The 56,871-nt window shown below is 62.3% G+C and carries 59 protein-coding genes (2 of these 59 cut by a window edge); 46 read left to right on the top strand and 13 right to left on the bottom strand.

Annotation, left to right across the window (positions count from 1 at the left end; all coding sequences use genetic code 11):
- From R4P70_RS15770 to trmD, 19 genes are all read left to right on the top strand, one after another.
- Positions 1–418: the 3' portion of a DivIVA domain-containing protein gene (locus tag R4P70_RS15770; protein WP_003942696.1), read on the top strand. Its footprint begins 344 nt before the window's first position; the window shows 418 of its 762 coding nt (coding positions 345–762); its start codon lies beyond the left edge, outside the window; it ends in the stop codon at positions 416–418.
- A 189-nt stretch (positions 419–607) separates the two neighbouring features.
- Positions 608–1,168: a YceD family protein gene (locus R4P70_RS15765; protein ID WP_007729319.1), complete on the top strand. Its 561-nt coding sequence runs from the start codon at positions 608–610 to the stop codon at positions 1,166–1,168.
- Positions 1,169–1,170: 2 nt separating this feature from the next.
- The gene (rpmF, locus tag R4P70_RS15760; protein ID WP_007729318.1) at positions 1,171–1,353 is read left to right on the top strand and encodes a 50S ribosomal protein L32; all 183 of its coding nucleotides are present in this window, start codon (positions 1,171–1,173) and stop codon (positions 1,351–1,353) included.
- Positions 1,354–1,372: 19 nt separating this feature from the next.
- Positions 1,373–2,146 carry a ribonuclease III gene (gene rnc / locus R4P70_RS15755; protein WP_153212462.1) on the top strand — a complete coding sequence of 258 codons (774 nt, stop codon included), beginning with the start codon at positions 1,373–1,375 and terminating at the stop codon, positions 2,144–2,146.
- Positions 2,147–2,154: 8 nt separating this feature from the next.
- Complete coding sequence (mutM, locus tag R4P70_RS15750; RefSeq protein ID WP_019747953.1) at positions 2,155–3,024, top strand: bifunctional DNA-formamidopyrimidine glycosylase/DNA-(apurinic or apyrimidinic site) lyase; 870 nt, start codon at positions 2,155–2,157, stop codon at positions 3,022–3,024.
- Between the two features lie 41 nt (positions 3,025–3,065).
- On the top strand, positions 3,066–3,518 hold the full coding sequence (locus tag R4P70_RS15745) for an OsmC family protein (RefSeq protein ID WP_020907278.1): 453 nt from the start codon (positions 3,066–3,068) through the stop codon (positions 3,516–3,518).
- Positions 3,518–4,441 carry an SMP-30/gluconolactonase/LRE family protein gene (locus tag R4P70_RS15740; RefSeq protein WP_047888817.1) on the top strand — a complete coding sequence of 308 codons (924 nt, stop codon included), beginning with the start codon at positions 3,518–3,520 and terminating at the stop codon, positions 4,439–4,441. The genes R4P70_RS15745 and R4P70_RS15740 overlap by 1 nt, the downstream gene beginning before the upstream one ends.
- A 5-nt stretch (positions 4,442–4,446) precedes the next feature.
- Complete coding sequence (locus R4P70_RS15735) at positions 4,447–4,731, top strand: acylphosphatase (protein ID WP_020907281.1); 285 nt, start codon at positions 4,447–4,449, stop codon at positions 4,729–4,731.
- 26 nt (positions 4,732–4,757) lie between these two features.
- A complete protein-coding gene (gene smc / locus R4P70_RS15730) occupies positions 4,758–8,345 on the top strand; it encodes a chromosome segregation protein SMC (RefSeq protein WP_182261099.1) in 3,588 nt (1,195 codons plus the stop codon).
- Positions 8,346–8,387: 42 nt separating this feature from the next.
- The gene (ftsY, locus tag R4P70_RS15725; RefSeq protein ID WP_317830992.1) at positions 8,388–9,848 is read left to right on the top strand and encodes a signal recognition particle-docking protein FtsY; all 1,461 of its coding nucleotides are present in this window, start codon (positions 8,388–8,390) and stop codon (positions 9,846–9,848) included.
- A 247-nt stretch (positions 9,849–10,095) separates the two neighbouring features.
- Complete coding sequence (locus R4P70_RS15720) at positions 10,096–11,355, top strand: ammonium transporter (protein WP_042450902.1); 1,260 nt, start codon at positions 10,096–10,098, stop codon at positions 11,353–11,355.
- Between the two features lie 56 nt (positions 11,356–11,411).
- The gene (locus tag R4P70_RS15715; RefSeq protein ID WP_003942772.1) at positions 11,412–11,750 is read left to right on the top strand and encodes a P-II family nitrogen regulator; all 339 of its coding nucleotides are present in this window, start codon (positions 11,412–11,414) and stop codon (positions 11,748–11,750) included.
- Entirely contained in the window at positions 11,740–14,247 is a 2,508-nt protein-coding gene (locus R4P70_RS15710; protein WP_020907284.1) for a [protein-PII] uridylyltransferase, read from the top strand. Before R4P70_RS15715 ends, R4P70_RS15710 begins: the two co-directional genes overlap by 11 nt.
- Before the next feature lie 115 nt (positions 14,248–14,362).
- The gene (ffh, locus tag R4P70_RS15705) at positions 14,363–15,940 is read left to right on the top strand and encodes a signal recognition particle protein (protein WP_003942713.1); all 1,578 of its coding nucleotides are present in this window, start codon (positions 14,363–14,365) and stop codon (positions 15,938–15,940) included.
- Positions 15,941–15,943: 3 nt separating this feature from the next.
- Positions 15,944–17,026, top strand: a complete 1,083-nt coding sequence (locus tag R4P70_RS15700) for an amidohydrolase family protein (RefSeq protein WP_317830991.1) — start codon at positions 15,944–15,946, stop codon at positions 17,024–17,026.
- A 209-nt stretch (positions 17,027–17,235) separates the two neighbouring features.
- Positions 17,236–17,706: a 30S ribosomal protein S16 gene (gene rpsP, locus R4P70_RS15695; RefSeq protein ID WP_003942818.1), complete on the top strand. Its 471-nt coding sequence runs from the start codon at positions 17,236–17,238 to the stop codon at positions 17,704–17,706.
- Positions 17,703–17,945, top strand: a complete 243-nt coding sequence (locus tag R4P70_RS15690) for an RNA-binding protein (RefSeq protein ID WP_003939023.1) — start codon at positions 17,703–17,705, stop codon at positions 17,943–17,945. The genes rpsP and R4P70_RS15690 overlap by 4 nt, the downstream gene beginning before the upstream one ends.
- Before the next feature lie 14 nt (positions 17,946–17,959).
- Positions 17,960–18,532, top strand: coding sequence for a ribosome maturation factor RimM (rimM, locus tag R4P70_RS15685; RefSeq protein WP_020907286.1), 573 nt, complete (start codon positions 17,960–17,962; stop codon positions 18,530–18,532).
- Between the two features lie 9 nt (positions 18,533–18,541).
- On the top strand, positions 18,542–19,246 hold the full coding sequence (gene trmD, locus R4P70_RS15680; RefSeq protein WP_019747962.1) for a tRNA (guanosine(37)-N1)-methyltransferase TrmD: 705 nt from the start codon (positions 18,542–18,544) through the stop codon (positions 19,244–19,246).
- Here the strand turns inward: trmD and R4P70_RS15675 are convergent.
- Positions 19,243–19,818 (bottom strand): dihydrofolate reductase family protein, encoded by a 576-nt coding sequence (locus R4P70_RS15675; RefSeq protein WP_099698021.1) that lies wholly within the window; start codon positions 19,816–19,818, stop codon positions 19,243–19,245. The genes trmD and R4P70_RS15675 overlap by 4 nt on opposite strands.
- Positions 19,819–19,886: 68 nt before the next feature.
- Here R4P70_RS15675 and R4P70_RS15670 point away from each other — a divergent pair, with 68 nt between their 5' ends.
- Positions 19,887–20,465 (top strand): TetR/AcrR family transcriptional regulator, encoded by a 579-nt coding sequence (locus R4P70_RS15670; protein WP_020907288.1) that lies wholly within the window; start codon positions 19,887–19,889, stop codon positions 20,463–20,465.
- A 4-nt stretch (positions 20,466–20,469) separates the two neighbouring features.
- On the opposite strand, the gene R4P70_RS15665 is transcribed toward R4P70_RS15670, so the two are convergent.
- Both R4P70_RS15665 and R4P70_RS15660 read right to left on the bottom strand, forming a co-directional pair.
- Complete coding sequence (locus tag R4P70_RS15665; RefSeq protein ID WP_099698020.1) at positions 20,470–20,916, bottom strand: GtrA family protein; 447 nt, start codon at positions 20,914–20,916, stop codon at positions 20,470–20,472.
- Positions 20,913–23,111 (bottom strand): hypothetical protein, encoded by a 2,199-nt coding sequence (locus R4P70_RS15660; RefSeq protein ID WP_317830990.1) that lies wholly within the window; start codon positions 23,109–23,111, stop codon positions 20,913–20,915. The genes R4P70_RS15665 and R4P70_RS15660 overlap by 4 nt, the downstream gene beginning before the upstream one ends.
- A 172-nt stretch (positions 23,112–23,283) precedes the next feature.
- On the opposite strand from R4P70_RS15660, the gene R4P70_RS15655 reads away from it, so the two are divergent.
- Together R4P70_RS15655 and rffA are read left to right on the top strand one after the other, a co-directional pair.
- Positions 23,284–24,270 (top strand): glycosyltransferase, encoded by a 987-nt coding sequence (locus tag R4P70_RS15655; protein ID WP_019747967.1) that lies wholly within the window; start codon positions 23,284–23,286, stop codon positions 24,268–24,270.
- On the top strand, positions 24,260–25,402 hold the full coding sequence (gene rffA / locus R4P70_RS15650) for a dTDP-4-amino-4,6-dideoxygalactose transaminase (protein ID WP_060938670.1): 1,143 nt from the start codon (positions 24,260–24,262) through the stop codon (positions 25,400–25,402). The genes R4P70_RS15655 and rffA overlap by 11 nt, the downstream gene beginning before the upstream one ends.
- A 26-nt stretch (positions 25,403–25,428) precedes the next feature.
- Here the strand turns inward: rffA and R4P70_RS15645 are convergent, their stop codons facing one another.
- Positions 25,429–26,415, bottom strand: a complete 987-nt coding sequence (locus R4P70_RS15645) for a serine hydrolase (protein WP_021343914.1) — start codon at positions 26,413–26,415, stop codon at positions 25,429–25,431.
- A 75-nt stretch (positions 26,416–26,490) separates the two neighbouring features.
- On the opposite strand from R4P70_RS15645, the gene R4P70_RS15640 reads away from it, so the two are divergent.
- From R4P70_RS15640 to R4P70_RS15615, 6 genes are all read left to right on the top strand, one after another.
- The gene (locus R4P70_RS15640) at positions 26,491–28,836 is read left to right on the top strand and encodes a Tex family protein (protein ID WP_205907782.1); all 2,346 of its coding nucleotides are present in this window, start codon (positions 26,491–26,493) and stop codon (positions 28,834–28,836) included.
- 105 nt (positions 28,837–28,941) lie between these two features.
- Complete coding sequence (locus R4P70_RS15635) at positions 28,942–29,829, top strand: hypothetical protein (RefSeq protein WP_003942742.1); 888 nt, start codon at positions 28,942–28,944, stop codon at positions 29,827–29,829.
- Between the two features lie 89 nt (positions 29,830–29,918).
- Complete coding sequence (gene rplS, locus R4P70_RS15630) at positions 29,919–30,260, top strand: 50S ribosomal protein L19 (protein ID WP_003942791.1); 342 nt, start codon at positions 29,919–29,921, stop codon at positions 30,258–30,260.
- A 55-nt stretch (positions 30,261–30,315) separates the two neighbouring features.
- Complete coding sequence (gene lepB, locus R4P70_RS15625; RefSeq protein WP_317830989.1) at positions 30,316–31,119, top strand: signal peptidase I; 804 nt, start codon at positions 30,316–30,318, stop codon at positions 31,117–31,119.
- Between the two features lie 50 nt (positions 31,120–31,169).
- Positions 31,170–31,850, top strand: a complete 681-nt coding sequence (locus R4P70_RS15620) for a ribonuclease HII (RefSeq protein WP_019747972.1) — start codon at positions 31,170–31,172, stop codon at positions 31,848–31,850.
- Positions 31,851–31,887: 37 nt separating this feature from the next.
- On the top strand, positions 31,888–32,193 hold the full coding sequence (locus R4P70_RS15615; protein WP_003942715.1) for a DUF2469 domain-containing protein: 306 nt from the start codon (positions 31,888–31,890) through the stop codon (positions 32,191–32,193).
- Between the two features lie 65 nt (positions 32,194–32,258).
- Here R4P70_RS15615 and R4P70_RS15610 read toward each other — a convergent pair whose 3' ends face one another.
- From R4P70_RS15610 to R4P70_RS15600, 3 genes are all read right to left on the bottom strand, one after another.
- Positions 32,259–33,440, bottom strand: a complete 1,182-nt coding sequence (locus R4P70_RS15610; RefSeq protein WP_317830988.1) for an RtcB family protein — start codon at positions 33,438–33,440, stop codon at positions 32,259–32,261.
- 97 nt (positions 33,441–33,537) lie between these two features.
- Positions 33,538–33,771: a hypothetical protein gene (locus R4P70_RS15605; protein ID WP_019747974.1), complete on the bottom strand. Its 234-nt coding sequence runs from the start codon at positions 33,769–33,771 to the stop codon at positions 33,538–33,540.
- An 82-nt stretch (positions 33,772–33,853) separates the two neighbouring features.
- The gene (locus tag R4P70_RS15600) at positions 33,854–34,861 is read right to left on the bottom strand and encodes an iron-siderophore ABC transporter substrate-binding protein (protein ID WP_317830987.1); all 1,008 of its coding nucleotides are present in this window, start codon (positions 34,859–34,861) and stop codon (positions 33,854–33,856) included.
- A 144-nt stretch (positions 34,862–35,005) separates the two neighbouring features.
- Here R4P70_RS15600 and R4P70_RS15595 point away from each other — a divergent pair, with 144 nt between their 5' ends.
- Positions 35,006–35,812, top strand: coding sequence for a helix-turn-helix transcriptional regulator (locus R4P70_RS15595; protein ID WP_020907299.1), 807 nt, complete (start codon positions 35,006–35,008; stop codon positions 35,810–35,812).
- A 115-nt stretch (positions 35,813–35,927) separates the two neighbouring features.
- Here R4P70_RS15595 and R4P70_RS15590 read toward each other — a convergent pair whose 3' ends face one another.
- Positions 35,928–36,662, bottom strand: a complete 735-nt coding sequence (locus R4P70_RS15590) for a hypothetical protein (RefSeq protein ID WP_259118566.1) — start codon at positions 36,660–36,662, stop codon at positions 35,928–35,930.
- Between the two features lie 261 nt (positions 36,663–36,923).
- Here R4P70_RS15590 and R4P70_RS15585 point away from each other — a divergent pair, with 261 nt between their 5' ends.
- The 5 genes from R4P70_RS15585 to R4P70_RS15565 all read left to right on the top strand — a co-directional run bounded on the left by R4P70_RS15585 (position 36,924) and on the right by R4P70_RS15565 (position 41,742).
- Entirely contained in the window at positions 36,924–37,280 is a 357-nt protein-coding gene (locus tag R4P70_RS15585; protein WP_264610418.1) for a YraN family protein, read from the top strand.
- A complete protein-coding gene (locus R4P70_RS15580; protein ID WP_317830986.1) occupies positions 37,280–38,788 on the top strand; it encodes a YifB family Mg chelatase-like AAA ATPase in 1,509 nt (502 codons plus the stop codon). The genes R4P70_RS15585 and R4P70_RS15580 overlap by 1 nt, the downstream gene beginning before the upstream one ends.
- Complete coding sequence (dprA, locus tag R4P70_RS15575; protein ID WP_097387489.1) at positions 38,785–39,912, top strand: DNA-processing protein DprA; 1,128 nt, start codon at positions 38,785–38,787, stop codon at positions 39,910–39,912. Before R4P70_RS15580 ends, dprA begins: the two co-directional genes overlap by 4 nt.
- A gap of 402 nt (positions 39,913–40,314) precedes the next feature.
- The gene (locus R4P70_RS15570; RefSeq protein ID WP_003942721.1) at positions 40,315–40,674 is read left to right on the top strand and encodes a histone-like nucleoid-structuring protein Lsr2; all 360 of its coding nucleotides are present in this window, start codon (positions 40,315–40,317) and stop codon (positions 40,672–40,674) included.
- Between the two features lie 297 nt (positions 40,675–40,971).
- Positions 40,972–41,742 (top strand): siderophore-interacting protein, encoded by a 771-nt coding sequence (locus tag R4P70_RS15565; protein ID WP_019747982.1) that lies wholly within the window; start codon positions 40,972–40,974, stop codon positions 41,740–41,742.
- Here R4P70_RS15565 and R4P70_RS15560 read toward each other — a convergent pair.
- Positions 41,739–42,911 carry a multidrug effflux MFS transporter gene (locus tag R4P70_RS15560; RefSeq protein ID WP_317831072.1) on the bottom strand — a complete coding sequence of 391 codons (1,173 nt, stop codon included), beginning with the start codon at positions 42,909–42,911 and terminating at the stop codon, positions 41,739–41,741. The genes R4P70_RS15565 and R4P70_RS15560 overlap by 4 nt on opposite strands.
- An 84-nt stretch (positions 42,912–42,995) precedes the next feature.
- On the opposite strand from R4P70_RS15560, the gene R4P70_RS15555 reads away from it, so the two are divergent.
- Together R4P70_RS15555 and R4P70_RS15550 are read left to right on the top strand one after the other, a co-directional pair.
- Entirely contained in the window at positions 42,996–43,922 is a 927-nt protein-coding gene (locus R4P70_RS15555; protein WP_317830985.1) for a tyrosine recombinase XerC, read from the top strand.
- A 122-nt stretch (positions 43,923–44,044) separates the two neighbouring features.
- Positions 44,045–45,154, top strand: coding sequence for a MinD/ParA family protein (locus tag R4P70_RS15550; RefSeq protein WP_019747985.1), 1,110 nt, complete (start codon positions 44,045–44,047; stop codon positions 45,152–45,154).
- Between the two features lie 25 nt (positions 45,155–45,179).
- Here the strand turns inward: R4P70_RS15550 and R4P70_RS15545 are convergent, their stop codons facing one another.
- Positions 45,180–45,674: a M23 family metallopeptidase gene (locus R4P70_RS15545; RefSeq protein ID WP_317830984.1), complete on the bottom strand. Its 495-nt coding sequence runs from the start codon at positions 45,672–45,674 to the stop codon at positions 45,180–45,182.
- A gap of 313 nt (positions 45,675–45,987) precedes the next feature.
- On the opposite strand from R4P70_RS15545, the gene rpsB reads away from it, so the two are divergent.
- The 6 genes from rpsB to R4P70_RS15515 all read left to right on the top strand — a co-directional run bounded on the left by rpsB (position 45,988) and on the right by R4P70_RS15515 (position 51,059).
- On the top strand, positions 45,988–46,869 hold the full coding sequence (gene rpsB / locus R4P70_RS15540; RefSeq protein ID WP_113682954.1) for a 30S ribosomal protein S2: 882 nt from the start codon (positions 45,988–45,990) through the stop codon (positions 46,867–46,869).
- Positions 46,870–47,021: 152 nt separating this feature from the next.
- On the top strand, positions 47,022–47,849 hold the full coding sequence (gene tsf / locus R4P70_RS15535; protein ID WP_019747987.1) for a translation elongation factor Ts: 828 nt from the start codon (positions 47,022–47,024) through the stop codon (positions 47,847–47,849).
- 200 nt (positions 47,850–48,049) lie between these two features.
- Positions 48,050–48,778 (top strand): UMP kinase, encoded by a 729-nt coding sequence (gene pyrH / locus R4P70_RS15530; RefSeq protein WP_019747988.1) that lies wholly within the window; start codon positions 48,050–48,052, stop codon positions 48,776–48,778.
- Positions 48,779–48,821: 43 nt separating this feature from the next.
- The gene (gene frr / locus R4P70_RS15525) at positions 48,822–49,379 is read left to right on the top strand and encodes a ribosome recycling factor (protein WP_003942777.1); all 558 of its coding nucleotides are present in this window, start codon (positions 48,822–48,824) and stop codon (positions 49,377–49,379) included.
- A gap of 48 nt (positions 49,380–49,427) precedes the next feature.
- Positions 49,428–50,324, top strand: coding sequence for a phosphatidate cytidylyltransferase (locus R4P70_RS15520; protein WP_003942673.1), 897 nt, complete (start codon positions 49,428–49,430; stop codon positions 50,322–50,324).
- Between the two features lie 6 nt (positions 50,325–50,330).
- Entirely contained in the window at positions 50,331–51,059 is a 729-nt protein-coding gene (locus R4P70_RS15515; protein WP_029255139.1) for a class I SAM-dependent methyltransferase, read from the top strand.
- 79 nt (positions 51,060–51,138) lie between these two features.
- Here R4P70_RS15515 and R4P70_RS15510 read toward each other — a convergent pair whose 3' ends face one another.
- Positions 51,139–51,981, bottom strand: a complete 843-nt coding sequence (locus R4P70_RS15510) for an HpcH/HpaI aldolase/citrate lyase family protein (protein ID WP_030244636.1) — start codon at positions 51,979–51,981, stop codon at positions 51,139–51,141.
- A 95-nt stretch (positions 51,982–52,076) separates the two neighbouring features.
- A complete protein-coding gene (locus R4P70_RS15505) occupies positions 52,077–52,487 on the bottom strand; it encodes a lipopolysaccharide assembly LapA domain-containing protein (RefSeq protein WP_020969349.1) in 411 nt (136 codons plus the stop codon).
- Between the two features lie 102 nt (positions 52,488–52,589).
- On the opposite strand from R4P70_RS15505, the gene rlmN reads away from it, so the two are divergent.
- Complete coding sequence (gene rlmN, locus R4P70_RS15500; protein WP_019747992.1) at positions 52,590–53,699, top strand: 23S rRNA (adenine(2503)-C(2))-methyltransferase RlmN; 1,110 nt, start codon at positions 52,590–52,592, stop codon at positions 53,697–53,699.
- An 80-nt stretch (positions 53,700–53,779) separates the two neighbouring features.
- Here the strand turns inward: rlmN and R4P70_RS15495 are convergent, their stop codons facing one another.
- Positions 53,780–54,049, bottom strand: a complete 270-nt coding sequence (locus R4P70_RS15495) for a DUF2631 domain-containing protein (protein ID WP_019747993.1) — start codon at positions 54,047–54,049, stop codon at positions 53,780–53,782.
- Positions 54,050–54,169: 120 nt separating this feature from the next.
- On the opposite strand from R4P70_RS15495, the gene dxr reads away from it, so the two are divergent.
- The 3 genes from dxr to ispG form a co-directional block, all read left to right on the top strand.
- Complete coding sequence (gene dxr / locus R4P70_RS15490; protein ID WP_021343933.1) at positions 54,170–55,327, top strand: 1-deoxy-D-xylulose-5-phosphate reductoisomerase; 1,158 nt, start codon at positions 54,170–54,172, stop codon at positions 55,325–55,327.
- Positions 55,328–55,334: 7 nt separating this feature from the next.
- Complete coding sequence (locus R4P70_RS15485; protein ID WP_021333037.1) at positions 55,335–56,546, top strand: M50 family metallopeptidase; 1,212 nt, start codon at positions 55,335–55,337, stop codon at positions 56,544–56,546.
- 87 nt (positions 56,547–56,633) lie between these two features.
- Positions 56,634–56,871: the 5' portion of a flavodoxin-dependent (E)-4-hydroxy-3-methylbut-2-enyl-diphosphate synthase gene (gene ispG, locus R4P70_RS15480; protein ID WP_007734888.1), read on the top strand. 920 nt of this gene lie beyond the right edge of the window; the window shows 238 of its 1,158 coding nt (coding positions 1–238); its start codon is at positions 56,634–56,636; its stop codon lies beyond the right edge, outside the window.

Here is a 56,871-nt window from a genome sequence, read left to right as displayed (position 1 = left end):
TCAGTTGGTCGAGGACGCCGAAGCAGAAGCGGAACGGACCGTCACCGACGGCCGCCGTGAGTACGAGGCCGTCACCGGACGGGCGCGTGCCGAGGCCGATCGGATGATCGAGTCCGGCCAGGCCTCGTACGAACATTCGGTGGCGGAGGGAACGGCGGAGCAGGCTCGTCTGGTATCGCAGACCGAGGTTGTCCAGTCAGCTCACGCGGAATCCGCGCGAGTGATCGACGCCGCTCATGCCGAGTCCGACAGGATGCGTTCGGAGTGTGACCTGTACGTGGACACCAAGTTGGCCGAGTTCGAAGAGTTCCTCACCGGAACGGTTCGATCGGTCGGGCGTGGTCGTCAACAGCTTCGAACGGGTTCGGGAGTCCCCGACTACCAGGACGACGATCGTCGTTCGGAGCGTCGCCGCTAGAGCGAACGCGACAGTCGAGGGTGGGTCGTCCGATATGGGGCGGCCCACTTTTTCGTGCACGGAATTGGGATTTGCGTTGTAGCTGCCGTATTGTGGAGTGGTTGCCCATACCAGTTTCAACAGTTAGGTGAGTTCTCTTTGTCAACGCATCGTCGTAGTTCGTCGCATCAGTCAAGTGATGCGGGATTTTTGCTGGACACGGTCAAGCTCGGTCGTCGTCCAGGGTCGATGCGTACCGTCGAGAGAACAATTCAGTCCCCGAACCGTATCGGTCTCGATCTGATCGCGATCGAAGCGGGCGCGGACATAGATCTCGATCTTCGTCTCGAAGCAGTGTCCGAAGGCGTTCTCGTCACCGGAAACGTGCATGCACCCACCAAGGGTGAATGCTCGCGGTGCCTTGAACCTTTCACCGACACTGTGGACATCTATCTCACGGAGTTGTTCGCTTACCCGGACAGCACCACCGAGGAGACGACGGAAGAGGGAGAGGTCTACGCGGTCGAAGACGACGAAATCGACCTCGAACCGGTCATCGTCGATGCAGTCGGTCTGGCGCTTCCGCTCCAGCCTCTGTGCAGTGACGATTGCCTGGGATTGTGCTCAGAATGTGGCATTCGCCTGGCGATTGCGGAATCTGGGCATGGGCATGACATACTTGATCCTCGCTGGGCTGGTCTCGCGGCCAAATTTGGCGTGGAATCAAACACCAGCGAAAATCTTGTGATCACCGAAGCCGAGGAGAAGTAGAAGTGGCTGTCCCCAAGCGCAAAATGTCGCGATCCAACACGCGGTCGCGTCGTAGCCAGTGGAAGACCACTGTGCCCACCCTCGTTACCTGCCCCAACCGTGGCTGTGGCGAGCAGACCCTTCCCCACATCGCATGCCCGTCATGCGGTACTTACAAGGGCCGCCAGGTAACCGCTGCTGTCTAGTTCTCCCCGGAGAAAGACTATGACGAGCGAAAATACAGTTTCAGCCGCCGGCGGCGAGGGCAATCACGACAAGCTCCTCGCCGCTGTCGGCGTAGATATAGAGCCCGGTCTTCTGACCCTGGCTCTCACGCACCGCTCGTACGCGTACGAGAACGGCGGTCTGCCCACGAACGAGCGCCTCGAATTTCTCGGGGATTCCGTTCTCGGCGTCACGGTGACCGAAAATCTTTATCTGTCCCACCCGGACAAATCCGAAGGTGATCTGGCGAAGATTCGTGCCAGCGTGGTCAACATGCATGCACTCGCCGAGGTTGCCAGGACTCTGGGTGAAGGTGGACTCGGAGCTCACCTGCTGCTGGGTAAGGGCGAGGAAATGACGGGCGGCCGTGACAAGCCGTCCATCCTCGCCGACGGTATGGAGTCGATTCTCGGCGCCATACACCTGCAGCACGGCATCGATACTGCGAGACGTGTTGTTCTCGATCTGTTCGACGATCTACTCACTCGCGCACCGCTTCTCGGCGCGGGTCTGGATTGGAAGACGAGTCTGCAGGAACTGACCGCAGAACACGGTGCCGGAGTTCCCGTCTACGAGATCACCGCTACCGGACCCGATCACGACAAGGAATTCACGGCCACAGTTCTCATCAGTGGCAAGCCCTTGGGCGTCGGTGTCGGTCGTTCCAAGAAGGAAGCCGAGCAGAAGGCAGCAAGTTCGGCATGGAAGACGATGTCGGAGAATGCCGCTGCTAGCGCAGTCGCTGCTGACGACCCGTCTGATCTCGCCGGCTGAGTTCACTCTTGCCTGAGCTTCCCGAAGTTGAAGTCGTTCGCCGCGGCCTACAGTCTCATGCTGTAGGTGCGGCGATCGAGGCCGTCGAGGTCCTCCATCCCCGCGCGATCAGGCGCCACATTCTCGGTTCCGAGGACTTGATCGGCCAACTCACCGGGCAGACCATCGCTTCGGCAGAGCGTCGCGGCAAGTATCTGTGGCTGGTTCTCGAGCCTGCCGGTGTCGGACTGGTGGTTCATCTCGGGATGAGCGGACAGATGTTGGTCCAACCCCCGACAGTCGACTGGGAAAAGCACCTACGCATTCGGTTGGCCCTCGATTCCGGGGCTGATCTTCGATTCGTCGACCAGCGGACCTTCGGTGGCTGGTCGATTTCACCCCTCGTCGAGGTCGACGGAACGATGCTGCCCGAGTCGGTGGCGCACATCGCTCGCGATCCCATGGATGCTGCGTTCGATCTCGAATCCGTCGTGAAAGTCCTGCGGGGCAAGCACACCGAGATCAAGCGGGCGATTCTCGACCAGACAGTGGTCTCCGGAATCGGAAACATCTACGCCGACGAATCATTGTGGCGTGCAAAGATTCACGGCAACCGAATCGCCGAATCGCTCACCAGGCCCAAACTTCGAGAACTGTTGACCGCGGCGCACTCGGTGATGGGCGAGGCGCTCGATCAGGGCGGTACGTCCTTCGACGCGCTGTACGTGAACGTCAACGGGGAATCGGGCTACTTCGACCGGTCGCTGTCGGCGTACGGGCAGGAGAATCTTCCGTGCCCGCGATGCGGCGCGCCGATCAAGCGTGAGAAGTTCATGAATCGATCGTCGTTCAGTTGCCCGCGGTGTCAGCCGACCCCGAGGGCACGGCGAATCGCCTAGGTCTCCGCCCCTTCGGTTCGGCGGAGTGGCAAGATTGCGTCATGGCTGAACAGACTCCAGACAACACTGCAACCGCCCCAGCTCACACGGAGCTTTGGGTCGAACGCACAGGAACCCGCCTCTACACCGGCAAGAGTTCGCGCGGCGCAGAGGTTCTCATCGGCTCCGAATCGGTGCCAGGAGTCTTCACGCCCGGCGAACTCCTCAAAATTGCACTGGCTGCATGCACCGGGATGAGCTCAGACTTCCCGATCTCTCGCCGCCTCGGTGACAACTACGACGCGACGGTCCGAGTGTCCGGTGCCGCCGATCGTGAAAACGAGGTCTACCCGCAGCTCGACGAGGTTCTCGAACTCGACCTCAGTGAGTTGGATGCCGAAGCGCAGCAGCGCCTCATCACTCTCGTCGAGCGTTCCGTCGACAAGGTGTGCACGGTCGGGCGCACTCTCAAGGCCGGAACCAAGGTCACGCTGTCGTTCGACACGGAAGCCTGATGTCCCGCGCCGGCAGTGTTGTCGCTGCGATCGCACTGGGTTCCGTTGTGGCGGTGAGTGCTCCGGCACAGGCCTCGGTCCCGGCCGACGGCTCGGACGGTGGTTGCGGCAAATGGACGTCGAGCGTCGTGACGACTGGTGCCGGAATGCTCGAGAATCTCGAATTCGACGGCAGCGGATCGATGGTGTTGTCGCAGTCGGCTCTGATCGGGCCGGGTGCACTGCTGAAAGTGGCGCCGGACGGAACACGGACAACTTTGGTCGGTGACGTCACCGGTCCTGGCGGGCTGGTCGCGCGTGACGGTTCCGTGTACTTCACCACGGGCAACTCGACTGTCTCGGGTCTGTTCGGAATCGCCGACGGCAGCCTTCGTAAGGTCGACGTCGCAGACGGATCGGTGACTACGATTGCCGACGGTCTGGTGATGCCGAACGGGCTTGTGCCACTGGACGGTAACCGTTTCCTCACAGCTCGCACCCTGACCCGGCCGGGGCTCACGGTCATCGACAGTGACGGAACCAGTTCGATCGTTCGTGAGGATCTCGGCACCGTCGACGGCCTCGCACGCTCCGGTTCGACGATCTACGTAACGACCACTTTCGACATGGTGACCGCCGTCCACGTCCTCGACGCACACGATCTGGGCGGGCCGGTGCGAACGATCACGCTCCCCGGGTTCGGTCCGGCAAACATGGCGGACGATCTGACCGTCGGACCGGACGGCGCGTTGTACGTCGCATTCAATGCCGGCGGCAAAGTTGTTCGCGTCGATCCGGATTCAGGATCTTCGTGTGAGATCGCCTCGGGTCTGCCGTTCACATCCGCGGTGAAGTTCGGTGCCGGCCCGGGCTGGGACCCCAACTCGCTCTACACCACCGGTTTCCTCGGCGACGTCCACCGTCTCGAACGTGTGGCGGGCTGAACGTCATGACTGAGACACCGCCTGTGCGGTTGACGGCGTGGGTTCACGGATATGTTCAGGGCGTCGGGTTCCGGTGGTGGACCAGGGCCCGCGCCCTCGAACTCGGGTTGATCGGATATGCGTCGAATCAGCGTGACGGTCGAGTGCTCGTCGTGGCGGAAGGCGAACGCACGCAGCTCGAGAAATTGTTGGAGTTGCTTCGCTCGGGAACAACACCGGGCACGGTGGATCTCGTGGTCGACAGCTGGGACCCCGCCAGGGGCGACCTGACAGGGTTCGTCGAACGCTGACCGGTTTGGCGGTAAAGTTTCCCCCCATGCACCTCAAGAGTCTGACACTCAAGGGATTCAAATCCTTTGCGTCGGCAACGACTCTTCGGTTCGAGCCGGGGATCACCTGTGTCGTCGGGCCGAACGGCTCGGGTAAATCCAACGTCGTCGATGCGTTGACCTGGGTGATGGGCGAGCAGGGCGCCAAGGCTCTGCGCGGCGGCAAGATGGAAGACGTCATCTTTGCCGGCACCTCCGGCCGCGCGCCGCTGGGCCGCGCCGAGGTGACCTTGACCATCGACAACGCCGACGGCGCGCTCCCGATCGAGTACTCCGAGGTGTCGATCACGCGCCGGATGTTCCGCGACGGCGCGGGGGAGTACGAGATCAACGGCTCGTCCTGCCGTCTGATGGACGTCCAGGAACTGCTCAGCGACTCCGGTATCGGCCGCGAAATGCATGTCATCGTCGGGCAGGGACGGCTCGCCGCGATCCTCGAATCCCGCCCCGAGGATCGACGCGCCTTCATCGAAGAAGCCGCGGGAGTCCTCAAACATCGCCGCCGCAAGGAAAAAGCGGTACGCAAGCTCGATTCCATGCAGGCCAATCTCGCTCGACTCAGTGACCTCACCGCGGAACTGCGTCGGCAACTCAAACCGCTGGGACGCCAGGCCGAGGTTGCTCGGCGAGCACAGACGGTCCAGGCTGACCTGCGTGATGCCAAGATGCGGCTGGCCGCTGACGACCTGGTGACCCGTCGAACCCAACTGAACGACCAGGCGCAGGACGAGAAAGCGGCCCGCGAACAGCACAACGAGGTGGCGTCCGCGCTCGACGAGGCCAACCTCGAACTCGGGCGCCAGGAGCAAGCTCTCGCTCGTCTGACTCCGGGATCGGAAGCGGCAGCGCAGAGTTGGTTCCAGCTCTCCGCGCTTGCCGAACGAGTCAACGCCACCGTGCGCATCGCCCGCGAGCGTGCACGACATCTCGACTCCGAACCCGTCGGCAACCGCGGCCAGGACCCGGACGAGATGGAAGCGCGCGCCGAACGTCTTGCGGCCGAGGAGGCCGAACTCCTCGAAGGCGTCGAAATCGCGCGAGCGGCGTCGGAAGCTGCTCGGGACCAGCTGGCAGCCACCGAAGATGCTGCAGCAGAAGCGGAACGGGCGCACATGGCGGAAGTTCGTGCCGTCGCCGACCGCCGTGAAGGTCTTGCTCGACTCTCCGGTCAGGTCGACACTTTGCGTACCCGCGTCGAATCCGTCGACGCGGAAGTTTCGCGACTGACCGAGGCCATCGACGAGGCTCGTCTGCGTGGGGATGCCGCACAAGCCGAGTTCGACACGGTGCAGGAAAGCATCGGGGACCTCGACGCCGGTGAAGTAGGCCTCGACACCAATCATGAACGCGCCGTCGAAGCTCTCGAGATGATCGACGCACGTGTCGAAGAACTTCGTGAGGAAGAAAAGACGAGCGGGCAACGCATAGCTTCGCTCCGTGCGCGCGTCGAGGCACTGTCGATGGGCTTGCAGCGCAAGGACGGTGGCGGCTGGCTGCTCGAACATCGGCGCGACGACGGCATCACCTCGCTGGTCGGATTGATTCACGTCGAACCCGGCTACGAAGCTGCCATCGCTGCCGCGATGGGGCCGGCGGCGGACGCCGTCGTGGCGCAGTCGCTGGACTCGGCTCGCTCCGCTGTTGCAGCGCTGGCCGATCAGGACGGTGGGCGTGCCTCGCTGATCGTGAGCGGTGAACCGGTGATCAAACGCGAGGCCGAGATCGCACCGGGCAGTCGTCCTGCCGTCGACGTCATCGACTGCCCTGATGAGTTGCGTGCGGGGTTGACCGCAATACTCGATGGCGTTGTCCTGGTCGAGACTCTCGAGGACGCGATTCGAGTTGTTGCTGACCACAAGGGAATTCGTGCAGTGACGCGTTCCGGCGATCTGCACGGTTCGGGGTGGATGATCGGTGGCTCGGATCGGCAACCCAGCACGCTGGAGGTACAGGCGGCGATCGACGCGTCAGCAGCGGAACTGGCGGCAACGGAGAGCCGATCCGAGGAACTCGACGCGGCGCTGTCCGGCGCTATGGCCGAACAGGCCGCTCGACGCGAGACCGCGGAGCAGACTTTGGCGGCGCTCAACGAGTCGGACGCCGCCATGTCCGCCATTTACGAGCAGTTGGGCAGATTGGGGCAGGCAGCACGAGTCGCCCACGCGGAATCCGAGCGGTTGACCGCCCAGCGAGTGCGTGCCGAGGAGGGCCGCGGTGAGTCGCTGACAAAGCTGGCGGACCTGGAAGAACGTCTGCGTGTGGCCGAAACCGACGGCAGTGCACCGGGACACGGTGCGGAATCGACCGCTGCCGATCGCGAAATGGCCGCAGCAGCGCTGGCCGAAGTGCGCATAGTCGAAATGGATGCTCGCCTTGCCGTGCGCACCGCCGAAGAACGTGCGGAATCCGTACGCGGAAAGGCTGATTCGCTTCGCCGCGCCGCTGCTGCCGAACGAGAGGCACGAATTCGCGCCGAGCGGGCTCTGCGCGCCAGAGCGCACGCTGCGGAAGTTGCAGCTGCCGTCGCCGAGTCGGGACAGCGCGTGGCGGCCGAACTCGAGGCCGTCGTCGCCGCGGCTCTTGCTCACCGCGACGAGTTGGCTCGGGCCCGCTCCGAGTGCACGGCCAAGCTGGATCAGGTCCGCGAGATCGTCCGGGCACTGACCGGACAGCTCGCTTCACTCACCGACGCCGTCCATCGCGACGAGGTTGCGAAGGCTCAGGCGGCGCTGCGCATCGAACAACTCGAGGAGTCGATCCTCGATCAGTACGGTATCGGCCTCGATGATCTGATCGCCGAGTACGGACCCGACGTCGAACTGCCGCCGACCGCTCTCGAAATCGAGGAGTACGAGCAGGCCAAGGAGCGCGGCGAGCAGGTAACCGCCCCCGCTCCGCTTCCGTACGATCGTGCGACTCAGGAACGGCGCGCGAAGCGGGCGGAGAAAGACCTCGCCACCCTCGGCAAGGTCAATCCGCTGGCGCTCGAGGAATTCGCAGCTCTCGAGGAGCGGTATACCTTCCTCTCCACTCAGCTCGAAGACGTCAAGACCGCACGCAAGGACCTTCTTGCTGTGGTCGCAGACGTGGACGCACGAATTCTGCAGGTGTTCACCGAGGCCTATGCCGACGTCGAGCGTGAGTTCGTGGGCGTGTTCGAGAAATTGTTCCCCGGGGGAGAAGGACGACTGGTTCTCACCGATCCGTCGGACATGCTGACCACAGGCATCGAAGTCGAGGCGCGTCCGCCCGGTAAGAAGGTCAAGCGGTTGTCGTTGCTGTCGGGCGGCGAGAAGTCCTTGACCGCGGTGGCCATGCTGGTCGCGATCTTCCGGGCACGCCCGTCCCCGTTCTACGTGATGGACGAGGTCGAGGCGGCGTTGGACGACACCAACCTGCGGCGGCTGATCGGACTCTTCGAACAATTGCGGGAGAAGTCGCAGTTGATCGTGATCACTCACCAGAAACCGACGATGGAAATCGCCGACGCGTTGTACGGAGTCAGCATGCGCGGCGACGGCATCACCACCGTGATTTCGCAGCGACTTCGCGGTCAAGACATGGCCTCGACGTAAGCCCTGCTCACTTTCCGGGTCGGAGCCTGAAACAATGGGCCGGTGACTACCCAGGCTTGGATCATCATCGCGGCTGTAGCGGCCGTACTACTCGTCGTTCTCGTTGCCGGATTCCTGCGCTACCGCAAGGGGCAGGTCTCGCTGAAGGCGCCCGAGACGAAGCCGGAGCTCGGCACCCCCGAGAAGGACAAGTCAGGCGGCTACAAGGCCGGTGGCGGGTTCAACTTCAGTCAAGGCTCGACGGCAACGGCGCCACCTCCGGTGGTTCCGACGCCGCCGGTCGCGGAGAAGCCGCCTGTCGTCGAAAAACCTGTCGTCGAAGAACCTGTCGTCGAAGAACCGGTCGTCGAAGAACCTGTTGCTGAGAAGCCGGCTGTCGTCGAGGAGCCGGTTGTCGAAGAACCCGCTGTTGTCGAGGAACCGGTTGTCGAAGAGCCGGTAATCGAAAAGCCGGTCGTAGAAGAACCACCAGTAGCAGAACCTGTTGTCGAAGAACCTGTCGTTCCCGAACCTGCAGTCGTACCCGAGCCCGTCGTAGTTCCCGAGTCCGTCGAGCCTGCACCGCCCGTGTTGGACGAGATCGACCCGACCGAGGGCCGGCTGGACCGACTGCGCGGGCGCCTCTCCCGCTCGCAGTCAGCAGTCGGCAAGAGCTTGCTCGGCCTACTCGGTGGCGGCGATCTCGACGAGGACTCGTGGGAAGAAGTCGAGGACACCCTTCTCATCGCAGACCTCGGCTCCGCGACCACGGAAAAGGTCGTCACGAAGCTTCGTGAGCAGATGGCGGCCCGCAGCGTCCGGACCGAGGTTGCCGCCCGCGCGCTCCTGCGTGAGGTGTTGATCGCCGAGCTGCGTCCCGAACTGGACCGCTCGATCCGCGCGTTGCCGCACGATGATCACCCGGCTGTTCTGCTCGTCGTCGGCGTCAACGGAACCGGAAAAACAACCACCACAGGCAAGCTGGCTCGCGTGCTCGTCGCCGACGGTCGTCGCGTCGTGCTAGGTGCCGCGGACACGTTCCGTGCCGCCGCTGCCGATCAGCTCCAGACGTGGGCCGAGCGTGTCGGCGCTGAAGTTGTTCGTGGCAAGGAGGGTGGCGATCCCGCTGCGATTGCCTTCGACGCGGTCTCACGGGGCATCGCGGACGGCGTCGACGTGGTCCTCATCGACACCGCCGGCCGTTTGCACACCAAGACCGGTCTGATGGACGAGCTCGGCAAGGTCAAGCGGGTCATCGAGAAGAAGGCGTCGGTCGACGACGTTCTGCTGGTTCTCGATGCGACGGTCGGCCAGAACGGACTGGCGCAGGCTCGAGTGTTCGCGGAGGTCGTGGACATCACCGGCGTCGTACTGACCAAGCTGGACGGAACCGCCAAGGGCGGAATCGTCTTCCAGGTTCAGCATGAACTGGGTGTGCCGGTGAAGTTGGTCGGTCTCGGTGAAGGTGCCGACGACCTGGCGCCCTTCGAACCGGGTGCGTTCGTCGACGCCCTGCTCGGCTGACGCCCCCGTGCGCCTTTTTGGTAGCGCGAACTACCGAAAAGGCGCACAGGGTCGGTAGAACCCCCTGGCGAAACCTGTTTGCAACAAAGTTGGGCAATTGGTTCACGTCTGCGAAACGCGACAGCGCCATGGACGAAACACCAGCCCAGCACTCTTCTCCTTAACGACGTGCTGCCCGGCACGTGCGACTAGGAGGTAGTAAGTGAGTACCGACGATTTGTTGGCGAACTCCGGTAACGCCGCATGGATGCTGATGGCCGCATCTCTGGTCTTGCTGATGACACCCGGCCTCGCTTTCTTCTACGGCGGGATGTCTCGGTCCAAGTCCGTCCTGAACATGATGATGATGTCCTTCGGGGCCATGGCCGTCATCGGCGTCATCTACGTTCTGTGGGGATGGTCGATGTCCTACGGCACCGAGAACATCGGGGGCATTTTTGCCAACCCGTTCGAGTTCTTTGGCCTCAAGAACAGCATCACCGATGCTGACGGCAACTTCATCGCCGGCGCGTGGGGCTACCCCAACGTCATCGACATCGCGTTCCAGGTGACATTCGCGATCATCACCACCGCCCTTATCAGTGGTGCCCTGGCCGAGCGGGTCAAGTTCGGCACCTGGCTGCTGTTCTCGGGTATCTGGGTCACCGTCGTCTACTTCCCCCTCGCACACATGGTGTGGGGCGGCGGACTCCTCTCGGGCTCCGAGGACGGCATCGCGGCAAAGCTCTTCGGCACCACGGTCAACGACGACGGAGTCACCGTCGCCAACGTCGCTCCGATCGACTTCGCCGGTGGCACAGTCGTTCACATCAACGCGGGTATGGCCGGTCTGGTCCTCGCCCTCATCGTCGGCAAGCGTCTCGGCTTCGGCAAGACCGCCTTCCGTCCGCACAACCTGCCCTTCGTGATGCTCGGCGCAGCACTTCTCTGGTTCGGTTGGTTCGGCTTCAACGCCGGCTCGGCATTCGCCGCCGACGGTAACGCCGGTCTCGCCTGGGTCAACACGACCACCGCGACGTGTGCCGCAGTCCTGGCCTGGCTCGCCACCGAGCGTATTCGTGACGGTCACGCCACCAGCCTCGGCGCAGCTTCCGGTGCGGTCGCCGGTCTGGTCGCCATCACCCCTGCTGCCGGTGCGCTCAACCCGGTCGGTTCCATCTTCCTCGGCGCCGTAGCCGGCATCCTGTCCGCTCTCGCAGTCGGCCTGAAGTTCCGCTTCGGCTTCGACGACTCGCTCGACGTCGTCGGTGTTCACCTTGTCTCCGGCCTGTGGGGCACGATCGGTATCGGATTCTTCGGCACCGCAACCGGCCTCTTCTACGGCGGCGACTACAAGCAACTGGTGGTTCAGATCGTGATCGCACTCGCAGCACTCGTCTTCACCGGCGTTCTGACGACGATCATCGGCTTCGCACTCAAGCCCCTGGGCTGGCGAATCTCGGCCGAGGACGAGGCACGCGGCATCGATGAGACCGAACACGCAGAGACCGCATACGACCTCGCGTGATCAGCACGTGATTAAAGTGAATTCAGGCACTTCAGAGTTTGGAAAGGGATGAGCACATGAAGCTGATCACAGCAATCGTCAAGCCGTTCACGCTCGAGGACGTCAAGACCGGACTCGAGCAGGCCGGAGTGCTGGGTATGACAGTCAGCGAAGTTCAGGGCTACGGCCGACAGAAGGGCCACACCGAGGTGTACCGAGGCGCGGAGTACTCCGTGGACTTCGTACCCAAGGTCCGGGTCGAGGTCGTCGTCGACGACGCGGCCGTGGACAAGGTGGTCGAGGTGATCGTCGAGGCCGCTCGAACCGGCAAGATCGGTGACGGCAAGGTGTGGGTCTCGCCAGTCGAGTCGGTCATCCGGGTTCGCACCGGGGAACGCGGTGGCGATGCACTCTGACCCGAAAGGGTCCGAGAACCTCGGCCCTGGTTCCGTCGCGAAAGCGACGGGGCCAGGGCCGGTCTCGTCAGGGGGATCCGACGAAGCTGCGGACCTGGCCCGCGCACGCAAGGCCCTACTCACCGGAGGCGTCAAGAACAGGAGGCTCGACGCCCCCTCACTGCGACATGCACTGGTCGATCTGCACGAATTCTGGTTGACCACCAAGGGGACCGAACTGGGCATCAAACCGGATTGTGGGTTTGCCATCGTCGCCGTGGGTGGTCTGGGCCGACGCGAACTGTTGCCGTATTCCGATCTCGATCTGATTCTGCTGCACGACGACATGGACCCAGCGGTCGTGGCCCAGGTTGCGGACAGCCTGTGGTATCCGCTGTGGGACGCGCACATCAAACTCGACCACAGCGTGCGGACGCTTCCACAGGCGCTTCAGGTTGCGGCCACCGACATGACGGCGGCACTTGGAATGCTCGAAGCACGCCACATTGCCGGCGATGTGGAGCTGAGCAACCTGTTGATCAGTGGTGTCCGTCGACAGTGGCGCATGGACATCCGCAGCCGATTCGACGAATTGATCACCCAGACCCGTACGAGGTGGGAGCGCAGCGGCGAGATCGCCCATCGCGCCGAACCGGATCTCAAGAGCGGCCGTGGCGGGCTGCGCGACGTGCAACTGCTCAACGCCCTGTCCATCGCGCAATTGACCGACGGGATGCCAGGGCTGGGACCCAACTCGCCCGGCGGCGGTCTGGCACTCGCGCACAGGCGGTTGCTCGACGTGCGCACCGAACTTCACCGCGTTGCCGGTCGCGCCCGCGATCAACTGCGAGCGCAGGACGCCGACGAAATCGGTGCGGCGCTGCGGATCGGTGATCGATTCGATCTGGCCCGCCTTCTCAGCGAATCGGCGCGCACCATCAGCTATTCGGTGGACGTCGGTATCCGTACCGCCGGAAACTCCTTGCCCCGGCGTGGTTTGTCGCGGCTGCGTCGCGCGCCGGTGCGACGACCACTGGACGAGGGCGTCGTCGAGCATGCCGGCGAAGTTGTCCTGGCGCGCGATGCGAGGCCGAAGAAGGATCCCGGTCTGGTGATGCGGGTCGCGGCAGCGGCGGCCACCAACGGCATGCCGATCTCCGCGTCGACGCTCAATCGCCTGGCCGACAACGCCCCGGAACTGCGTGAGCCGTGGCCGAAAAATGCGGTCAACGATCTCTTGGTCGTGCTCGGTTCGGGATCGCGTGCCGTTCCGGTGATCGAGGCGATGGACCGGACCGGGCTCTGGGGTCGACTCCTGCCGGAGTGGGGGACCATTCGCGATCTTCCGCCGCGCGACGCCGTCCATACGTGGACGGTGGATCGCCACCTGGTCGAAACCGCCGCGTATGCAAGCGGATTCACCACTCGCGTCGCTAGGCCGGATCTGCTCATGCTCGGTGCGTTGATCCACGACATCGGGAAGGGGCGAGGGGGAGACCACAGCGTCGTCGGTGCCGAATTGGCCACCGCGATCGGAAATCGCTTGGGACTCTGGCCTTCCGACGTCGCGACGTTGACGGCGATGGTGCGCTATCACTTGCTGCTGCCGGAAACCGCGACCCGTCGCGACCTCGACGATCCGGCAACGGTTCAGCGAGTGGTCGACGCACTCGAAGGGGACGGGACGCTTCTCGATCTCCTGCATTCGTTGGCGGAGGCGGATTCGCTGGCCACCGGGCCTGGCGTCTGGGGCGACTGGAAGTCGTCTCTGATCGGTGAGCTCGTGCGTCGTTGCCGTTTGTTGATGGCGGGGGAGGAACTCCCACAACCCGACCCACTCGCTCCCGAGCAGTTGGCCATTGCCGAGGATGGCGGGGTTCACGTCTCGCTCGTACCGGCCGAGAATCCGCACACCTACGTCGTGACCGTCATCGCGCCCGACGCGCCCGGGCTGCTGTCTCGGGCCGCCGGCGTTCTGGCGCTGCAGTCGTTGCGGGTGCATTCCGCTTCGCTGGGGTCGCATGCGGGTTCGGCGGTCAATTCGTTTGTCGTCACACCGAGGTTCGGCACACCTCCGCAGGCGGTGCTGCTCAGGCAGGAATTGATCCGCGCTTCGGCCGGTGAACTGAATCTGCTCGAACTTCTCGACGCCAAGGACGAGGAGGCACGGGCAGAGCAGTGGGACGACCCGATCCAGACAAACAAGGACTCGGCGGTTCCGGTGCTCTATTCGCAGGCGCCGCCGCGGGTCATCTGGTTCGACGCGCCCGGTGACGGTCACGCGATCCTCGAATTGCGTACCGAGGACCGCGTCGGCCTGCTTTGCCGACTGGCCGCAGCACTCGAACACAGTGGTGCCGACATCCGGTGGGCGAAGGTCGCCACGTTGGGTTCCTCGGTGGTCGACGCGTTCTGCCTCGACTTCGGTGAGGCCGATACCCGCGCGGCGCGAGAGCGCGTCGAGGAGGCGGTGCTGGCGGTGGTTCCGGTGCCACAACCGAAGAAGAAAGAGGATTGACGGACCGGTTTCGGCAGTTACGCCCGCATCGGCTGGGATCGGTGCGGGCGTAGCGGCTAGGCTGGTGCCCGAGAATATCCACGGCTAACTCGCACGACCTTCAGGAGCGCACTCGGTGTTCGAATCCCTTTCCGACAGATTGACCGGATCTCTCAAGGATCTGCGTGGCAAGGGTCGTCTGTCCGGCGCCGACATCGACGCTACGGCCCGCGAGATCCGCCTTGCCCTGCTCGAGGCCGACGTCGCGCTTCCCGTAGTGCGCAGCTTCATCGCCAAGATCAAGGAACGCGCCAAGGGCGCCGAGGTCTCGGGTGCACTGAACCCGGCGCAGCAGGTCGTCAAGATCGTCAACGAAGAGCTGGTCGAGGTTCTCGGCGGCGAAACTCGTCGACTCCAGTTCGCCAAGACTCCGCCGACGGTCATCATGTTGGCCGGTCTGCAGGGTTCCGGTAAGACCACGCTGGCCGGAAAGTTGGCCAAGTGGCTCAAGGACCAGGGGCACACGCCCCTCCTCGTTGCCTGCGACCTTCAGCGTCCCGGCGCCGTCACTCAGCTTCAGATCGTCGGTGAGCGTGCGGGCGCGGCAGTCTTCGCGCCGCACCCCGGTACCTCCATCGGCGGTGGCGAGAACGCCCTCGGCGTTTCCGCAGCCGACCCCGTCGAGGTCGCCCGCGCCGGAGTCGAGGAAGCCCGCAACAAGCATTACGACGTCGTGATCGTCGACACCGCCGGTCGCCTCGGTATCGACTCGGAGCTGATGGCGCAGGCCGCCGGTATCCGTGACGCCGTCAACCCGGACGAGACCATCTTCGTTCTCGACGCCATGATCGGTCAGGACGCGGTCAGTACCGCCGACGCGTTCCGTGAGGGAGTCGGCATCACCGGTGTCGTCCTCACCAAGCTCGACGGCGACGCCCGCGGTGGCGCCGCACTGAGCGTCCGCGAGGTCACCGGCCAGCCGATCCTCTTCGCGTCCACCGGCGAGAAGCTCGAAGACTTCGACGTCTTCCACCCCGATCGCATGGCCAGCCGGATCCTCGGTATGGGCGACGTCCTGAGCCTCATCGAGCAGGCCGAGCAGGTTTTCGACGCCGATCAGGCCGAAGCGACCGCAGCGAAGATCGGTTCCGGTCAGCTCACCCTCGAAGACTTCCTCGATCAGATGATGGCCGTCCGCAAGATGGGCCCGATCGGCAACCTCCTCGGCATGCTGCCGGGTGCCGGCGGCATGAAGGACGCGCTGGCCAACGTCGACGAGAAGCAACTCGATCGCATTCAGGCCATCATCCGCGGTATGACGCCGGCCGAGCGCGACGATCCGAAGATCATCAACGCCTCACGCCGACTGCGCATCGCGAACGGTTCGGGCGTCAAGGTTTCCGACGTCAACCAGTTGGTGGATCGCTTCTTCGAAGCCCGCAAGATGATGGCTGCCATGGCCGGCCGTATGGGCATGCCCGGCGCGCGTAAGCAGGTTCGCAGCAAGAAGGGCAAGAAGGGCAAGAAGGGCGGCAAGGGCCCGACGCAGCCCAAGATGCGCGGAGGATTCCCCGGTATGGGCGGATTCCCGGGTATGCCCGGCGGAATGCCGGCCGGTATGCCCGACCTGTCGAACATGCCCAAGGGTCTCGATCAGTTGCCGCCCGGACTGGAAGGCATCGATCTTTCCCAGCTCAAGCTGCCCAAGAAGTAGTCGGTGGCTGCGCTTCATCTGCGGGGTATCGGTCTGCCCGATGCCGAGCCGATCGAATTGTGGATCGTCGACGGGCTGATTTCCTTCGAGCCGGTGTCCGGTGCCGAGACGATCGTCGAATCGGGTTGGATCACACCGGGTCTCGTGGATGCGCATTGTCACGTCGGTATCCGCTACGGCGGTGGCGGGGGCGAAACCGTCGACGGCTTGCTGGAGCAGGCGAAGACCGAACGTGACGCGGGCGTGCTGTTGCTCCGCGACGCCGGATCACCGGTCGACACCAGGTTCATCGACGAGCGCCTCGATTTGCCGCGAATCATTCGCGCAGGTCAGCACATCGCGGCACCCAAGCGGTACATCCCGGGCTTGCCGGTCGACCTGGACGACGAATCTCAGTTGCCGGCCGAGGTAGTGCGTCAGGCACGCGCTGGTGACGGCTGGGTCAAGCTCGTCGGCGACTGGATCGATCGTTCCGTCGGCGATTTGGCTCCCTTGTGGAGCGACGAGATCCTGGTCGAGGCCATCGCTGCCGCCCACGCCGAAGGCGCAAAGGTCACCGCTCACGTTTTTGCCGAAGACGCTTTGCCCGGCCTGATCAACGCCGGTATCGACTGCATCGAGCACGGCACCGGATTGACGGACGCGACCATCGAGTCGATGGTCGCGCACGGCACGGCCCTGGTTCCGACGCTGATCAACATCGCTACTTTCCCCGAGATCGCGGACTCCGCCACGCGGTATCCGATCTACGCGGCGCATATGCGCGATTTGCACGCTCGTCGGCACCAGACAATCGGTGCCGCTCACGAGGCCGGGATTCCGATTTATGCCGGAACGGATGCCGGCGGTTCGATCAGGCACGGGCGGATCGCCGACGAGATCGCCGAACTCGAAGTTGCCGGATTGACAGCTCACCAGGCGTTGGGCGCAGCCAGCTGGGATGCGCGGAGTTGGTTGGGTGCCCAGGGCATCGAAGAGGGAGCGCCCGCCGACCTGGTGGTCTATTCCGAAGATCCGCGCGGAAACTCCGATGTGCTCGCGAAGCCGACGCGTGTGATCCTCCGCGGCACCCCCGTGAGTGGTTAGGGAGTCCCTGCACTCTCGAAGCGCGCACAGGGTGGTTTCCGAACGAGCCCACCCATCTGGCACAATGGACCATTGTTCGTCGCAACCGGTTACGTACCGCTGCGACGGTCACAGGATAGAGGCAAAACCGGGCTCACAAATCGTGTGGGTCGCTGAATTGCACGTGACATGCGCAGCACTGTTGTGCGCGCTGAAGGAGAACTGCAGCTGTGGCTGTCAAAATCAAGCTCACCCGCCTCGGCAAGATCCGCAACGCTCAGTACCGCGTTGTCATCGCCGACTCGCGCACCCGTCGTGACGGCCGTGCGATCGAGACCATCGGCAAGTACCACCCCAAGGAAGAGCCCTCGCTGATCGACATCGATTCCGAGCGCGCTCAGTACTGGCTGTCCGTGGGCGCACAGCCCACCGAGCCCGTCGAGGCACTCCTCAAGATCACCGGTGACTGGCAGAAGTTCAAGGGCCTGCCGGGCACCGAAGGCACCCTGCGCGTCAAGGAAGCCAAGCCCACCAAGCTCGAGCTCTTCCAGGCTGCGCTCGCGCAGGCCGAGAACGAGCCGGTTGCAGAAGCAATCACCCCCAAGAAGAAGAAGGCTGCAAAGGCTGACGAGGCCAAGGCAGAAGACACCGCGGCTGACGCCGAGGCTCCCGCTGCAGACGCCGAGGCTGCTGACAAGTGAGTGCCGTCGTCGCTGATGCGGTAGAGCATCTCGTGCGTGGCATCGTCGCCAATCCCGACGATGTGCGTGTCGAGCTGATCACCGGACGTCGGGGACGGACCGTCGAGGTGCACGTGCACCCCGACGATCTCGGCAAGGTCATCGGTCGGGGTGGTCGCACGGCGACCGCTCTGCGGACCTTGGTCTCCGGCATCGGTGGCCGCGGTATCCGTGTTGATGTCGTCGACACCGATCAGTAGACGGCAGTAAACAGGTGGAACTCGTAGTCGGTCGTGTCGCGAAGTCGCATGGCATCAAAGGTGAATTGGTAGTCGAGGTTCGTACAGACGAGCCCGAAGATCGTTTTGCCGTAGGTTCTGTGCTGCGTGGGCGCAAGCCGCGCGAGTCCACACTGAAGTCGTACACAGTGGAAGCCGCCCGGGATCATTCCGGGCGGCTTCTGCTGCGCCTCGAAGGCGTCAGTGACCGTGGCGACGCAGATGCGTTGCGCGGCACACTGTTTGTCATCGACAGTTCCGAACTCGAGCCTTCGGATGATCCGGACGAGTTCTACGACCACGAACTCGAAGGACTGAAGGTCGTCCTCACGGACGGTACCGAGGTCGGTTCGGTCATCGAGGTATTGCATTCCGCCGCAGGCGAATTGCTTTCGATTCGTCGTACCGGCGAGACGTCCGGTGAATTGCTGATCCCGTTTGTCGCCGCCATCGTCACCTCGGTGTCGATTGCCGACGGCGTCGTGATGATCGAGCCTCCCGAGGGACTGCTCGACCCGGATTTCGGCGACAAGTCGAACAGCGATAATTCGAACTCAGACAACGACTGATCGTTTGTCATGCGTCTCGACGTCGTCACCATCTTTCCCGAGTATCTCGAACCGCTTCGTGCTGCCTTGCTGGGCAAGGCAATCGAACGTGGCTTGATCTCGGTCGACGTCCACGATCTTCGGTCGTGGACCCATGACGTACACAAAGCCGTCGACGATTCCCCGTACGGCGGCGGACCCGGCATGGTCATGAAACCCACCGTCTGGGGTCCGGCACTGGACGACGTGATCGGTCGCTCCGATTCTTCCGGCCCGGATGATGCCGAGACGATCCTGGTGGTGCCGACTCCCGCCGGCGTCCCGTTCACTCAGGCGACCGCACATCGCTGGGCCACCGCCAAGCACCTTGTCTTCGCCTGCGGCCGATACGAAGGTATCGACCAACGGGTTTTCGACGACGCCGCCAAGCGGGTTCGCGTCGAAGAAGTCAGTATCGGCGATTACGTTCTGATCGGCGGTGAAGCAGCCGTGCTGGTGATGGTCGAGGCTGTTGTGCGACTGATGCCCGGCGTTCTCGGCAATCAGCTGTCACACCAAGAGGATTCGTTCTCCGACGGGCTCCTCGAAGGGCCCAGTTACACTCGCCCCGCCGTGTGGCGTGATCTCGAGGTTCCGCCTGTTCTGCTTTCCGGAGATCACGCGAAGATCAAGGCGTGGCGCCATGAGCAGTCGCTGCAGCGCACGGCCGAGCGTCGACCGGATCTACTTCCTTAGGTATTTCTCTTCAACCAGGTGATGCTTGCGCCGTCGTCGAGCGATTCGGTTGCAGTCGGTGTGAACAGTGTCGGCGCGTAGTTACCTCTGATCATCGGTATGCCCGCGCCGGCGACAACCGGATACCTTTTGACGATCAACTCGTCGATCTCCGGTAGTAGTTCGCCGGCGAGAGTTCCGCCGCCGCACAGCCAGATATCTTGTCCTTCTTCCTCTTTGAGGGATCTGACGACCGCACGTGGATCGGTGCGAACGATGGTGACCGCGGGATCCTCGGCGTCAGGGAGGGTGCTGGAGACGACGAACTGGCGCAGGTGCGCAAAGGGGCTGGTCACGCCGAGGCTCAGCCCGGGCTCGTAAGAGCCGCGGCCCATGACGACCGTGTCGAAGGTTCTGTTGGGTGCGTCCTCGATTCCGAGAGCGGGCCGCACATGCGTTGGCACGGTCTCGGGATATCGATCGCATATCCAGGCCGTGATCTGTTCGGAAACCGGGAAGAAATCGAATTCGCCGTCTGGTCCCGCGATGTAGCCGTCGAGGGAAGCTCCCACGTAGTACACAAGCTTTCGCATCAAACGCTCCGTTCGTAGTACTATGTATGTAGTGGTTTAACTTAGGGTCGTGTCAGGAGTGATGTCAAGTGCGAAAGAACCCGGAACGACGGCTTGCCCTGATCGACGCGGCAATCGAGGTGTTGGCCCGAGAGGGTGCTCGAGGCTTGACTTTTCGAGCCGTCGACACCCAGGCAGCCGTGCCGAACGGGACAGCGTCGAACTACTTCTCCAATCGCGACGACCTACTCACGCAGGCCGGTGGCCGGATCTACGAGCGACTGATTCCGGACGACCTCGAGGGATTGATCGATCCCGTCAACGGCACCGATCGTGAGCGACTGGTGACGCTCATGCTCGACGTGGTCGAGCGGGTCACCTCGTTTGGAACGGGTTTCCTCGCACTGATGGAGTTGCGGTTGGAGGCGGTGCGTCGCCCGGACCTGCGAGCGGTCCTGACCGTCCGTATTCGAGAAGACTTCGATCTGAACGTAGCCAATCATCTGGCGTCGGGCGTGCCGGGTGATGCGATGACCGTTCGCCTGCTCTATTTGTCGCTGAACTGGCTCGTACTGGATCGACTGACATTGCCGAACCTGTTCGGGGAGGAAGATATTCGTACGATCGTCGAGGCCGCGGTGGATCGAGCGCTACCCCGCGAATCGTAGAAGGTCAGTGCCGCTCGGCAGGTTTGCGGCGGAACGAGAAGTATCGATGACCGAAGAAACTCACCCCGGCAACGATCAACATGACAACCGCCTGGGCGGGAAGCGGCGGGGCATGCAGAATCGACACCGCGATTGTTCCGAGTATCAGATTCAGCACGAGGCCACCGGAATTGACGACGATGAACGCGCCCAGGTCGCGTGCCACATGTCCGCGGACGCGGAAAACCAACATCCGATGCAGAACGAAAGCGATGAGCACGCTGATGGAGTACGCACCGATCACAGCCACTTGATACAGATCCTTGTTGTCGAGGATCAGTGACCAGATCACGAAGAGCCCGTATCCGATCGCCGTATTGGCCACTCCGACAATGGCAAACGCGATGGGTTGATGCTTGACCACCCGCAGCAGTGGGCCGGGGTTCTCGGGTGATGCGATGTCTTCGGTCATGAAGACTCGGTTTTCACGGTGTTGATCCGGTCCTTGCGTCGTGTCCGCAGATACATCCACTCGAGCACGCCGAGTCCGAGGATTCCGGCGACCATCGAAGCGCCGCCGACCTTCCATCCCGGGGGTCGCCACGTGAGGACAAGTTCAGCGTCCTTGGTCCCGGCTGGGATGTCCACGGTGACAAAGGACTTCGCGACGACGTCGATCGGGACAGGCTGACCGTCGAGGCTAGCTCGATACCCGGGCCAGCCGAGCCGTGCGAACACAACCTTGCCGCCGGTCTCCGAACTGACACGAAGGGTGCTCGACATGTTCGACTCGGCGGTCGAAACAGCTTCGACGCCACGGGTATCGGCGATACGGCCGTTTCGTGTCGAGACGGGGCCGTCGACGCGTTCGAGCACGGAGATGTAGTTCTCGTGTCCGGGGTAGTCGACCCATGTCCACCCGTCGGGGGCCGGGTTCTTACGTGCGTCGGGGTAGAGGGCGTTCTGCAGTACGACGCGGTCCACCTTCATCAGGTCGACGATGGTGCGGCCGGTGGTGGGTTCGACGGTGAATGCCCGTCGGAAGGCGTCGGGGCAGACGCTCATGTCCCAGCGCATGCAGAGCAGATCGCCGAAGTAGAAGTGCCCGTTGGGGGTGTAGCCGCTGGTGTAGGTCAGTTCGAGGTCTTTGGGGTAGTTGCCGAAAGCCAGGGAACCGTACGCTCCGTCGAGGGTTTTGTCCCCGGGTGCGATGAGTGCACGGTCGCCCAGTTGCAGTGTCGTGCCTTCAAAGTCGGGGAAGGCCTCTTTCATCTCCGAGCGGGATTCGGGCAGGTCCCAGCTCATCGGGGTTGGTTGCGCGGCCCGAACCTGGGCGTAGGCGATGGGGGAGACCGCGGCGATTGCCAACAGGCATGCGAGCGCGGTGCCCTTGGTGCGGCCCAGCCACACCATCGCAGCGCCGAGTGCGGCAACGACCAGGGCTGAGATCACATGCCATTTCGCGAGCCCGGGAGCTGCCGAGGCGGACCTGATCAAAAGCAGGCCCACGAGGATTCCCGCTGCAACGCAGCGTCCGCGCAACTTGTCGGTCGTGGCGTAACGCCCGAGCAGGATGCACACCAGAAGCAGGAGTCCGATGGCCACCATCGGAAGCACGCGCGCGGGCCACCGCAGTGGGCCGATTGTGCTCGGCCCGGCAGTCCACATGAGGACGGCGACCGTGAAGATCCCGACGGCGGTCAATTCGCGTGCCGCGGCGCGTGCCTTGCCCCAGTCGATGAACGCCAGAGCCGGAATGAGGAACCACGCGACGTAGACCATGGGCATGGTCTGGATGTATCCCCACCACGAGGAGAATGCGGGCATCGTGCTCGGCAGGCTCGCGTTCAGCGATTCCGACCAGGGAACGGCAAGGAATGCGTCGTTCTTGACTTCGGATGCACCGCGCCAGGTGACGTCGGCGGTGAGCAGGCTCGGCAGATACGTCGCGAGACCTGCGAGGGCGGCACAGGCAGACACCGCCAGAAGCCGCAGCGACGGCAGCCAACGCCGCTGATAGACAACTTCGCCGATCGCGACTGCGACGATCATCAAGCCGGATTCGACTGCGGGGAAAACATATTGGACCGACATCGCGAGATACAAGAACACGAAGGTCGGGATCGGACCGCTCTTGCCTCTGGCGTAGCGGATTGCCGAGGCCCACGCCTGAACCATCCAGGCAGTGCCTGTGAAGGCTGTCATCCAACTGGCCGAGTCGAAGAACAGGAGGAAACCGGTGAACGGAATCGAGACTCCGGCGACCGCAGCCCACGTGGGCTTCGAGCCGTACTCCAGGCAGATCCGATAGACGCCCAGCGCAAGGATGATCGCGAAGATCAATTTCACGATCGTCGCGTACAGCGCCAGGTTGTCGAAGGACGGTGCGATCAGGTCGATCAGAAGTTGTGGCGGATTGAGAAGGCCCGCTTCCTCGATCGCGTAGTTGCCCGCCATCCAGTTCTCGGGGACGAGTACCGGTAGGTGTCCTTCTCGCAGGCTACGGCCGAGCATGACCCACAGCGGCGCGTACTGGGACTCGGTGTCGTCGGTGTAGAAGTGACGAGCGTTCGCGAGCACCACGGCCAGGTAGCCGGCGATGACACCGACCGCCGTGACGGCGCCCCACTTGTACACGTCTGCCCGGGCGAGAGTGCGAGTTTCCACCACGAGTTCCAGACCTTAACAGGGCAGGTGGGGCGCGCGGAGACGCGAGCGCATCACGCGCCGTCGGCATCCGAAGTCCGGACATCTCTGCGTGTTAAAGTTCGCGACGGTGTGGGCCCGATCGTGCCTGTCTCTCGGCGCCAGTCGAGCCCCCTGAAGGGAGTGGAAGCGAGTGCACTCGATTTCCGTCGTAGTGCCCGTTTATCAGGGCGAAAAGACGATCACGGCGCTCGTCGAGGAGTTGGACGGCCTGTGCGCACCGAGTTCGACGCCCGGTGGAGCGCAGTTCACCGTCGACGAGATCGTGCTGGTTCACGACAACGGTCCGGACCGTTCCGACGTCGTGTTACTCGAATTGGAGCGCCGTTTCGATCAGGTGCGTGTCGTGTGGCTCAGTCGCAACTACGGCCAGGACGCGGCGACTATCGCCGGTATGGCCGTTGCACGTGGCCAGTGGATCGTGACGATGGACGAAGACGGCCAGCACGACCCGGTGCACATCGGGGCTTTCCTCGACACCGCGCTGACGGAGCGATCCGATCTCGTGTATTCCAAACCCACGAACACCCGCCCGCATGGATTCTTGCGGAACCTGACCTCGCGCGGTGCAAAGATCGTCTTGGCGACGGTATTCGCGTTCCCTGATTCGACGAGATTCGAAAGTTACCGCCTGATCCGAGGTGACATCGGCCGACAGTTGGCCGGCGTCGCCGCCAACGGTGTGTATCTGGACGTCGCGCTGACGTGGGTCGTCGGCAATACCGCCACGGCGCCGGTGACACTTCGAGCGGAAGGCCGCGAGGAATCGGGGTACAACTATCGCCGTTTGTTCTCGTTGTTCTGGAAGATGGTGTTGTGTAGCGGAACACGCGGTCTGCGGCTGGTGAGTCTGCTCGGGGTCACCCTGGCGTCGGCCGGTGTGATCATGGCTGCGGTGATCTTCGTCCAAGCCATGACCGGTGACAACAACGACCCGGAAGGATGGGCGTCGATCATCATGGCGCTGCTGGTCTGTTCGGGTGCGATCCTGTTCTCGCTCGGTCTCATCGCCGAATACCTTGGCGTGGCACTGCACGTCCTTGTCGGAAAGCCGCTGTATCTGACAGTCGATTCCCCGCGGCCCGGAACCTCGATCGATCGGCGTAGTCGTGAGCACTGATCGCATCATCTTCTCCCGCCCCTATCGGGCATCGAATGAATTGTCGAATCTGGCAACGGTTCTGGAGTCCGATCACATTCACGGTGACGGACGTTTCACCAAGTCCGCGACTGCAGCGCTCAAGGCGATCACCGGATCCACGCATGCTCTGCTGACCACCTCGTGCACGCACGCACTCGAATTGGGTGCGCTGCTGCTCGAATTGGGCCCGGGCGACGAGGTAATAGTTCCGAGCTTCGCGTTCAGTTCGGCGGCGACCGCCGTCGCGTTGCGCGGTGCCACTGTTGTTTTCGTCGACATCGATCCGAGTACCGGCAATATCGATCCCGACTGCGTCGCAGCGGCGATCACGGAACGCACGAAAGCTGTACTGGTCATGCATTACGGCGGAGTCGCCGCCGACATGGAACCTCTCGTCGACCTCGCGGAACTCCACGGCGTCGCGTTGATCGAAGACAACGCTCACGGGCTCGGCGGAAAGTGGCGCGGGCGGGCGCTCGGCACCATCGGAACTATCGGTACGCAGAGTTTTCACGACACCAAGAACGTTCACTGCGGCGAGGGTGGCGCGCTGTTGCTCTCGGACGATCAGTTGATGACCCGCGCCGAAATCATCCGTGAGAAGGGGACCGACCGTGCGCGTTTCCTGCGCGGCCAGGTCGACAAGTATTCGTGGCAGGACATCGGGTCGAGTTATCTGCCCAGTGAACTCAATGCCGCTGTCCTCGACGCACAACTCTCGGAGTTCGACGCGATTCAGGCGGCCAGGCATCGCGTCTGGGATGCCTACAGCGTGAGTCTGGGCGAGTGGGCGTCCGAGAACGGTGTCGTTCCCATGGCGGTTCCCGATGATCGCGAGCACACCGCGCACCTGTTCTATCTCAAGATGCCTACCGAAGAGAGCCGCGACGGTTTGATTCGGCATCTTGCCGCCGACGGAATCGTGGCGCCGTTCCACTACATTCCGCTCGATACGAGTGCGGCCGGTGTGCGCTACGGACGAACGCCGGAGCCGTGTGTGCGTAGCGCCGAGTTCTCCGCGTCGATCCTTCGACTGCCGCTGTGGCCCATGCTCACGTCCGAACAACAGGAACGGGTCATCGGTTCCGTCCTCGAGTACAAGCAGGCTTGAGGACGAACACGACCGCGTGGATCGAATCAGGGCCCGGAAGCTTCGGGCATCACCGAATCCGCGGTCGTGGATGCCGCCGCCCAGTCGTCGATGCTTCCGCTCGGGAAGAGAATCTGTGTGACGCCGGTGACCGTGTCACGTGCGTGCAGTGCGCTTTCGTCGTCGACGGCGTCGGTGAACGAGGTGTCGGGATAGAAGCTGTCCTCGTCCGTGTACTGGACGTCTTCTCGCGAACCGATCGCGATGATGTATCGGTTGTCGTCACCGACGATGCCGGTGGACAGATGGATCCACTTGTCCTCGACACAGCACATCCAGCCTTGCTTGACTCCGATGACCGACTCGCCGAACAAGGCCTCGGGCAATCCGAACCTCTGGTCGTAGCCGTCGGTTCCTTCGGGAGTGGATTGCCTCAGGTACTCGACGAATTGCTCTACCCGCTCAGGTCCGAGTTGGTCGGAGTCGTCGAGGACGCCGTTGTAGAAAGTGACCAGGTCGTGCGTCGTGGTCTCGGTGTTCCACCACATTCCGTCCCACGGCGGCGTCGTCGCGGTCAGTGCGTAACGCTCGGCAACCCGGGTGATCACCTCCTGACCGCCGACCTCGTCCCACAGAAGGTTGGCTGCGGTGTCGTCGGAGGATTCGAGCATTGCCGCCATGAGGGTGCGATCGTCGTCGGTCATGGGCCGCTCGCCGCGAGCGTCCTGATGGAGGAGATCCTCGGCGATGAAAAGTTTTGCCACCGAGGCAGTTTCGATTTGCTGGTCGCCGGCAACATCGAGGTACTTGTCCGAGGATCGATCGAGGACGGCGATGGAGACGTCCGCACCACGCCCGAGCGCCGCCACCTGAGCTTGAGCCAGTCGGCCGTCGAGAGTCTCCGCGACCGGAACATTGGTGTCGGGGAAGGCGGGGGTCTGCATCGAATCATCCGGGTTCTGTCCACCGCTGCACGAAGCCGCAAAAGTAACTGCGGCCGCCATTGCGGCAATCCGGACGTACCGCGTACTCATCTGTTTCCCCCGGTAGCCCTGACACGGCACTGTTGCCGATCTTCTTGTCTCAGGATAGCGGTAGGGTCGGATCTCGTGATTCTCAAGACCGTGAACCAGCGCATTGCCGAGGAACTCGACGTCCGCGAAGGCCAGGTTGCAGCAGCAGTCGACCTTCTCGACGGCGGAGCCACGGTGCCCTTCATCGCCCGGTACCGCAAGGAAGTCACCGGCACGCTCGACGACGCCCAGTTGCGACTCCTGGACGAGCGGCTGCGGTATCTCCGCGAGCTCGACGACCGTCGTGACGCCGTGCTCACGGAGATCGACTCTCAGGGCAAACTCGACGATCAACTGCGCGGTCAGATCATGCTGGCCGAGACAAAAGCGCGGCTGGAGGACATCTACCTCCCCTTCAAGCCGAAGCGGCGCACCAAGGCGCAGATCGCCCGCGAGGCCGGCCACGAGCCCGTCGCGGACGCTCTCATCGGAGATCCCACCACCGATCCCGCGCAGTATTCGGACGAGCAACTCGACGGTGCCCGGTCGATCCTCGTGGAGCGCTTCGCCGAGGACGCCGATCTGGTCGGCGAATTGCGCGAGCTGATGTGGAGCCGCGGCCAGGTCGTCTCATCGGTCCGCAAGGGCAAAGAAACCGATGGCTCGAAGTTTGCTGACTACTTCGAGTTCTCGGAACCGTTCTCCAAATTGCCCTCGCACCGCATCCTCGCCGTCCTGCGCGGAGAGAAGGAAGAAGTGCTGTCGCTCAACATGGCGGCCGACACCGAAGAACTCGCGCCGGGGGAGCGCACGGTCTACGAAGGCCGCATCGCGTCGCGGTTCGAGATCGCCGACCGTGGTCGGGCCGCCGACGGGTGGCTTCTCGACACCGTCAAGTGGGCGTGGAAGACGAAGTTCGCCGTCACGCTCGGTATCGACACTCGAATGCGTCTGCGGCAGTCGGCCGAAAAGGACGCCGTCGACGTCTTCGCCACCAATCTCAAGGATCTACTCCTCGCGGCTCCCGCCGGCGCCCGACCCACCATGGGACTCGACCCCGGATTTCGCACCGGAACGAAGGTTGCCGTCGTCGACGGAACCGGCAAAGTTGTTGCATACGAGACGATTTACCCGCACCAGCCGCAGAACAAGTGGGACGCGGCGCTTGCGACGCTTGCCGGGCTGGTCGCCAAGCACGGCGTCGAACTGATCGCCATCGGCAACGGCACGGCCTCACGCGAGACCGACACGCTCGCTACCGAACTGATCAAGAAGACCGGCGCGCCCAACCTGACCAAGATCGTCGTCTCCGAGGCAGGCGCATCGGTGTACTCGGCTTCGGCCTACGCGTCGCAGGAACTTCCCGACCTCGACGTCTCGATTCGCGGTGCGGTGTCCATTGCGCGTCGCCTGCAGGATCCGTTGGCGGAGTTGGTCAAGATCGATCCCAAGTCCATCGGTGTCGGTCAGTACCAGCACGACATCACCGAATCGCTGCTCTCACGTTCCCTCGACGCCGTCGTCGAGGATGCCGTCAACTCGGTCGGCGTCGACGTCAACACCGCGTCCGTGCCGCTGCTCGCTCGGGTGTCCGGAATCGCAGGTTCCCTAGCGGAGAGCATCGTCGCCCATCGGGACCAGAACGGTCCGTTCAAGTCCCGCAAGGGACTCAAGGACGTCTCCCGACTGGGACCCAAGGCTTTCGAGCAGTGCGCAGGCTTCTTGCGGATCACCGACGGGGACGACCCGCTCGACGCGTCGAGCGTCCACCCGGAGGCATATCCGGTGGTTCGCAAGATCGTTGCCAGTGCCGGCGGCGACGTGCGCACCGTGATCGGAAACTCGCAGGCACTTCGATCGGTCACGGCGTCGGACTACGTCGACGAGCGATTCGGTCTACCGACCGTCACCGACATCATCTCCGAGTTGGAGAAGCCGGGACGAGATCCACGACCCGAATTCAAGACCGCGACCTTTGCCGCAGGCATCGAGAAAGTCGCGCATCTCAAGCCCGGTATGACTCTCGAAGGTGTGGTCACCAACGTCGCAGCCTTCGGTGCCTTCGTCGACATCGGAGTTCATCAGGACGGTCTGGTTCACGTCTCGGCGATGTCACACAACTTCGTCAAGGACCCACGCGAGGTCGTCAAGTCAGGTGACGTCGTCAAGGTGAAGGTCCTCGAAGTGGACGAGGCACGCCAACGCATCGGGCTGACGCTTCGTCTCGACGACGAGGTGGGCGCACCCCGCAAGTCCGAAGGCCCGCGAGGTGGGCAACCTCAGCGTCAGGGCCAGCCACAGGGTCAGCGTCAGGGGCAGGGGCAGGGTCAGCAACGAGGTAGTGGCGGACGCCAGGGTGGACGCGAGTCGCGTCCGGACAACCGCGCGCCTGCTGCCGGGTCGATGGCCGACGCTCTGCGCAAGGCGGGCTTCGGCAAGTAATTCCGTCCGCCGGGTTTTCGGAGTCCGTATCGTCTCATTCGAGTCGGTTGGCGGTATCAATCGGAAGAATGATCGGATCTGAAATTCGGTGAAGGGAGGACAGTGATGCGGGAGTGGCTCGAGCGCGAGATCATCGCCCATGGCCGATTGCCATTGCTGTTCTTCCTGCTCGGATTCCTCTCTGCCTTCCTCTTCATCCGTCTCAGCGTCCGGATGATCCGTGCGCAGGTGAAATGGTGGCCGGGCAACATCGCGCCCGGAGGTCAGCACGTGCATCACGTCGTGTTCGGTGTGATCGCCATGATGATCTCCGGTGGTGCGCTGATCGCGGTCTACGTCGATGGTTCGCAGACCACCGGTGCCGTCCTGGCGGCGATCTTCGGTATGGGTGCGGCGTTGGTGCTCGACGAGTTCGCACTGATCTTCTATCTGAAGGATGTGTACTGGTCCGAGCAAGGTCGGACCTCGGTGGATGCGGTCTTCGTCGCGATCGCCGTGACCGGTCTGGTGCTGCTGGGTTTCCGCCCCCTCGAATTGCTCGACGTCGCCGGATTCCGTGAAGAACGGGATCCGTGGATCAAATTGGTCTTCGTTTTTGTCGCGTTGATCAACTTCGCCTTGGCGGCAATCGTGATTCTCAAGGGGAAGATATGGACGGGGCTCGTCGGCCTGTTCGTCTTTCCGCTGCTGGTAATCGGAGCGGTTCGCTTGAGCCGGCCGGGTGCACCGTGGGCTCGCTGGCGGTACACGCGTAAGCCGAAACGGATGAACCGCGCGCTCGAGCGTGAGCGGAAGTGGCGGCGACCGGTCATCAGGGCCAAGATCTACGTCCAGGATCTGATTGCCGGATCGCCGAGCGTCGAGCATGCGATGACGGCGGCCGAGCAGGAATTGGACCACACCATTCACGCGGCTCCGCCGCCACCGATTTCCCCGCTGGTATCCGCGTCTGGCACAATGGACGGGTTGCCTGGACCAGGCAGCAGCACTTGATCTGGGCACGAACCAGACGAGCGCCGTTTCGGGAGACCGAAACGCGTGCCGCTCGGTTCCTCTGCTCCTGCGAAATACAAGGATGACATATGAACACCCTGGACTTCCTGGACAAAAAGTCGCTCCGCGACGACATCCCCGAGTTCCGTCCCGGCGACACGCTCAACGTGAACGTCAAGGTTATCGAAGGCTCCAAGGAGCGCGTGCAGGTCTTCAAGGGCGTCGTTATTCGTCGCCAGGGCGGCGGCGTTCGCGAGACCTTCACCGTCCGTAAGGTCTCCTTCGGCGTCGGCGTCGAGCGCACCTTCCCGGTTCACAGCCCCACGCTGGCCTCCATCGAGGTTCTGACCCGCGGTGACGTCCGTCGCGCCAAGCTGTACTACCTCCGTGAGCTTCGTGGCAAGAAGGCGAAGATCAAGGAAAAGCGCTGATCTTTCCGATGAGCCCGGCACCGCGTACGCGCGGTGTCGGGCTAATCTGGTTTCTGTGGCAGATTCTTCGAAGGAGCAGGCATTGTCGTCCGGACCCGAGAATCACGAGGGATCAAGCGGTTCCGCGGAACCGACCTCACATCGGCCGCAGAAGAAACAGCGATCGTTCCTGCGAGAACTCCCTGTTCTGATCGGCGTAGCGCTGGTACTCAGCATCGTCCTTCAGGCATTTGTCTTCAGAGTTTTTCTCATCCCATCCGAGTCGATGGAACCGACACTGCACGGCTGTGCGGGATGTACCGGTGACCGCATCGTGGTGGAGAAGATCGGATACCGCTTCGGCGATCCGGAACCCGGCGACGTCGTCGTCTTCAAGGGACCCGATTCGTGGAACACGAAATATGTGTCCAATCGGTCCGACAACGTTGTCGTTCGCGGCATTCAAGAGGTCGGTTCGTGGGTCGGCCTCGTTCCGCCGGACGAGAACGACTTGGTCAAGCGAGTGATCGCCACCGGCGGCCAGACCGTCGAATGCTGTGACGATCAGGGCCGAGTCCTGGTCGACGGCAAACCACTCGACGAGCCGTACATCAAGATGGATTTCCCGTTCACTCCGGGAACACAAACGTGTGACACCGAATTGAAGTCGGGCCGCTGCTTCGGACCGATCACCGTTCCCGAGGGCCACGTGTGGGTCATGGGTGACAACCGCAGCAATTCCGCCGACTCGCGCTACCACGTCGACGACGAGTTCCAGGGAACCGTCCCGATCGAGAACATCATCGGTCAAGCTCGATTCATCGTTCTTCCCCCGTCGCGAATGGGCGGCATCGATGCGCCTGATATTCAGGGCAATTGAGTTGTCGTACCGCACACATGGATTCGCGTAGTTCCGAGTAGGCAGAGACAGTGAGTAGTTGGCCCCCTCGCGTTGTCATTCGCAGATCGGCAGGTCTGCGGACGATGGAGTCTGCGTTGGCGCGAACCGGACTCGGTCCGGTCGCCGGCGTCGACGAAGCCGGGCGCGGAGCGTGCGCTGGTCCACTCGTCATTGCAGCGTGTGTCCTGGCGCCGAAACCGCAAGCGGCACTGGCGCGGCTCGACGATTCGAAGAAGCTGACCGAACGTGCGCGCGAGGAGCTTTTCCCGGCGATCAAGCGCTTGGCGTTGGCGTGGAGTGTCGTTTCGGTACCCGCTGCGGAAGTCGATCAGATCGGTATCCACGTCGCCAACATCGAGGGGATGCGTCGAGCAGTCGCGGGCCTCGACCTCGAACCGGGCTACGTCCTCACCGACGGGTTCCGGGTTCCGGGTCTGACGGCTCCGTCGCTACCAGTTATCGGCGGTGACGGCGCCGCTGCATGCATCGCCGCGGCGAGCGTTCTCGCGAAGGTGACCCGAGATCGTGTGATGACCGAGATGGACGACACTCATCCCGGATACGGCTTCGCGATTCACAAGGGATACAGCACGCCACTGCACATGGACGCTCTCGACGAGCTGGGGCCGTGCCCCGAGCATCGCATGACGTACGCAAACGTGGTGGCTGCGGGAGTCCGGTTGGAACAACGCGCGGGCCGTACGGGATGATGGACGTTCAGACGAACTGGGAGGACTGGCTAAACCGATGAGTGCCGAGGATCTCGAGAAGTACGAAACCGAGATGGAGCTGTCGCTCTACCGTGAATACCGGGACATCGTCGGACAGTTCTCCTACGTCGTGGAGACCGAACGACGTTTCTACCTGGCCAACACGGTCGAGTTGCTGCCCCACAATTCAGACGGGGAGATCTACTTCGAACTGCGGATGTCCGACGCCTGGGTGTGGGACATGTACCGCCCGGCGCGATTCGTGAAGTACGTGCGCGTCGTGACGTTCAAGGACGTCAACATCGAAGAGCTGGACAAGCCGGATCTGCGCCTTCCTGACTGATCTTGACAACAAGGTGCCCCGCCGATATCGGCGGGGCACTTTGCATTTCGCGGAGTTGCGCGGGGTCAGTCGCCCTTGACATTCACGATCTGACGCAGCGTGTGTCGAATCTCGACCAAGTCCTTCGCGTCGTCCATCACGACGTCGATGTCCTTGTACGCACCCGGGATCTCGTCGAGGAACGCCGCGGAACGCTTGTATTCGATGCCGACCATCGCCTTGTCGAGATCTTCGATGGTAAAGGTCTTGCGTGCCTGGTTACGTCCGTACACCCGACCCGCGCCGTGGGGGCTGGACTTGAACGACGCCACGTTTCCCTTCCCGACGACGACGTAACTCGCGGTTCCCATCGAACCGGGGATGAGCCCGGGCGTGCCCTCGTCTGCCTTGATCGCACCCTTACGGCTCAGCCACACACCCCGGCCCATATGGAACTCCTTCTGGGTGAAGTTGTGGTGGCAGTTGATCCGCTCGACTTCGTCGATGATCGCGGGCTTGCCGTCACCCATGAAGTGCGCGAAGTCCTTCACCACGCGGTCCATCATCTCTTCGCGGTTGAGCAGAGCGAAGTGCTGAGCCCAGTTGAGATCGGTGATGTACGAGTCGAATTCGGGCGTCTTCTCGACCAGGTAGGCAAGATCCGGATCGGGAAGGTTGATGTACCACCGCTCGCACAAGTCCTTGGCGATCTTGATGTGATGCTGTGCGAGCTTGTTTCCGATACCGCGGCTGCCCGAGTGCAGGAACAGCCAGACGCCGTCGCTCTCGTCGAGCGTCACCTCGATGAAGTGGTTGCCAGAACCCAGCGTTCCGAGCTGAAACCTCCAGTTGTTCTTGAACTTGTCGTAGAAGGCCAGGCGATCGCCCGCAATTGCCTCGAGTTCTGCGATGCGGATTTGCGCCGTGTCGCTCAGCGTCTTGTTGTAGACACCTGCCGAGAGCGGAACGGAGCGTTCGATGCTGTGGCGAAGAACGCTCAGGTCGCGGCCTTGAAGGTCGCGTGCACTGAACTGGGTTTTGACCGCGATCATTCCGCAGCCGATATCGACTCCGACGGCGGCGGGCATGATTGCGCCTTCCGTCGGAATGACCGAACCCACCGTCGCTCCCGCACCGAGGTGCGCATCCGGCATAAGTGCCAGATGTGGACGGACAAAAGGCATCTGGGACGTACGCAGCGCTTGCTCGCGAGTGTTCTCGTCGAGTATCGATGCCCAGTTCCACAGCCTCTTGGTGATCTTCTCCATCAGATTTCTCCCACATAGTTCACAGCCGAACCGATCGGTCCGGTGTGTCGTGCAGGAATGACCATGCGCTCCGTCAGTGGTTGTGTGCAACCTCTTTTCAGGTGCGCAGACCGTCTGCGAGTTCGTAGATTCGACCGACGTACTTCTCCTGGAAGGCTTTTCGGGCAGCATCTGCCTGTTGCCGTGCGCCCATCCTGGCGTAGAGGTACTCGAGTTGAACCAAGCTCTCGCCGATGTCGACGCGTCGCTGGTCGAGAACCGTCAACTCGTCGACCAGCCGAGCCAGATCGAGTCGTGCAAGATCTAGCGCTGTCTCCGGTACCTCGTCCATGGTGATCCTCGATGTCCGTGAGTGCTTCCTGGGTTTGAGGCTAGCATCATTCGAACATATTTTCGATACCTGGAATTGTTTATTACTTCGACAATGTGGCGGACAGTTGGTCTATGGCGTACGGAATGCTCAGGACGGTATTGCCGGACATCGCCGCGCCGACGGGTGGATCTGCGGTGTATCGCACGACTATCGCATTTCCGTTTTTCACAGCGGGTAGCCGCTGGTAGAGAGTGTTGCCGGGGAGGGCCTTCTCTCCCTCCGGATCGGCCATCACGATCAAACGATCAACGGGTTCGAGGATGTCGTATCGCTCGTTCGGCAGCCAGTCGCCGAACTGGTCGCCGACGAATGCGTCGACCGTCGGGGGGAGGGTGAATCCGAGTGACGAGAGGAAGATGCCGCGTGGGTCGTGCGACGAGAACACGTATCCCTCGGGAGTGTCGAGGTTGACGATCGTTGCGGTTTGCCCGGAAAACTCCGGGTGTGCAGCGCGAGCGGTGGCAAACGCGTTTTCGGTATCCGCGATCAGTTGCTGAGCTTGTGGTTCTTTGCCGAGGGCGCGCCCGGCGGTGAGTGTCATGTCGGTCCACGGCGTTGTGTATGCGTCGTAGTCCTTGCTCTGCGCGACAGTCGGCGCAATCGAGGTCAGCTTCTTGTAGGTCTCCGCGTCGATGTCGGCGTACAGCGCTAGGATCAGATCTGGTGCGAGGGAGGCGATTTGCTCGAAGTTGAAGTCTCGGCCGCTGTTGATGTAGGTCGGAGTTTTCCCCTTCCAGTAGTCCTTCGTCCACGGCCAGCTTTCATCCATGCCGGACCCCCACCATTCGGCCATGCCGACGGGTTCGACTCCCAAGGCGAGCAGTGGTTCGTGATCGGTGTATCCGAGTGTCACTACCCGCCGCGGTTCGGCATCGATGGTCGTCGAACCCTGTGCGTGCTCGATCGTCACGGGGAATGCGTCGTTGCTCTGGGTCGCTGATGCGGTGTCGACGCCTTGCGAGGTTCCACAGGCGGTGGAGAACCCGATGATCGCGGCCGTCGTGAATAAGGCGGCGAGGATTCGGGTGCTACGTGAGGGCACGTGCATGCTCCTTCGAAGTGGTGGGCGAAGTGATCTGAGTTCCGCGTGAAGTGCTGAACTGGTCGCGTCAGCAATAAAGTGAGGCTAACCTTTGCAGGATCGTCGGTCCATCCTTCAGAATGGACTCGGATACGCCCAGAAAGACGCAAAATGTCCACTATTGGTTACTCGACTCGTCCAAAGTCCTTGCTAGCGCTACCCGATAGTCGCGGACGGACATTCAAAGATTTTCAGGTCTACACCAACGTCGTCGACGGAGTGACTGCGTACGGAGCTCATCGACACCCCGAGCATCAGATCGCCTGGATGAGTGAAGGGACGATGCAGATCGCTGCCGGAGGCAATGTGTGGCACCTGCACAGCGAGCACTTGGTCTGGTTGCCGGGCACCGTTCTCCACGACATGACACTTCTGACGGAGGGGTGCATGATTGCGGCCTATGCGCGTCCGGATCTCCGCCCTGCCGGGCCGCGGTGGACTCAGCCACTTGTTCTCGAAGTCGATGCTCTGTCCGCTCAATTGCTGCGTCATCTCGCAGATCGGACCATCGACGATGCTCGGCGGTTGATGAGTCAGGAGTTGCTCTACGACATTCTTGCTGCCGCGCCCGAACGGCACGACGTCCTCGCGGTTCCTCGTAATGCTGCGGCGAGTTCGGTTTCTGCCCGCATCCTTGCCGATCCGGCAGACTCACGGACGCTGGGGGAGTGGGCGGGCGAACTCGGGGTCAGTTCCAAGACCTTGATGCGAGCCTTTGTCGCCGATACCGGGATTACCTTCGGGCAGTGGAGAACTCGAGCACGCATGTACGCATCGCTCGAGATGCTCGCGCGGGGTGAGGGTGTCAATGACGTTGCCCCGCAGGTTGGTTACCGCACCAGCAGTGGGTTCATCGCCGCATTTCGGGAAACCTTCGGTACGACGCCGGCCCGGTACGGCGGAAAGCTGATGCGGTGATTTGCTGATGATTTCTTGAACTCGGTTGACGGCAAAGCTTTGTTCGGCAACGTAGAAATGGGCCGAGCTACCAGCATCTGCTGGTAGCTCGGCCGATTTACTAATCTGAACTGAGTCAGCTCATGTTGCCGAGCACATTGCCCAAGACACCGCTGATGACATTGGTCATCGACCCCTGCGGGTCGGTCAGGGAGCCGAATACCTGGCCTGATCCGGAGTTGAGTGAGCCGAAGCCCATGTCCTCGAGGCTTCCGGCGCCCGCCTCGACGGGGTTCGGCTGCCGGATGGTGACGCAGACGCCCATCGGATTGATGTTCCAGTCGCCCGCCGCCAGCACAATGTTGGTGCCGGCGCCGCTGTCGAGCTGCGTGCCTACAACTGCGTTATCGGGAACTTTGTAGGTGGTTTCCAAAGCGATGACGCCGCCGCCCGCAGTGGTCCATCCGCCGCCCTTTGCCACCACGGAGTTGTTGCCGACAACGACGGTCTTGGTGACGTCGTCCCACTTCTGGTCGCCGATAAGCCATTTGACGTTCAGGCGAGCCTTCACCAGCTGGAATCCCGCCGGGTGGAAATCGCGGATCTCGTTGACGAGTGCTCCCGAACCGGAAACCTTGGTGATGTAGGTGACCGTCTGACCCGCTGCGACCTTGCCGTCGCCGACAACCTGCTTGCTGACGGTGTAGGGCGTCCAGACGGAACCGGGCCAATCGTCGGTGACCGACTGGTTGAGCGCGCATGCCGGTGCTGCTTGCGCCACCGAGGCTCCAAGTCCAACGGTGACGCCGGCGGCGAGGAGAACGAGGGATGTAGTGGTTGCTACTGCGTGGCGAAGTGAGCGGCGGGCCATGTAGAACTCCATTCAGCGGGGTGCGTGACGGTTTGAGCAAAACTGTAACTAGTTCTACTGGACTTTCGTCCAAATTGTGGGGATTTCAGAAAATTGTCAGGGTTCGGGTCGCCGTTGGTGTGTCGCGCTGCCGAATTCCACAGGTTCTGAGTTGTCAACAGGTTGTTTTCGGGTGGCTTGGTTTTGTGGTGGTGGGTCGAGGGTGGTGGTTGGGACGCGTTTCGTATGGGCGGGCGCGGGGTGTGAGTGGTGGGGGCTGTGATGGCGAGGAATATGGCGTTGGGGGCTCGGGGCGAGGATGTGGCTGTCGAGTTCCTGGTTGATGCGGGTTTGGAGATTGTCGAGCGCAATTGGCGTTGTCGGTACGGCGAGTTGGATGTTGTTGCGACGTCCGGTGATCGGATTGTGTTCGTGGAGGTGAAGACTCGCTCGGGTGTCGGGTACGGGAGTCCGGCGGAGTCGGTGACGTTCGCGAAGCAGCGTCGGATTCGGGTGTTGGCGATGCAGTGGCTGGCTGATTCGGGTCGGTCGTGGTCGAGGGTGCGTTTCGATGTGGTGGCGGTGTTGATCGGCCGCGACGGCGTGCCTTCGGTCGAGCATTTTGTGGATGCGTTCTGATGGCGTTGGGGCGGGCGCATTCTGTTGCGGTCAGTGGCGTGGACGGGCAGATCGTGGAGATCGAGGCGGATATCGGGCGCGGGTTGCCTGCGGTGCATTTGGTGGGGCTGCCTGATACTGCGTTGCACGAGTCGCGTGATCGGATTCGCGCGGCGGTGACCAATTCTGGTGAGGAGTGGCCGGACAGCAAGGTGATTTTGGCGTTGTCGCCGGCGACGTTGCCGAAGGTGGGCAGCGTTTACGATTTGGCTTTGTCGTTGTCGGTTCTCGATGCGGCGAAGAAGTTGCCGCGGAAGTTGTTGCGGGAGACTGTGTTTTTGGGGGAGTTGGCACTCGACGGTCGTTTGCGGTCGGTGCGTGGTGTGTTGCCTGCGGTGCTTGCGGCGAAGCGGGCGGGGTGGGGGACTGTGGTGGTTCCAGCTCGGGCGTTGGCTGAGGCGGACCTGGTGAAGGGGATCGAAGTGCTGGGAGCTGACGATCTGTCTGCGGTGATCGGGTGGTTGCGTGGTGAGTTGGCGCTGGCTGTTCCTGCTGTTTTCGAGCGTGCGGATGTGGTGACGGTGCGTGATTTGAGTGAGGTTGTCGGGCAGACGGATGCTCGGTGGGCGATCGAGGTTGCTGCGGCGGGTGCGCATCATTTGATGTTGACGGGTCCGCCGGGGATCGGGAAAACGATGTTGGCGCAGAGGCTTCCGGGGATTCTTCCGCCGTTGACGGAGGGGGAGTCGTTGGAGGTGACGGCGATTCATTCGGTGGCGGGGGTGTTGCCGGAGGATCGGCCGTTGATCGATATGCCGCCTTTCATTGCGCCGCATCACAGTTCGTCGGTCAGTTCGCTGGTGGGTGGTGGTAGTGGGATGGCTCGTCCTGGTGCGGTCAGCCGCGCCCATCGCGGCGTGCTGTTTCTCGACGAATGTGCCGAGATCGGGGTGAAGGTGCTCGAAGCGCTACGCACGCCACTCGAAGACGGGGAAGTACGAATCGCCCGGCGGGACGGAGTTGCGCGGTACCCGGCGCGGTTCCAGCTGATCCTGGCCGCCAATCCCTGCCCATGCGCGCCGCCGCGAGACGCGGACTGCGTCTGCGCACCCGCGGCGCGTCGCCGTTACCTGGGGAAATTGTCCGGCCCGCTCTTGGACCGAGTCGACATCAGGGTCCGGATGCAGGCCGTTGCAACCGGAGCGCTGATCGACGAAGTAGGGGAAAGTACCGGCGATGTTCGTGCGCGCGTGGCGGCGGCTCGAGACACTGCAGCCCAGCGGTGGAGTGAGTACGGGTGGCGGACCAACGCGGAAGTACCAGGGCCGGCGTTGAGACAGAAGTTCAGACTCTCGCGTGCGGCGCTGGCGCCGGTGGAACGGGCGCTGCGCAAAGGTGTCATCACTGCTCGTGGGGCGGACCGAGCGTTGCGGGTTGCCTGGAGTGTCGCCGATCTGGCAGGTGAGGCGATGCCCGGACCAGACCAAGTTGTCACCGCACTCGACTTCCGAGACAGGGGATTCCAATGACTGCGCACGATCCGCGACTACTCGCTTGGGCATATCTGTCCCGCGTCGTGCAGGGCCCAAGCGCGTATATGTCCATGTTGATCGACGAGCTCGGGGTCGAAGAAACTGCGAGGGCGGTCCGCAACGGCGATCTGCCACCCGCGATCGAGGACAAGACGCGAGCCCGCGCTCACATCGACACAGCCCAACGAGACCTCGACCTGATGGAGGCGATGGGTGGCAGACTCGTAACACCGAACTGCGCCGATTGGCCGGCGTGGCGAATGCTTTCCTTCGACGGACTCGATGCCTCCGGGGGTGAGACGGCGCCATTTGTGTTGTGGGTGTTGGGGTCCGGGGATTTGGTTGATCTGACCGAGAGATCGGTTGGGATTGTCGGCACGCGAGCATCTACTGCGTACGGCGAACACGTGACGGCAGAGATTGCCGGTGACCTCGCTGTCGACGGATGGACCGTGATTTCCGGGGCGGCCTTCGGTATCGACGGGGCCGCGCACCGCGCTGCTTTGGGCGTAGGTGGAAACACACTGGCTGTCTTGGCCTGTGGGGTCGATCGAGCGTATCCGTCAGGGCATGCTCGACTACTCAAACAGATAGCGAGTTCGGGTGCAGTGATAAGTGAGTATCCACCGGGCACAACACCTGCAAAGTTCCGGTTTCTGGCAAGGAATCGACTGGTAGCTGCGTTGTCGGACGGAGTAGTGGTGGTCGAGGCGGGTTGGCGCAGTGGTGCACGCAATACCGCCAATTGGGCCCGGAAATTGGGCCGGCCGGTAATGGCGGTGCCCGGGCCGGTTACTTCGGCATCGTCGACCGGATGTCACCGGATGATCCGCGAAGGTGAAGCGCAACTCGTTTCCAATGCCGTGGATGTAGTCGAAGCGTCAGGTCCATTTGGTGTCGGGGATTCCGCGGAGGATGCAGCCGCTACACGTGACATCGACGCATTGCGGGGCAATTCTCGATTGGTATACGAAGCATTGCCGGGAACAGGTTCACGTAGTACGCGTGAGCTGTCCGAGGAATCGGGATTGCTCATAACGCAGGTTCGTGCAACTCTTCCTCTGCTCGAACTCGAGGGGTTTGCGAGTTCTGATTCGAGTGGATGGTTTCGGACGCGGTAGCGCGTGAACTTGATTGTGCTCGTCCGGTGGGCGGGTGGCGATGCCCACTAACGTTCCGGCGAGAACGAAACTCGAATACCCTCGCGATGCTGGTAATTGCACGTCAGGACTGCTTTTCGTGAACTCGATCGGCCTGTGTGCAGCGTTATTCTCGACCCAGCTTTGCAGACCTGGCCGTGAATTTAACGGGCCTCAGGAAAGTCTCAGGTCAATGTGCTTTGAAGTCTGATTAGTCTGGATCCCCTGAGTGCGGGTATTGATTGGTGCGTCGTTAACCCGCTGCTAATTCGGACCATTGAGTCTGTTCGGAAATGGCACAGGTTTCCGGACTTCTTTTGTTCATCAACGCTCTATCTGTGTATTGTGAAGGAGAATTGAATCGATCATTGAAAGAGGAGTGCAATGGCTGAGAAGCTGATTCGGCAACTCATCGACGACCTTGACGGTAAGCCGATTGACGATGGATTCGGTGATCGAATTGAGTTCTCTTACCAGGGAACGGATTACGTGATCGATCTGCGCGCCACCAATGCAGAGAAGTTCGACGCTGCGGTGAAGCCGTTCGTCGAGGCGGCGGCGAAGGTGAGCGGGAAGCGTGGCAAGAAGGCGCAGGCTGCATCTCCGCAGGCCACGTCGGGTTCTGGCCGCTCCAAGGAGACGCTCCAGGCCATTCGTGATTGGGCGGGTAAGAACGGTTACGAAGTTGCTCCGCGCGGGCGTATCAAAGCGGAAATCATCGATGCTTTCGACGCTGCACACTAGGTTGAATTAATACCTCCTCTGGCCCCTGGCGAACCTCGCCGGGGGCCAGAGGCGTATTTTACTATTGCTTTGCTGAATTTCTCCGATAGCGATGTGCTGCCTGATCATGCACGAGTCCTGATTCGGAAATTTGGCTGCCACCGACGAATTTACCCGGCAGAGTGGTCGGTTTATTTCGTTGCGCACCGTGGTCTGTCGCGCGCGGGGGGCGGATGTACCGGGGGAGGCATTTTGTCCATGCGCTGCAATTGTCGTGTACCTTAGTTAGGTAACGCTAACTTTTGGAAGGATCTTTCTGTGGCCAAGCCGACAACTGCATTGACGGTTCTGCGGACCGAACAATTGACTCCCCATATGGTGCGAGTGTTTCTCGGGGGGCCGGGCTTCGAGTCCTTCACTCCCAGCGAATACAGCGATTCCTATGTAAAGATCGAATTCGGCACTCCTGATCAGCCGATACTGCGCACCTACACGATTCGTTCGTACGATCTTGATGCCAAAGAGATTGCAATCGATTTTGTCGTCCACGGCGACATGGGAGTTGCAGGTCCGTGGGCCGCGTCCGTTCAGCCGGGCGCTGAGATTACCCTGCGTGGACCGGGTGGCGCGTTTTCGCCGTCACCATCCGCTGATTGGTATCTCTTCGTCGGAGACGAGACCGCAATACCTGCTATTACTGCTTCGATAGCGAGATTGGCGCCGGATGCGGTCGGCTACGCCGTCGTCGAAGTCGGGGGGCCGGAAGACGAAATCGCGCTCGATGCCCCAGAAGGTATTGCCGTGACCTGGCTGCATCGCGGAGCATCGTCCGATGCTGTCGGCGAAGAATTAGCTGGCGACAACGCTCCGGTTGTCGCCGCGGTCAAGGCACTCGAATGGTTGCCTGGCGAACCGCACGTGTTCATTCACGGTGAAGCACAAGCCGTCATGCACAACCTCCGGCCGTACATTCGCAAGGAACGAAATGTCCCGGCGGCGGCTGCTTCTATTTCCGGCTATTGGCGTCGTGGTCGCACCGAAGAAGGCTTCCGGGTCTGGAAGTCCGAACTCGCCGCGGCCGAAAACTAACTCGCGGCGGCCTTGCCGCGAGTCAGCAACACGAGCGCAACGGCCGCGAGAACTCCGAAGGTGGGAATTGCGATTGCCATCGGCACGGCAGTGTCTTCTCCCGCAATTCCCACCAACGGCGAAACCAGCGCTGCCAAGCCGAACTGGCCCGCTCCCATCAGGGCTGAACCAGTTCCGGCCGCGTTGGTGACCTCTCCTTGGGCGAGAGCGGTTGCATTGCCCATGATGAACCCGATGCTCGAAATCGCCACGAACAGCGGGACCAAGATCAGCCACGTATTCGTGGAACTGAAAACCACGCTGGTACAGAACAATACGGCGCCACCAATGAGGAGCAGGCACACCCCGAAACGCAGCAGTGTGCGAGCTCCGACGCGACCGAGCAGGCGAGTGGTGGTCATCGCTGCCGTGACCATTCCGGTGGCGTTCACTGCGAACACGATCGAGAATTGTGACGGACTCAGCCCGAGAACATTCTGAACGACGAACGGTGACGCGGAGATGTACGCGAACAAGGCGCCGAATCCGAAGACGAATGCGAGCGCATATCCGAGGTAGTGCCGGTTTCGGACCACGTACTGCAGATTCGAGATCAGGGCCTTCAAACCACCGCCATGGCGTCGCTCGGGTGGAAGTGTCTCGGGAACGAGCAAAACGACACCAGCCACCATCACAGCGCCCGCGACAGCCAGGACCCAGAAGATCCCGCGCCATCCGACGGGACCCAGAAGTGCGCCGCCGATCAGTGGCGCGACCACGGGAGCGATACCGCCGATGATCATCATGATGCTGAAGAGCTTCGCTGCGTCGTCGCCACGCGCTCGGTCGGCAATACAAGCGCGGGCAAGAACGATGGCAGCGCCTCCACTCAAGCCCTGGACGAGTCGTGCACCGATGAGAAACTCGATGTTCGGCGCCACAGCGCATGCCGCGCCGCTCAGTGCCGTGACGATTGTCGCGGCCAGCAGTATTCGTCGCCTGCCAAGTCCGTCGGAGATCGGACCGATGATCAGCTGGCCGATTCCGAGGCCTGCCATGAAGGTGGTCAGCGTGAGCTGAACGCTGGCCGCAGTAGTGTCGAGTGCATCCGCCATCAAAGGTAGGCCGGGCAGGTACATGTCGATGGACAGTGGAGCGATTGCGGAAATCAGTGCCAGTACACACAACATCTTCAGAGGAATTGCTCGATTCACCGATCAACCCTATCGGCGAGGGAGCTTGCGGTTTCAATCGCGGCGAGCGAGCGTGTGTTCATGACTGACGCATTGCCGGCGAGCTTGAGCGTTCACCTCGATGCGTATGCCGAGCACCTCCGACTGAGCCGAGGCCGGTCGGAACACACGATCCGCGCCTACGTCGGTGACGCGCGGGCATTGCTGACCCATTTCTCCGCGGGTTCGGAGAATGCAGATCTCGACCGCCTCGACCTAAGTGTCATGCGTTCGTGGTTGGCCGCCCAGAATGCCGTAGGAACAGCCCGTACGACGGTAGCTCGACGGGCTTCTTCGGCGCGTGGTTTCACTGCGTGGCTCGCGCAGACCGGACGAATTTCCGTCGACCCGGGCACACGTCTGGCGGCTCCACCTGCTCGTCGCACGCTGCCGACGGTGCTGCGTCAGAGCCAGGCCCTCGACGCAATGGATGCAGCGGAAAGCGGTGCGCAGCAACAAGAGCCGCTCGCCCTCCGAGACCGACTCATCGTGGAATTGTTGTACTCCACCGGAATTCGCGTCGGCGAGTTGTGCGGACTGGACGTCGAGTCGGTCGATGCTGATCGACGTTTGCTTCGTGTCCTCGGCAAGGGGAACAAGGAGCGATCGGTGCCATACGGCATGCCCGCAGAATCGGCACTGAACGGGTGGCTGGAGCACGGACGACCTGCGTTGAGTTCGGATAGGTCCGGGCGAGCATTGCTCCTCGGAGTTCGAGGCGGCCGGCTCGATCAGCGTCAGGCGCGTTCGGTGGTCCACGAAACCATGGCTGCAATTCCAGGGGCTCCCGACATGGGTCCGCACGGGCTTCGACACTCGGCTGCGACACATTTGCTGGAGGGTGGTGCAGACCTTCGTGTGGTCCAAGAACTCCTCGGGCATGCGAGTTTGGCGACCACTCAGCTGTACACGCACGTGTCGGTCGAACGCCTTCGATCCGTCCACGATCAGGCCCATCCGCGCGCCTAGATTGTGAAGTGACGCGAGTTCTCGGCCGGCATTTGGTAGCGTCGCAGCTCAGAAGAGTGAACAATCGGCAAGTTCGATCGTCGTGTCGAGACACTCGATGACATGCGAAATCCGGGGGATTCGTGAACCGCCAAGATGTGAAGCACCTGCCGAACAGCGGCCAACCGGCCTGGCTGTCCGAAGCGCCACAACCGGCTCCCGAGCCTGCGCCGACGCCGGAGCCTGTGGCACGACTGCAAGAGGTCTGGACCACGCCACCGCCACCGTCGAGCCAACAGCAGGTGACAAACCAGGATCTGGTTGCCGAAGCTTTACTGAAACGCCCTAAACGGACGCCGCGTGGTGGATGGCGTAGGGGATTGCATCGTGCGACCGGAGGTGTGGTCAATCTGGGGGATTCGACCAACGAACAGCGCAACCGTGCACTGGCCGCCCGAATCGAGCAGCCGATCCGTAACGACTACCGAGTGGCTTTGCTCTCGCTCAAAGGGGGCGTGGGCAAGACGACGGTCACCGTCGGGCTCGGTGCGACATTTGCTTCGCTTCGTGGTGACTGCGTCGTGGCGGTTGACGCCAATCCAGATTTCGGAACTTTGGCGCAACGTGTTCCGCTGCAGACCAATTCGACGGTGCGCGATCTGATTGCTGCTAGACCGGACATAAAGAGCTATTCGGACGTTCGAGTGCACACATCCCAGTCGTCGAGTCGTCTCGAGGTCCTGGCGAGTGAGCAGGATCCGGCGATTTCGGAGGCATTCAGCGAGGCGGACTATCGCCAGGTCATCGACATCTTGCAGGTCTACTACAACATCATCCTCACTGATTGCGGTACCGGGATCATGCACTCGGCGATGAACGGCGTTCTCGATCTTGCCAATTCGTTGGTTCTCGTCAGTTCGCCGGCAATCGACGGAGCGCGCAGCGCAGCGGCAACGCTCGATTGGCTTCAGTTGCACGGATACGGCCATCTGGTCGAACGGACCGTCGTCGTCATCAGCGCCGCCCGACCAGGGTCGAGCGTGATCGACATGGACGCTTTGGTGGACTATTTCATGCGTCGATGCCGCGCCGTCGAGGTCATTCCTTTCGACGAGCATCTCGCGGAGGGTTCGGTGATGGACCTCGAGTTGATGCGACCGGCCACCAGACGGGCGTTCATGGAACTGGCAGCGATGGTGGCCGACGACTTCGCGGACGCTGTGGGTCGGCACGCCGTTTCCGAGTGGCACTGATTCTGCGCCCGATTTCTGCGACCGATCAGCCTCCTTTCAATGGCTTGAGCCTGAGCGGTTGCGTCCGAACGAGTCCGAGTGGATCGAGATACTCGCGTCCACGGCGCAAGCCCCAGTGCAGACATGCTTCGACAGCACACCCTTCGTGCCCGGTTTCGAGGGTTCCGATCACGGACCTGGCGGCGACACGTTCACCTGCGCGAACGACTGCCACGACGGGTTCATAGGTCGTGCGTAGGCCGCCGGAATGATCTATCGACACCGTCGGCTTTCCGGCGACCACTCCAGCGAACACCACAATGCCGTCGCCGGCCGCGAGGACGGATTGGCCGGCACTGCCGCCGAGATCGACCCCGCGATGACCCGGCAGCCAATTCTTGGCCGGTTTGTCGAAAGCGCGTTCCACGTGCGGCCGGGGAGCGAGCGGCCAGTCGAAACGCGTGTCTGCCGACGCCGTGCCTACGGCGACACAGCAGGAGATCACGGCAACGACCACTCCTCGTCGAGCTCCGAGCAACATCGTCATTCCTTGATCTTGCGTGGAGCCACGCGCGCTTCAATGCAGATCAGACGGGTAGTCCACAAGATGACCGCCGATCCACAACCGCCGGTTCGGTCTGTTGCTTCCGGGGTGGTTATGGCATCGGCGGACGAGGACGTACACTTGTCGAGCGGTCTGTGCTCGCACAGTCCGACTTCGCGCGCCCGCGCACGTTTTCCGGCCTCGGCTGGTCCTGGTTCTCACGAAACAGGTCCGACGGCCGTGCGGGTGCCAGGGCAGGGATCACCCGATCGCCTGCATCAACCGGATTGAAAGTTTGAGGTACACAGCCATGGCTGTCGTAACCATGAAGCAGATGCTCGATAGTGGAACCCACTTCGGACATCAGACCCGTCGCTGGAACCCGAAGATGAAGCGATTCATCTTGACCGACCGCAACGGCATCTACATCATCGACCTCCAGCAGACGCTGACGTACATCGACAAGGCGTACGAGTTCGTCAAGGAGACCGTTGCCCACGGCGGCACCGTCCTCTTCGTCGGCACCAAGAAGCAGGCGCAGGAGTCCATCGCTTCCGAAGCGACTCGCGTCGGAATGCCCTACGTCAACCAGCGTTGGCTCGGCGGCATGCTCACCAACTTCACCACCGTTCACAAGCGTCTGCTTCGCCTCAAGGAGCTCGAGGCAATGGAGCAGACCGGTGGATTCGAAGGTCGCACCAAGAAGGAAATCCTCATGCTCACGCGTGAGATGACCAAGCTGGATCGCACCCTCGGTGGTATCCGCGACATGGCCAAGGTTCCTTCCGCGGTGTGGATCGTCGACACCAACAAGGAGCACCTGGCAGTTGCCGAGGCTCGCAAGCTGAACATCCCGGTCATCGCGATCCTGGACACCAACTGCGACCCCGACCTCGTCGACTACCCGATCCCGGGCAACGACGACGCCATCCGTTCCGCAGCACTGCTGACCAAGGTTGTCGCTTCCGCGGTTGCCGAAGGTGTGCAGGCACGTGCAGGACTGAGCGCCGACAAGGACGCGAAGCCCGAAGCCGGCGCAGGCGAGCCCCTCGCCGAGTGGGAGCAGGAACTGCTCTCGCAGGCAGCTCCGGCTGCAGAGGCTGAGGCAGCTCCGGCTGCAGAGGCTGAGGCAGCTCCGGCTGCAGAGGCTGAGGCAGCCCCCGCCGCAGAGGCACCGGCCACCGAGGCCTGATTCGTTGAAACCGGCCCTGACCAAGAGTTCTTTTGGTCAGGGCCGTTTCACCGTTAGGCCCGAGCACCACCGTCAGGCCGTGCTTCACCGCTAGGCCGTGCTTCACCGTTAGTCCTAGGTCCGAAACAGACACATGAGGAGGCTCGCTAATCATGGCGAACTACACCGCCGCTGACGTCAAGCGGCTCCGTGAGCTCACCGGCTCCGGAATGATGGCATGTAAGAACGCACTCGCAGATGCAGACGGCGATTTCGACAAGGCCGTCGAGCAGCTGCGCATCAAGGGCGCGAAGGATGTCGGAAAGCGCGCAGAGCGCACCACCGCTGAGGGTCTCGTCGTCGCCAAGGACGGCGTCATGATCGAGATCAACTGCGAGACCGACTTCGTCGCCAAGAACGACGAGTTCATCAAGCTGGCCGACGAGATCGTGACCGTCGCTGCTGCTGGCAAGCCTGCGGACCTCGACGCTCTCAAGGCGCTCGAGCTCGACGGCAAGACCATCGACACCGTCATTGCGGAGCAGTCCGCGAAGATCGGCGAGAAGCTCGAACTGAGCCGCGTCGCTTCCTTCGACGGCCCCGTTGCCGTGTACCTGCACAAGCGCAGCTCCGACTTGCCGCCCGCTGTCGGCGTTCTCATCGAGTACACCGGCGAAGGCGATGCTGCTGCTGAGGCCGCTCGCGGCGCTGCAATGCAGGTCGCAGCACTCAAGGCAAAGTACGTCACGCGTGACGAGGTTCCCGCTGAAATCGTCGCTTCCGAGCGTCACATCGCCGAGGAGACCGCCCGCGCAGAAGGCAAGCCCGAGCAGGCTCTGCCGAAGATCATCGAAGGCCGCGTCAACGGTTTCTTCAAGGACGTCGTTCTGACCGAGCAGTCTTCGGTCACGGACTCCAAGAAGACCGTCAAGGCGATCCTCGACGAGGCAGGCGTGACCATCAAGCGCTTCGTGCGTTTCGAGGTCGGCGCCTCCGCTTAATTCGGAGCCCGTACACATGGACCCCGCCTGAAGAGCATTTGCTCTACCGGCGGGGTCTACGTGTACCTGGGGCCTCCGATGAGGCAGGATAAGAGTGCTTCGGGACGAGTCCCGGGGGCTTTCCTATGTCGCGGTGTCCGATTCGGCGGCAGAAGAAGAATGAAGGACCTACAAGGTCTTGTATCGAACTGAGGAGAACAATGTCCGAACCAGCCAACGAACGTCCAGGATTCAAGCGGGTCCTGCTCAAACTCGGCGGCGAAATGTTCGGAGGCGGCAAAGTCGGTCTCGATCCCGACGTGGTCACCAAGGTGGCTGAGCAGATCGCAGAGGTCGTTCGATCGGGCGTACAGGTTGCAGTGGTCATCGGCGGCGGAAACTTCTTCCGCGGAGCGGAACTGCAGCAGCGTGGCCTCGATCGCGCGCGCTCCGACTACATGGGCATGCTCGGCACCGTCATGAACTGCCTCGCTCTGCAGGATTTCCTGGAGAAGGCCGGCGTCGATTCTCGAGTGCAGACGGCAATCACCATGGGACAGGTCGCCGAGCCGTACCTTCCGCTTCGCGCACGTAGGCACCTCGAGAAGGGGCGCGTAGTCATCTTCGGTGCCGGGATGGGTATGCCCTACTTCTCCACCGACACCACTGCTGCGCAGCGCGCGCTGGAGATCGGTGCCGAGGTAGTGCTGATGGCCAAGGCCGTCGACGGCGTCTACTCGGCCGACCCGCGTATCGACCCGGACGCGACGATGTACGAACAGATCACGCACCGCGAGGTCATCGAACGTGAGCTCAAGGTCGCGGACGCGACGGCGTTCAGCCTGTGCATGGACAACTCGATGCCGATGATGGTGTTCAACCTCCTCACCGAAGGAAACATCGCTCGCGCGGTGTCCGGTGAGAAGATCGGCACCCTGATCAAGTCGTGAGTGACACCCAAAAAATGATGCAGAACAACATGGAGGAACAGCCGTGATCGATGAAGCGCTCTTCGAGGCAGAAGAGAAGATGGAAAAGGCTGTCACGGTAGCCAAGGACGATCTCGGCTCGGTTCGCACCGGACGCGCGAACCCCGGTATGTTCTCGCGCATCGTGATCGACTACTACGGTTCGATCACGCCGATCACGCAGCTCGCGAGCATCAACGTCCCCGAGGCCCGCATGGTCATCGTCAAGCCGTACGAGGCTTCGCAGCTCAACGCGATCGAGACGGCGATCCGCAACTCGGATCTCGGTGTGAACCCGTCCAACGACGGCAGCATCATCCGCATCTCGGTTCCGCAGCTCACTGAAGAGCGTCGTCGTGAACTGGTGAAGCAGGCCAAGTCCAAGGGCGAGGATTCGAAGGTCACGCTGCGCAACATCCGCCGCAAGGCGATGGACGAACTCGGCCGGATCCAGAAGGACGGTGAAGCCGGCGAGGACGAGGTCGGTCGCGCAGAGAAAGAACTCGACAAGACCACGGCGAAGTACGTGCACACGGTCGAGGAACTCGTCAAGCACAAGGAAGCAGAGTTGATGGAGGTATAGCCTCCTCATTTGCAGTGTTTGTCGTCGGGAGTAGATCAGGGAGTTTGGGTGCACGCACAAGAGGGAACCGCCGGTGGTCCCGTCACGGACGGGCCTACGGGCGGCGCTGAGGGCGCGCAACCGCCGAAGTCGAAGGCGGGCAGGAACCTACCTGCCGCCATCGGCGTCGGAGCTGGTCTCGGAGCCTTGGTCATCGGCACTTTGATCTTCCTGCCCCCGGGATGGATCGCTGTCGTCGCGATCGCGATGTTCATCGCGACGTGGGAGGTCACAACGCGGCTTCGTGAAGCCGACATCGAGGTGCCGCGAATTCCCCTTCTCGTCGGAGGGCAAGCCACGATCTGGCTCGGCTGGCCGTGGGGACCGGTCGGGGTGCTCAGCGGATTCACCGCAACCGTCCTGGTGTGCATGGTGTGGCGGTTGTTCGACCACGGGCTCAAGGCGACCCCGAAGAACTTCCTGAGAGACACCTCCATCACGGTGTTCGTTCTGGCGTGGATCCCGCTGTTGGCGTCATTCGGTGCGTTGATGGTGCTCGAAGACGACGGCCCGGGTCGCGTTTTCGTCCTGATGATCGGTGTCGTGTGCTCCGACATCGGCGGTTACGCGGCCGGAGTGCTGTTCGGGAAGCACCCGATGGTGCCGGCTGTGAGTCCGAAGAAGTCCTGGGAAGGATTCGTCGGCTCCCTCATTTTCTGCGTCATCGGCAGTCTGCTTTCGGTGACGTTGATCCTCGACGCGAACTCGATGATCGGCGTCCTGCTCGGTGTCGTCCTGGTGGTAGTCGCGACGGTCGGCGACCTGATCGAATCGCAGATCAAGCGTGAACTCGGCATCAAGGACATGGGAACCCTGCTTCCCGGCCACGGCGGAATCATGGATCGCCTGGATTCACTCCTGCCGTCGGCATTTGTCACCTGGCTGATTCTGTACGCACTCGTCTGATTTCGCGTGCGTGATTTCTTCTCCGGCCGTTCCAAGCCGATCCCCAGCCCGAACATCTGGCATTGGCCGGACGTGTACGAAATCGAGAACCGCGCGCAGGACGTCGACGGTTCCATTTGGGCCGCGATGCGAGCCCAGGTCGACTGGTCTGGACGCGACGTCGTCGATGTCGGCTGTGGGGCGGCGTTCCATCTACCGGAGTTCGCTCGTACTGCCCGTCGTGTTGTCGGAGTGGAGCCGCACGCACCGCTGGTGAAGGCCGCGCGGGAACGAACCCGCGATTCGGCGTCGATCGACGTAGTCCAGGGTTCAGCAGAGTCCACGGGTCTGGTGGATGCTTCAGTCGATCTCGTTCATGCCCGTACGGCGTACTTTTTCGGCAAAGGCTGCGGCCCGGGAATTCGTGAAGCCATGCGCATCCTGAGGCCCGGGGGAGCCCTGCTGATCGTGGATCTCGATGTGAGCGCCGGCCCGTACGGAGAGTGGATGAGGGCGGATCTGCCCAAATACGATCCCGCGGCGGTCGAAGGATTCTTCGAGGCTCAAGGGTTCTCGCTCACGCGTGTCGACGCCCGGTGGGAGTTCGAGAATCGAGACGACTTGCGGCGAGTACTCGGAATCGAGTTCACCGAGAAGACTGCCGAGCGTGCGTTCTCGCAAGTAACGGGATTGGGCTTCACTGTGCGATACCGGATCCATGTTCGGTCCAAACCACGATCACTCGAACTTGCGTGAAAGCGGACTCAAAAGACGAACGTCAGGCGCTCCGACTTGAGCGCCTGACGTTTTCTGCACCGATTCAGTAGTAAAAAAATCAGTGATCGGTGGGGATGTGGAACAGGGTGGCGAGCTTGTGAATCTTCTTCGCCTTGGCGAGCTTGGGCAGGTCGCTGCCATCGCGCACGCGTGAGCCGTCTTCGCCGAGATCGTCGATGACATTCTGAGCCCAGATCGCGTCGGCCACGGATGGACTCAGTCCCGCGTTGACGGGGGCAGTCTGCGCGGTGGTCATGCAGAGTTTGCCGGCCATACCGAGTGACAAGGTGATCGCACAGTCTCGGGCGAGCAGATCCAGATCGGGGCCGAGCGTGGGACCGTCGATCGGCGGAGCGATGCGTGCCGCGCGGCTGGCGATGGTGAGCCGCGAACGCGGGTACGACATCGACGTGGGGGAGTCGTCCATCCCAGTGTCGCGCCGGAAGTCGCCGCTGCCGAATGCGAGACGGAAGATGCCGTCTGTGCGTGCGATCTCGGGCGCAGCCTCGAGTCCTACCGCGGATTCGACGAGAGCAAGAATCTTGGTGCCTTCGGGAAGTCGCTCGGCCGTGGCGTCGGCCTGCTGACCGCTTTCGGTCTTTGCGAGCATGACACCCTCGAGTCCGGGGAGGCCCGCGAGTGCGGCCAGATCCTCTTCCCAGAACGGTGTCGTGGCGTCGTTGATCCGAACCCAGGCGTGATTGTGTTCGCTCAGGAATGCGGCGACGTCGCGGCGGGCCGCCGGTTTGTTGGGTGCGGTGACGGCATCCTCGAGGTCGAGAATGACGGCGTCGGCCGCACTCGCGAGTGCGGCGTCGAAGGTGTCCGGTTTGGACGCGGGGACGAGGAGCCAGGATCTTGCCTGCTGTGGGGCAATTCGCGAGGTCACAGGTCTCTCCATGTGAGTAGTCACATCAGGGCCTTTCCGGTGATTTCCACGACATCAATGATGCCTGCTGGCCCATCGATCGACCCAATTGCGTAACTAGATTTCAGTCACATCTGCCGCTTCGCTGCGCGCCGGATCTGAATGATGCGAACCCCGCCTGCCAACGCCATGATCAATGCGCCCGCGATCGCGGAGAGCAGGATCGTGATTCCGAGCGGAAAGTCGATCTGCCAGGCGAGGATCTTGACGGAGACGCTCTCGAGGTTCTGCAGGATGAACACCAGAAGTAAGATCAGCACAATTGCGCCTATGACCAGGCCAACCCAGGTCGTCGCAGCTCTGGTTCGGTCGGTGACCGACGTTCCGGTCGGCACCGGTTCAGGCGTCGGTGTCGGTTCCGGATCGTGTTTTTCCACTGCCTTGTCCTCGCCCACCTTCGGAAGTTCCGGATCGGGACCGAAACCGTCGGCGGGGCCGTACACGGGGGAGTTCGACGGATCCTCTGGTGTGGTTGACATGACATGATCATCACGCAACCTGCGCAAAGTTGCACGGGTAATCCGGCCACAATCGGGTGGCAGTGGGGTAGCACCCCAAAACAATGGGACAATGGTGTAACTATGGCTGCCTCTCTTCCCCTCGTTTTCACTGCACCCAAGCGCGGAATGCCTCCACGGCACCTCGCCGATCTCGATTCCGCCGAGCGCAAAGAAGCGGTGAAAGAGCTCGGCCTTCCGGCTTTCCGGGCCGATCAGCTCGCGCGTCAGTACTACGCGCGGCTCGAAGCCGATCCGGAGAAGATGACCGATCTCCCCGCATCGGTGCGCGAGAAGGTGGGGGAGTCGCTGTTCCCGACCTTGTTGACCCCGATCAAGCACCTCGCGTGCGATTCGGGCGACACTCGCAAGACCCTGTGGAAGGCGCATGACGGAACGCTGCTCGAAAGCGTCCTGATGCGCTATCCCGATCGGGCGACGCTCTGTATCTCGAGTCAGGCAGGCTGCGGAATGGCCTGCCCGTTCTGTGCGACGGGTCAGGGCGGCCTCGACCGCAACCTTTCGACCGCCGAGATCGTCGATCAGGTTCGCGAGGCAGCGGCCGCAATGCGCGACGGTGATGTTGCCGGCGGACCCGGCCGCCTCTCGAACGTCGTGTTCATGGGTATGGGCGAGCCTTTGGCGAACTACAAGCGCGTGGTGGCAGCGGTACGACGCATCACTTCGCCCGCACCCGACGGGCTCGGCCTGTCTCAGCGGTCCGTGACGGTCTCGACCGTCGGCCTCGCTCCCGCTATCCGCAAGCTCGCTGACGAAGGCCTGAGCGTCACGCTGGCGGTATCGCTGCACACACCGGACGACGAACTGCGCGACACACTTGTGCCGGTCAACAATCGCTGGTCGGTGTCGGAGGTACTTCAGGCTGCCCGGTACTACGCAGACAAGACCGGTCGGCGTGTGTCCATCGAGTACGCGATGATCAAGAACGTCAACGATCAGCCGTGGCGCGCGGACATGCTGGGCAAGAAGCTGAAGAAAGCACTCGGCGGGTTGGTGCACGTCAACCTGATTCCGCTCAACCCGACTCCGGGTAGCGAGTGGGACGCGAGCCCCAAGGACGTCGAGCGTGAGTTCGTGCGTCGGGTCATCGCCCAGGGTGTCTCGTGCACCGTGCGCGATACGCGCGGTCAGGAAATCGCCGCAGCCTGTGGCCAGCTGGCAGCCGAGAACTGAAACCCTCCAGGCCTGAAAAACACATAAAGAGAAGGCCGCCACCAACTTTCGTTCGTGGAGGCCTTCTCTTTGTCAGGTCTCTAGCGCGGGCGGCGACGGATGACGATGTCGCGGACCAGAACGAAGATCATCAATCCGGCGGTGCCGATGAGCCACAGATCCTCGACCTTGCCGTGATGGTTTCCGATCATCATCAGAAGCAGGAATATTGCGAAGAACCATCCGAGGAAACGGAAAAACTTGAGTCCTTCACCACTCCACCCCCATGCGGCAGAGGGGACCTCGGCCTCATCGACGTGCGAGACCACGACGGGGGCGCTGGACTTGACGTCCAACTGGGTATCGGCCACGGTCGATCCTCCTGCTCATTCGGTTGCACTACTGCCCAATATGGTGACATACGACTGCCTGTCGTACGTAGTTGGGCGTCGATAAGGTTGTTCTCAGGTGTTATCAGGAACAATGGGCGAGTGCAGGAAACCACACGTACCCGCGTCCTCCTCCTCGGCAGTACCGGTTCGATCGGTACCCAAGCGCTGGAGGTCATCGCAGCCAACCCCGATCGTTTCGAAGTAGTCGGTCTCGCAGCGGGCGGCAACAACGTCGAGTTGTTGGGCGAACAGATTCGTGCAACCGGCGTCACGGACGTCGCCGTCGCCGATCCTGCAGCGGCATCGGCGCTGCAGTCGGTAACCGCCCGTTCGGGACCGAGCGCCGTGACGGAACTGGTTCGGGACAGCGGTGCCGATGTTGTCCTCAATGCACTCGTCGGTTCGTTGGGACTCGAACCGACTCTGGCGGCGTTGAACTCGGGAGCGCGCCTTGCGCTGGCGAACAAGGAATCGCTTGTCGCCGGCGGAGCGCTGGTGACCAAAGCCGCCGCACCCGGTCAGATCGTGCCGGTCGACTCGGAGCATTCGGCGCTTGCCCAGTGTCTACGTGGTGGAACAGGCGACGAAGTGGCTCGGTTGGTTCTCACCGCTTCGGGTGGACCGTTCCGTGGCTGGAGCGCCGAGGATCTCGAAAGTGTGAATCCAGCTCAGGCGAAAGCGCACCCCACCTGGTCGATGGGGCCCATGAACACCCTCAATTCGGCAACTCTGGTCAACAAGGGCCTCGAGCTGATCGAGACGAACCTGCTGTTCGGGATCGACTACGACCGCATCGACGTCACCGTGCACCCGCAGTCGATCGTGCATTCCATGGTCACCTTCTTCGACGGGTCGACGCTGGCGCAGGCAAGCCCGCCGGACATGAAGCTCCCCATCGCTCTCGCTCTAGGCTGGCCGGACCGCATCGAAGGTGCTGCGTCGGCATGCGACTTCACCACCGCCTCCACCTGGGAATTCGAGCCGCTCGATTCGTCGGTGTTCCCCGCCGTCGATCTGGCGCGAAGCGCGGGCAAATCCGGCGGTTGCTTCACCGCGATCTACAACGCGGCCAACGAAGTGGCGGCTCAGGCATTCCTCGACGGTGTCATTTCCTTCCCGGCGATCGTCCGCACGGTGGCCGCTGTTCTCGACGATGCAGGTCAATGGTCCGCGGAACCGGTTACCGTGGACGACGTTCTGGCCGCAGACGGCTGGGCACGCACACGAGCGCGTCAGCTCGTGAAGCAGGAGGGCTAGAGCTTTCATGGTTTTTGCACTGGGCGTAGTGCTGTTTGCCCTCGGCATCGGCGTGTCCATCGCCCTGCACGAAGCCGGCCACATGTGGACGGCCAAGGCTTTGGGAATGAAGGTTCGCCGCTACTACATCGGCTTCGGACCGAAGATCTTCTCGTTCCGTCGAGGTGAGACCGAGTACGGCCTCAAGGCGCTGCCGCTCGGTGGATTCTGCGACATCGCCGGCATGACGGCTCTCGACGAGATGACGCCCGAAGAAGAGCCGCATGCGATGTACAAGAAGGCGGCGTGGAAGCGTGTCGTCGTCATGTCCGGCGGTATCGCGATGAACTTCATTCTCGGGTTCCTCCTGATTTACGCATTGCTCCTCGGTTGGGGTCGAACTGAGCCCGCTCAGCCAGTGGTCCAAGAGGTCACGTGTGTAGCCCCCGATCAGCTGGGCCAGGACGGCAACTTCGAGCTGACAGAGTGCTCGGGTGGAGGCCCCGCAGGAGATGCGGGCCTGAAATCGGGGGATCGGATCACCGCAGTCGATGGAAAGTCGACGAGCACCTTCCCCGAGGTGGCAGCTGCTATTCGAGGTGTGGATGGCCCGATCGTGTTGTCGGTTGATCGCGACGGAGAGGCGTTGTCGATCACGGTCGTCCCCGAACGAGTCCAGCGATATGTGAACTCGGCCAGTGGCGTTCCCGTGAAGCAGGAAGTATCCGCTGTCGGAATCGGTGGTCCGGGCTCGGCGTTGGTCGAGTACAACGCGCTCACTGCTGTTCCGGCAGCCTTCGACTACACCGGACAGATCATGGTCGACTCGGTGAAGGCGTTGGCCGACATTCCGTCCAAGGTGGGGGCTCTGTGGGAGTCGATCACGGGCGGCGAGCGGGCGCTGGACACACCTATCAGCGTGGTCGGCGCCAGCGTGATCGGTGGCGAGGCCGCTGATCGAGCCGAGTGGCCGATGTTCGTCGGGCTGCTCGCATCGATCAACTTCTTCCTCGGTGTTTTCAACATCCTGCCGCTGTTGCCGCTCGACGGCGGTCACATCGCGGTGGTCTTCTACGAGAAGATCCGCGATTGGTTCCGCGCTCGCCGCGGCTTGATTCCGGGCGGTCCCGTCGACTACACGAGACTCCTTCCGATTACTTACGTATTCATCGTGATCGGTGGCGCGTTCATGTTGCTGACACTCACGGCTGACATCGTCAATCCGATCAAGATCTTCTGACCGTGTGAGCATGGCGACGGTTGCCGCGCGGTAGTGCGGCGATCGCCCGGCTAAACTTGCAGTGAAGCTATGAAAGAAGGCACAGACGTGACCATCCCTATCGGACTGGGAATGCCCTCGGCACCCGCAGCGATTCTTGCCCCTCGACGCAAGACACGGCAGCTGCAGGTCGGCACGGTAGGTGTGGGCAGCGATTTCCCCATCTCGGTGCAGTCCATGTGCACCACGAAGACGCACGACGTCAATGCAACGCTCCAGCAGATCGCGGAACTGACCGCGTCCGGTTGCGACATCGTCCGTGTCGCCTGCCCGCGTCAGGAAGACG

The organism is Rhodococcus sp. IEGM 1241 (assembly GCF_033142365.1).
Lineage (GTDB): Bacteria > Actinomycetota > Actinomycetes > Mycobacteriales > Mycobacteriaceae > Rhodococcus_F > Rhodococcus_F erythropolis.
This window is presented reverse-complemented; position numbering and strand designations above follow the sequence as displayed.

Coding starts and splice junctions, on each gene's coding strand:
- rnc (WP_153212462.1), top strand. CDS start 1,373: ATGACGAGCGAAAATACAGTTTCAGCCGCCGGCGGCGAGGGCAATCAC.
- R4P70_RS15745 (WP_020907278.1), top strand. CDS start 3,066: ATGGCTGAACAGACTCCAGACAACACTGCAACCGCCCCAGCTCACACG.
- R4P70_RS15740 (WP_047888817.1), top strand. CDS start 3,518: ATGTCCCGCGCCGGCAGTGTTGTCGCTGCGATCGCACTGGGTTCCGTT.
- R4P70_RS15735 (WP_020907281.1), top strand. CDS start 4,447: ATGACTGAGACACCGCCTGTGCGGTTGACGGCGTGGGTTCACGGATAT.
- smc (WP_182261099.1), top strand. CDS start 4,758: ATGCACCTCAAGAGTCTGACACTCAAGGGATTCAAATCCTTTGCGTCG.
- R4P70_RS15720 (WP_042450902.1), top strand. CDS start 10,096: ATGCTGATGGCCGCATCTCTGGTCTTGCTGATGACACCCGGCCTCGCT.
- R4P70_RS15715 (WP_003942772.1), top strand. CDS start 11,412: ATGAAGCTGATCACAGCAATCGTCAAGCCGTTCACGCTCGAGGACGTC.
- R4P70_RS15710 (WP_020907284.1), top strand. CDS start 11,740: ATGCACTCTGACCCGAAAGGGTCCGAGAACCTCGGCCCTGGTTCCGTC.
- trmD (WP_019747962.1), top strand. CDS start 18,542: ATGCGTCTCGACGTCGTCACCATCTTTCCCGAGTATCTCGAACCGCTT.
- R4P70_RS15675 (WP_099698021.1), bottom strand. CDS start 19,818: ATGCGAAAGCTTGTGTACTACGTGGGAGCTTCCCTCGACGGCTACATC.
- R4P70_RS15665 (WP_099698020.1), bottom strand. CDS start 20,916: ATGACCGAAGACATCGCATCACCCGAGAACCCCGGCCCACTGCTGCGG.
- R4P70_RS15645 (WP_021343914.1), bottom strand. CDS start 26,415: ATGAGTACGCGGTACGTCCGGATTGCCGCAATGGCGGCCGCAGTTACT.
- R4P70_RS15635 (WP_003942742.1), top strand. CDS start 28,942: ATGCGGGAGTGGCTCGAGCGCGAGATCATCGCCCATGGCCGATTGCCA.
- rplS (WP_003942791.1), top strand. CDS start 29,919: ATGAACACCCTGGACTTCCTGGACAAAAAGTCGCTCCGCGACGACATC.
- R4P70_RS15615 (WP_003942715.1), top strand. CDS start 31,888: ATGAGTGCCGAGGATCTCGAGAAGTACGAAACCGAGATGGAGCTGTCG.
- R4P70_RS15610 (WP_317830988.1), bottom strand. CDS start 33,440: ATGGAGAAGATCACCAAGAGGCTGTGGAACTGGGCATCGATACTCGAC.
- R4P70_RS15605 (WP_019747974.1), bottom strand. CDS start 33,771: ATGGACGAGGTACCGGAGACAGCGCTAGATCTTGCACGACTCGATCTG.
- R4P70_RS15600 (WP_317830987.1), bottom strand. CDS start 34,861: ATGCACGTGCCCTCACGTAGCACCCGAATCCTCGCCGCCTTATTCACG.
- R4P70_RS15595 (WP_020907299.1), top strand. CDS start 35,006: ATGTCCACTATTGGTTACTCGACTCGTCCAAAGTCCTTGCTAGCGCTA.
- R4P70_RS15590 (WP_259118566.1), bottom strand. CDS start 36,662: ATGGCCCGCCGCTCACTTCGCCACGCAGTAGCAACCACTACATCCCTC.
- R4P70_RS15585 (WP_264610418.1), top strand. CDS start 36,924: ATGGCGAGGAATATGGCGTTGGGGGCTCGGGGCGAGGATGTGGCTGTC.
- R4P70_RS15580 (WP_317830986.1), top strand. CDS start 37,280: ATGGCGTTGGGGCGGGCGCATTCTGTTGCGGTCAGTGGCGTGGACGGG.
- dprA (WP_097387489.1), top strand. CDS start 38,785: ATGACTGCGCACGATCCGCGACTACTCGCTTGGGCATATCTGTCCCGC.
- R4P70_RS15570 (WP_003942721.1), top strand. CDS start 40,315: ATGGCTGAGAAGCTGATTCGGCAACTCATCGACGACCTTGACGGTAAG.
- R4P70_RS15560 (WP_317831072.1), bottom strand. CDS start 42,911: ATGTTGTGTGTACTGGCACTGATTTCCGCAATCGCTCCACTGTCCATC.
- R4P70_RS15555 (WP_317830985.1), top strand. CDS start 42,996: ATGACTGACGCATTGCCGGCGAGCTTGAGCGTTCACCTCGATGCGTAT.
- R4P70_RS15545 (WP_317830984.1), bottom strand. CDS start 45,674: ATGTTGCTCGGAGCTCGACGAGGAGTGGTCGTTGCCGTGATCTCCTGC.
- rpsB (WP_113682954.1), top strand. CDS start 45,988: ATGGCTGTCGTAACCATGAAGCAGATGCTCGATAGTGGAACCCACTTC.
- tsf (WP_019747987.1), top strand. CDS start 47,022: ATGGCGAACTACACCGCCGCTGACGTCAAGCGGCTCCGTGAGCTCACC.
- pyrH (WP_019747988.1), top strand. CDS start 48,050: ATGTCCGAACCAGCCAACGAACGTCCAGGATTCAAGCGGGTCCTGCTC.
- R4P70_RS15510 (WP_030244636.1), bottom strand. CDS start 51,981: ATGGAGAGACCTGTGACCTCGCGAATTGCCCCACAGCAGGCAAGATCC.
- R4P70_RS15505 (WP_020969349.1), bottom strand. CDS start 52,487: ATGTCAACCACACCAGAGGATCCGTCGAACTCCCCCGTGTACGGCCCC.
- rlmN (WP_019747992.1), top strand. CDS start 52,590: ATGGCTGCCTCTCTTCCCCTCGTTTTCACTGCACCCAAGCGCGGAATG.
- R4P70_RS15485 (WP_021333037.1), top strand. CDS start 55,335: ATGGTTTTTGCACTGGGCGTAGTGCTGTTTGCCCTCGGCATCGGCGTG.